General features: G+C 62.1%; 63 protein-coding genes and 1 tRNA gene (1 of these 64 running past the window's edge). 28 read left to right on the top strand and 36 right to left on the bottom strand.

All coding sequences use genetic code 11. From position 1 onward, the window contains the following. The 8 genes from B5V02_RS01385 to B5V02_RS01350 all read right to left on the bottom strand — a co-directional run. Positions 1-72: the beginning of a type II toxin-antitoxin system HicB family antitoxin gene (locus B5V02_RS01385; RefSeq protein ID WP_024504399.1), read on the bottom strand. Its footprint begins 135 nt before the window's first position; the window shows 72 of its 207 coding nt (coding positions 1-72); it begins with the start codon at positions 70-72; its stop codon lies off the left edge, out of view. Positions 73-76: 4 nt separating this feature from the next. Next, on the bottom strand, positions 77-154 hold the full coding sequence (locus B5V02_RS41350; RefSeq protein WP_245445599.1) for a type II toxin-antitoxin system HicA family toxin: 78 nt from the start codon (positions 152-154) through the stop codon (positions 77-79). Between the two features lie 128 nt (positions 155-282). Further along, positions 283-4,065 carry a vitamin B12-dependent ribonucleotide reductase gene (locus tag B5V02_RS01375; RefSeq protein ID WP_111542471.1) on the bottom strand — a complete coding sequence of 1,261 codons (3,783 nt, stop codon included), beginning with the start codon at positions 4,063-4,065 and terminating at the stop codon, positions 283-285. 592 nt (positions 4,066-4,657) lie between these two features. Then, positions 4,658-4,969 carry a PilZ domain-containing protein gene (locus B5V02_RS01370; RefSeq protein WP_111542470.1) on the bottom strand — a complete coding sequence of 104 codons (312 nt, stop codon included), beginning with the start codon at positions 4,967-4,969 and terminating at the stop codon, positions 4,658-4,660. A 129-nt stretch (positions 4,970-5,098) separates the two neighbouring features. Further along, a complete protein-coding gene (locus B5V02_RS01365; RefSeq protein ID WP_111542469.1) occupies positions 5,099-5,587 on the bottom strand; it encodes an NUDIX hydrolase in 489 nt (162 codons plus the stop codon). A gap of 210 nt (positions 5,588-5,797) precedes the next feature. After that, positions 5,798-6,298 (bottom strand): xanthine phosphoribosyltransferase, encoded by a 501-nt coding sequence (gene gpt, locus B5V02_RS01360; RefSeq protein WP_006200882.1) that lies wholly within the window; start codon positions 6,296-6,298, stop codon positions 5,798-5,800. A 113-nt stretch (positions 6,299-6,411) separates the two neighbouring features. Further along, the gene (locus B5V02_RS01355; RefSeq protein WP_111542468.1) at positions 6,412-7,245 is read right to left on the bottom strand and encodes a universal stress protein; all 834 of its coding nucleotides are present in this window, start codon (positions 7,243-7,245) and stop codon (positions 6,412-6,414) included. An 81-nt stretch (positions 7,246-7,326) separates the two neighbouring features. Beyond that, positions 7,327-8,070: a competence/damage-inducible protein A gene (locus B5V02_RS01350; RefSeq protein ID WP_111542580.1), complete on the bottom strand. Its 744-nt coding sequence runs from the start codon at positions 8,068-8,070 to the stop codon at positions 7,327-7,329. A gap of 176 nt (positions 8,071-8,246) precedes the next feature. On the opposite strand from B5V02_RS01350, the gene B5V02_RS01345 reads away from it, so the two are divergent. The 3 genes from B5V02_RS01345 (at position 8,247) to B5V02_RS01340 (ending at position 9,589) form a co-directional block, all read left to right on the top strand. After that, a complete protein-coding gene (locus tag B5V02_RS01345; protein WP_245445582.1) occupies positions 8,247-9,089 on the top strand; it encodes an alpha/beta hydrolase in 843 nt (280 codons plus the stop codon). Beyond that, positions 9,086-9,247, top strand: coding sequence for a hypothetical protein (locus B5V02_RS41345; RefSeq protein ID WP_245445581.1), 162 nt, complete (start codon positions 9,086-9,088; stop codon positions 9,245-9,247). The genes B5V02_RS01345 and B5V02_RS41345 overlap by 4 nt, the downstream gene beginning before the upstream one ends. 66 nt (positions 9,248-9,313) lie before the next feature. Then, positions 9,314-9,589, top strand: a complete 276-nt coding sequence (locus B5V02_RS01340) for a hypothetical protein (RefSeq protein WP_111542467.1) — start codon at positions 9,314-9,316, stop codon at positions 9,587-9,589. A gap of 199 nt (positions 9,590-9,788) precedes the next feature. Here the strand turns inward: B5V02_RS01340 and B5V02_RS01335 are convergent, their stop codons facing one another. From B5V02_RS01335 to B5V02_RS01320, 4 genes are all read right to left on the bottom strand, one after another. Beyond that, a complete protein-coding gene (locus B5V02_RS01335; protein WP_111542466.1) occupies positions 9,789-10,028 on the bottom strand; it encodes a DUF2188 domain-containing protein in 240 nt (79 codons plus the stop codon). 29 nt (positions 10,029-10,057) lie between these two features. Beyond that, positions 10,058-10,336, bottom strand: a complete 279-nt coding sequence (locus B5V02_RS01330) for a DUF982 domain-containing protein (RefSeq protein WP_111542465.1) — start codon at positions 10,334-10,336, stop codon at positions 10,058-10,060. A gap of 153 nt (positions 10,337-10,489) precedes the next feature. Continuing rightward, positions 10,490-10,807 (bottom strand): SH3 domain-containing protein, encoded by a 318-nt coding sequence (locus B5V02_RS01325; RefSeq protein ID WP_111542464.1) that lies wholly within the window; start codon positions 10,805-10,807, stop codon positions 10,490-10,492. A gap of 130 nt (positions 10,808-10,937) precedes the next feature. After that, complete coding sequence (locus B5V02_RS01320) at positions 10,938-12,041, bottom strand: NADH:flavin oxidoreductase/NADH oxidase (protein ID WP_111542463.1); 1,104 nt, start codon at positions 12,039-12,041, stop codon at positions 10,938-10,940. A gap of 153 nt (positions 12,042-12,194) precedes the next feature. On the opposite strand from B5V02_RS01320, the gene B5V02_RS01315 reads away from it, so the two are divergent. Then, entirely contained in the window at positions 12,195-12,773 is a 579-nt protein-coding gene (locus B5V02_RS01315) for an NUDIX domain-containing protein (RefSeq protein WP_111542579.1), read from the top strand. 2,503 nt (positions 12,774-15,276) lie between these two features. On the opposite strand, the gene B5V02_RS01300 is transcribed toward B5V02_RS01315, so the two are convergent. The 5 genes from B5V02_RS01300 to B5V02_RS01280 form a co-directional block, all read right to left on the bottom strand. Then, a tRNA-Leu gene (locus B5V02_RS01300) sits at positions 15,277-15,362 on the bottom strand. Between the two features lie 83 nt (positions 15,363-15,445). After that, a complete protein-coding gene (locus B5V02_RS42190) occupies positions 15,446-15,742 on the bottom strand; it encodes a tyrosine-type recombinase/integrase (protein ID WP_281004888.1) in 297 nt (98 codons plus the stop codon). Between the two features lie 26 nt (positions 15,743-15,768). Continuing rightward, positions 15,769-16,086: a hypothetical protein gene (locus B5V02_RS01290; RefSeq protein WP_111542460.1), complete on the bottom strand. Its 318-nt coding sequence runs from the start codon at positions 16,084-16,086 to the stop codon at positions 15,769-15,771. 86 nt (positions 16,087-16,172) lie between these two features. Further along, a complete protein-coding gene (locus tag B5V02_RS01285; protein WP_245445580.1) occupies positions 16,173-16,382 on the bottom strand; it encodes a hypothetical protein in 210 nt (69 codons plus the stop codon). A 451-nt stretch (positions 16,383-16,833) separates the two neighbouring features. Continuing rightward, the gene (locus tag B5V02_RS01280) at positions 16,834-17,499 is read right to left on the bottom strand and encodes an outer membrane protein (protein WP_111542459.1); all 666 of its coding nucleotides are present in this window, start codon (positions 17,497-17,499) and stop codon (positions 16,834-16,836) included. A 151-nt stretch (positions 17,500-17,650) separates the two neighbouring features. Here B5V02_RS01280 and B5V02_RS01275 point away from each other — a divergent pair, with 151 nt between their 5' ends. Next, complete coding sequence (locus B5V02_RS01275) at positions 17,651-18,061, top strand: SecDF P1 head subdomain-containing protein (RefSeq protein ID WP_245445579.1); 411 nt, start codon at positions 17,651-17,653, stop codon at positions 18,059-18,061. Between the two features lie 115 nt (positions 18,062-18,176). Next, positions 18,177-19,994: an adenine deaminase gene (gene ade, locus B5V02_RS01270; protein ID WP_111542575.1), complete on the top strand. Its 1,818-nt coding sequence runs from the start codon at positions 18,177-18,179 to the stop codon at positions 19,992-19,994. A 24-nt stretch (positions 19,995-20,018) separates the two neighbouring features. Here the strand turns inward: ade and B5V02_RS01265 are convergent, their stop codons facing one another. From B5V02_RS01265 to B5V02_RS01255, 3 genes are all read right to left on the bottom strand, one after another. Then, complete coding sequence (locus B5V02_RS01265) at positions 20,019-21,182, bottom strand: alpha/beta hydrolase (protein ID WP_111542458.1); 1,164 nt, start codon at positions 21,180-21,182, stop codon at positions 20,019-20,021. 143 nt (positions 21,183-21,325) lie between these two features. Next, on the bottom strand, positions 21,326-22,399 hold the full coding sequence (locus B5V02_RS01260) for an alpha/beta hydrolase (RefSeq protein ID WP_111542457.1): 1,074 nt from the start codon (positions 22,397-22,399) through the stop codon (positions 21,326-21,328). 98 nt (positions 22,400-22,497) lie between these two features. Next, the gene (locus B5V02_RS01255; protein ID WP_111542456.1) at positions 22,498-23,901 is read right to left on the bottom strand and encodes an aminopeptidase P family N-terminal domain-containing protein; all 1,404 of its coding nucleotides are present in this window, start codon (positions 23,899-23,901) and stop codon (positions 22,498-22,500) included. Positions 23,902-24,104: 203 nt separating this feature from the next. Between B5V02_RS01255 and ilvA the strand changes: the two genes are divergently transcribed. Next, positions 24,105-25,361, top strand: a complete 1,257-nt coding sequence (gene ilvA, locus B5V02_RS01250; protein WP_111542455.1) for a threonine ammonia-lyase IlvA — start codon at positions 24,105-24,107, stop codon at positions 25,359-25,361. After that, on the top strand, positions 25,358-25,918 hold the full coding sequence (locus B5V02_RS01245; protein ID WP_111542454.1) for a DUF1697 domain-containing protein: 561 nt from the start codon (positions 25,358-25,360) through the stop codon (positions 25,916-25,918). Before ilvA ends, B5V02_RS01245 begins: the two co-directional genes overlap by 4 nt. 5 nt (positions 25,919-25,923) lie before the next feature. Here the strand turns inward: B5V02_RS01245 and B5V02_RS01240 are convergent, their stop codons facing one another. Both B5V02_RS01240 and B5V02_RS01235 read right to left on the bottom strand, forming a co-directional pair. After that, entirely contained in the window at positions 25,924-26,217 is a 294-nt protein-coding gene (locus B5V02_RS01240; protein ID WP_111542574.1) for a DUF2218 domain-containing protein, read from the bottom strand. 141 nt (positions 26,218-26,358) lie between these two features. Then, positions 26,359-26,799 carry a VOC family protein gene (locus tag B5V02_RS01235; RefSeq protein WP_095090732.1) on the bottom strand — a complete coding sequence of 147 codons (441 nt, stop codon included), beginning with the start codon at positions 26,797-26,799 and terminating at the stop codon, positions 26,359-26,361. A gap of 217 nt (positions 26,800-27,016) precedes the next feature. Here B5V02_RS01235 and B5V02_RS01230 point away from each other — a divergent pair, with 217 nt between their 5' ends. The 4 genes from B5V02_RS01230 to B5V02_RS01215 all read left to right on the top strand — a co-directional run bounded on the left by B5V02_RS01230 (position 27,017) and on the right by B5V02_RS01215 (position 29,388). After that, a complete protein-coding gene (locus B5V02_RS01230) occupies positions 27,017-27,613 on the top strand; it encodes a cold-shock protein (RefSeq protein ID WP_111542453.1) in 597 nt (198 codons plus the stop codon). A 24-nt stretch (positions 27,614-27,637) separates the two neighbouring features. Further along, positions 27,638-28,201 (top strand): DUF192 domain-containing protein, encoded by a 564-nt coding sequence (locus B5V02_RS01225; protein ID WP_111542452.1) that lies wholly within the window; start codon positions 27,638-27,640, stop codon positions 28,199-28,201. A gap of 20 nt (positions 28,202-28,221) precedes the next feature. Beyond that, positions 28,222-28,989, top strand: coding sequence for an alpha/beta fold hydrolase (locus tag B5V02_RS01220; RefSeq protein ID WP_111542451.1), 768 nt, complete (start codon positions 28,222-28,224; stop codon positions 28,987-28,989). 141 nt (positions 28,990-29,130) lie between these two features. Further along, complete coding sequence (locus B5V02_RS01215) at positions 29,131-29,388, top strand: hypothetical protein (protein ID WP_111542450.1); 258 nt, start codon at positions 29,131-29,133, stop codon at positions 29,386-29,388. A 6-nt stretch (positions 29,389-29,394) separates the two neighbouring features. On the opposite strand, the gene B5V02_RS01210 is transcribed toward B5V02_RS01215, so the two are convergent. Continuing rightward, a complete protein-coding gene (locus B5V02_RS01210) occupies positions 29,395-29,997 on the bottom strand; it encodes an HD domain-containing protein (protein ID WP_111542573.1) in 603 nt (200 codons plus the stop codon). Between the two features lie 210 nt (positions 29,998-30,207). Here B5V02_RS01210 and B5V02_RS01205 point away from each other — a divergent pair, with 210 nt between their 5' ends. The 3 genes from B5V02_RS01205 to B5V02_RS01195 all read left to right on the top strand — a co-directional run bounded on the left by B5V02_RS01205 (position 30,208) and on the right by B5V02_RS01195 (position 32,359). Then, positions 30,208-30,867: a VOC family protein gene (locus B5V02_RS01205; RefSeq protein WP_111542449.1), complete on the top strand. Its 660-nt coding sequence runs from the start codon at positions 30,208-30,210 to the stop codon at positions 30,865-30,867. Between the two features lie 286 nt (positions 30,868-31,153). After that, positions 31,154-32,002, top strand: a complete 849-nt coding sequence (cysE, locus tag B5V02_RS01200; protein ID WP_111542448.1) for a serine O-acetyltransferase — start codon at positions 31,154-31,156, stop codon at positions 32,000-32,002. 153 nt (positions 32,003-32,155) lie between these two features. After that, complete coding sequence (locus B5V02_RS01195) at positions 32,156-32,359, top strand: DUF3126 family protein (RefSeq protein ID WP_006200852.1); 204 nt, start codon at positions 32,156-32,158, stop codon at positions 32,357-32,359. 68 nt (positions 32,360-32,427) lie between these two features. On the opposite strand, the gene B5V02_RS01190 is transcribed toward B5V02_RS01195, so the two are convergent. Further along, the gene (locus B5V02_RS01190) at positions 32,428-33,159 is read right to left on the bottom strand and encodes a hypothetical protein (protein ID WP_111542447.1); all 732 of its coding nucleotides are present in this window, start codon (positions 33,157-33,159) and stop codon (positions 32,428-32,430) included. Positions 33,160-33,282: 123 nt separating this feature from the next. On the opposite strand from B5V02_RS01190, the gene B5V02_RS01185 reads away from it, so the two are divergent. Beyond that, positions 33,283-33,624 carry a DUF6949 family protein gene (locus B5V02_RS01185; protein WP_111542446.1) on the top strand — a complete coding sequence of 114 codons (342 nt, stop codon included), beginning with the start codon at positions 33,283-33,285 and terminating at the stop codon, positions 33,622-33,624. A 19-nt stretch (positions 33,625-33,643) separates the two neighbouring features. After that, positions 33,644-34,171, top strand: a complete 528-nt coding sequence (locus B5V02_RS01180) for a gamma carbonic anhydrase family protein (protein ID WP_111542445.1) — start codon at positions 33,644-33,646, stop codon at positions 34,169-34,171. 39 nt (positions 34,172-34,210) lie between these two features. Here B5V02_RS01180 and B5V02_RS01175 read toward each other — a convergent pair whose 3' ends face one another. From B5V02_RS01175 to B5V02_RS01160, 4 genes are all read right to left on the bottom strand, one after another. After that, positions 34,211-34,771, bottom strand: coding sequence for an ankyrin repeat domain-containing protein (locus B5V02_RS01175; RefSeq protein WP_111542444.1), 561 nt, complete (start codon positions 34,769-34,771; stop codon positions 34,211-34,213). 220 nt (positions 34,772-34,991) lie between these two features. Continuing rightward, entirely contained in the window at positions 34,992-35,600 is a 609-nt protein-coding gene (locus B5V02_RS01170; RefSeq protein ID WP_111542443.1) for a transglutaminase-like cysteine peptidase, read from the bottom strand. A 283-nt stretch (positions 35,601-35,883) separates the two neighbouring features. Next, positions 35,884-36,501 (bottom strand): PilZ domain-containing protein, encoded by a 618-nt coding sequence (locus B5V02_RS01165; RefSeq protein ID WP_111542442.1) that lies wholly within the window; start codon positions 36,499-36,501, stop codon positions 35,884-35,886. Between the two features lie 118 nt (positions 36,502-36,619). Continuing rightward, a complete protein-coding gene (locus B5V02_RS01160) occupies positions 36,620-37,252 on the bottom strand; it encodes a PAS domain-containing protein (protein ID WP_111542441.1) in 633 nt (210 codons plus the stop codon). Positions 37,253-37,641: 389 nt separating this feature from the next. Here B5V02_RS01160 and B5V02_RS01155 point away from each other — a divergent pair, with 389 nt between their 5' ends. The 6 genes from B5V02_RS01155 to B5V02_RS01130 all read left to right on the top strand — a co-directional run bounded on the left by B5V02_RS01155 (position 37,642) and on the right by B5V02_RS01130 (position 42,525). Then, positions 37,642-38,403 (top strand): rhomboid family intramembrane serine protease, encoded by a 762-nt coding sequence (locus tag B5V02_RS01155; RefSeq protein WP_111542440.1) that lies wholly within the window; start codon positions 37,642-37,644, stop codon positions 38,401-38,403. An 88-nt stretch (positions 38,404-38,491) separates the two neighbouring features. After that, the gene (locus B5V02_RS01150; protein WP_111542572.1) at positions 38,492-38,923 is read left to right on the top strand and encodes a CBS domain-containing protein; all 432 of its coding nucleotides are present in this window, start codon (positions 38,492-38,494) and stop codon (positions 38,921-38,923) included. Positions 38,924-39,153: 230 nt separating this feature from the next. Further along, complete coding sequence (gene gatB, locus B5V02_RS01145; protein WP_111542571.1) at positions 39,154-40,653, top strand: Asp-tRNA(Asn)/Glu-tRNA(Gln) amidotransferase subunit GatB; 1,500 nt, start codon at positions 39,154-39,156, stop codon at positions 40,651-40,653. Positions 40,654-40,657: 4 nt separating this feature from the next. Then, on the top strand, positions 40,658-41,149 hold the full coding sequence (locus B5V02_RS01140) for a GNAT family N-acetyltransferase (protein WP_111542439.1): 492 nt from the start codon (positions 40,658-40,660) through the stop codon (positions 41,147-41,149). A 159-nt stretch (positions 41,150-41,308) separates the two neighbouring features. Beyond that, positions 41,309-42,007: an AIM24 family protein gene (locus B5V02_RS01135; protein WP_111542438.1), complete on the top strand. Its 699-nt coding sequence runs from the start codon at positions 41,309-41,311 to the stop codon at positions 42,005-42,007. 158 nt (positions 42,008-42,165) lie between these two features. Continuing rightward, entirely contained in the window at positions 42,166-42,525 is a 360-nt protein-coding gene (locus B5V02_RS01130; RefSeq protein ID WP_111542437.1) for a VanZ family protein, read from the top strand. Here B5V02_RS01130 and panC read toward each other — a convergent pair. After that, complete coding sequence (gene panC / locus B5V02_RS01125) at positions 42,522-43,373, bottom strand: pantoate--beta-alanine ligase (RefSeq protein WP_111542436.1); 852 nt, start codon at positions 43,371-43,373, stop codon at positions 42,522-42,524. The two genes, B5V02_RS01130 and panC, sit on opposite strands and share 4 nt — an antisense overlap. Beyond that, complete coding sequence (gene panB, locus B5V02_RS01120; RefSeq protein ID WP_111542435.1) at positions 43,370-44,212, bottom strand: 3-methyl-2-oxobutanoate hydroxymethyltransferase; 843 nt, start codon at positions 44,210-44,212, stop codon at positions 43,370-43,372. The genes panC and panB overlap by 4 nt, the downstream gene beginning before the upstream one ends. Positions 44,213-44,440: 228 nt before the next feature. Between panB and B5V02_RS01115 the strand changes: the two genes are divergently transcribed. The 3 genes from B5V02_RS01115 (at position 44,441) to B5V02_RS01105 (ending at position 46,023) form a co-directional block, all read left to right on the top strand. Next, positions 44,441-44,839, top strand: a complete 399-nt coding sequence (locus B5V02_RS01115) for an NADH:ubiquinone oxidoreductase subunit NDUFA12 (RefSeq protein WP_111542434.1) — start codon at positions 44,441-44,443, stop codon at positions 44,837-44,839. 123 nt (positions 44,840-44,962) lie between these two features. Further along, the gene (locus tag B5V02_RS01110; protein ID WP_111542433.1) at positions 44,963-45,562 is read left to right on the top strand and encodes a DUF2155 domain-containing protein; all 600 of its coding nucleotides are present in this window, start codon (positions 44,963-44,965) and stop codon (positions 45,560-45,562) included. A 74-nt stretch (positions 45,563-45,636) separates the two neighbouring features. Beyond that, positions 45,637-46,023: a hypothetical protein gene (locus tag B5V02_RS01105; RefSeq protein WP_111542570.1), complete on the top strand. Its 387-nt coding sequence runs from the start codon at positions 45,637-45,639 to the stop codon at positions 46,021-46,023. 12 nt (positions 46,024-46,035) lie between these two features. Here the strand turns inward: B5V02_RS01105 and aat are convergent, their stop codons facing one another. From aat to B5V02_RS01075, 6 genes are all read right to left on the bottom strand, one after another. After that, positions 46,036-46,653 (bottom strand): leucyl/phenylalanyl-tRNA--protein transferase, encoded by a 618-nt coding sequence (gene aat, locus B5V02_RS01100; RefSeq protein ID WP_111542432.1) that lies wholly within the window; start codon positions 46,651-46,653, stop codon positions 46,036-46,038. Positions 46,654-46,665: 12 nt separating this feature from the next. Next, a complete protein-coding gene (accC, locus tag B5V02_RS01095) occupies positions 46,666-48,009 on the bottom strand; it encodes an acetyl-CoA carboxylase biotin carboxylase subunit (protein ID WP_111542431.1) in 1,344 nt (447 codons plus the stop codon). Positions 48,010-48,019: 10 nt separating this feature from the next. Continuing rightward, the gene (gene accB / locus B5V02_RS01090) at positions 48,020-48,478 is read right to left on the bottom strand and encodes an acetyl-CoA carboxylase biotin carboxyl carrier protein (protein ID WP_111542569.1); all 459 of its coding nucleotides are present in this window, start codon (positions 48,476-48,478) and stop codon (positions 48,020-48,022) included. A 26-nt stretch (positions 48,479-48,504) separates the two neighbouring features. Further along, a complete protein-coding gene (gene aroQ, locus B5V02_RS01085; protein ID WP_111542430.1) occupies positions 48,505-48,939 on the bottom strand; it encodes a type II 3-dehydroquinate dehydratase in 435 nt (144 codons plus the stop codon). A gap of 149 nt (positions 48,940-49,088) precedes the next feature. Next, positions 49,089-49,892, bottom strand: coding sequence for a DsbA family protein (locus B5V02_RS01080; protein WP_111542429.1), 804 nt, complete (start codon positions 49,890-49,892; stop codon positions 49,089-49,091). A gap of 67 nt (positions 49,893-49,959) precedes the next feature. Continuing rightward, the gene (locus B5V02_RS01075) at positions 49,960-51,354 is read right to left on the bottom strand and encodes a M48 family metalloprotease (protein WP_111542428.1); all 1,395 of its coding nucleotides are present in this window, start codon (positions 51,352-51,354) and stop codon (positions 49,960-49,962) included. 145 nt (positions 51,355-51,499) lie between these two features. Here B5V02_RS01075 and B5V02_RS01070 point away from each other — a divergent pair, with 145 nt between their 5' ends. Both B5V02_RS01070 and B5V02_RS01065 read left to right on the top strand, forming a co-directional pair. Beyond that, entirely contained in the window at positions 51,500-52,648 is a 1,149-nt protein-coding gene (locus tag B5V02_RS01070) for a pyridoxal phosphate-dependent aminotransferase (RefSeq protein WP_111542427.1), read from the top strand. Positions 52,649-52,652: 4 nt separating this feature from the next. Further along, the gene (locus B5V02_RS01065; protein ID WP_111542426.1) at positions 52,653-53,582 is read left to right on the top strand and encodes a glutaminase; all 930 of its coding nucleotides are present in this window, start codon (positions 52,653-52,655) and stop codon (positions 53,580-53,582) included. The last annotated feature ends 561 nt before the right edge of the window (positions 53,583-54,143 follow it).

Raw genomic sequence — 54,143 nt, 5'->3', positions numbered from 1 at the left:
GCAGCCGGGTAGGTCCGGCACGTAAGCGGAAAAATTGTTTCCTGCTTTTTCAATCACCACCGCGTAACGCATCTCATCACTCCTTCAAACCAGACTGCTTGAGGATGCTGTTCAGTGTCCCTGGCGCAACCTCATCAGACGGCTTGCCGGCCACGGTGACGCGGCCGGCTTTGATCTTGTGCTTATATTGGCGATGACTGCCTTGGTTGCAACCAGATACCAACCGTCAGCTTCCAGCAGGCGAATGACTTCGCGGACCGTAAGCCGAGGCGGCATCAGTTCTCAGCTGCACCCGCTCGTCGCGCCGCACGTATCGCACTTCTCACAAGTCCCGTTCCGCACCATGGTAAAGTTCTGGCACTCGGAGCAGGAATTGCCGGTGTAGCCCTGCAGCAGTGATTTGGCGCGGCGGTCGTTGGCGAGTTTCTTCGCCTCGGCCGCTTCATTGGCGGCGGCGTCGGTGAACAGCGCCGCCGTGGCGTCGGAAGCAACACCCGCCGCTTCCTCGAAGGCGATGTCCTCAGCCAATTCCTTTGCCCGCTCTTCATAGTCGCGCTTGTAGGCGACCGCTTCGTCACTGGCCGGTTTCAGCGCCAGCACGTTGGAGCCGGAGAAGGCTGTGGGTGCCGAGCGGGCAGGGGCGCTCGAGGGAGCCGCAAAACCCTTCGGATCATTGCCGCTCACCCGCGACACCAGCTTCACCGGCGAAGCGCCACGGGTCAGGCCCTTGGAGACCGCGTCGGTCTTGCCTTCGCTGATGCCACGGCCAAGTGCGGTGTTGGAAAAGTCCGACTGGTCGACATGGGCGAGGTCGTTGCGGCCGAGATAGGAAATAGCCAGTTCGCGGAACACGTAGTCGAGGATCGACGTCGCGCTCTTGATGGCATCATTGCCTTGCACCATGCCGGCCGGCTCGAACTTGGTGAAGGTGAAGGCGTGCACATATTCGTCGAGCGGCACGCCGTATTGCAGGCCGAGCGAGATGGCGATGGCAAAGTTGTTGAGAAGGCCACGCAGTGTCGCGCCTTCCTTGTTCATGTCGATGAAGATCTCGCCGAGACGGCCATCGTCATATTCGCCGGTGCGCAGGAAGATGGTGTTGCCGCCAATCTTGGCCTTCTGGGTGTAGCCCTTGCGGCGGCCGGGCAGCTTTTCCTGCTCGCGCGACACGCGCTCGATGATGCGCTCGACGATCCGCTCGGTGATCTGCGCGGCGCGCGCTGCCGCCGGTGCGGCGATCAGCTGCTCGATGGCGTCGTCCTCATCGTCCTCGCCATCGGCGAGCAGCGAGGAATTGAGCGGCTGCGACAGCTTCGAGCCGTCGCGGTAGAGTGCGTTGGCCTTCAGCGCCAGCTTCCACGACAGCATGTAGGCGCCCTTGGCGTCTTCCACCGTCGCATCGTTCGGCATGTTGATGGTCTTGGAGATGGCGCCGGAGATGAAGGGCTGTGCTGCCGCCATCATCTGGATGTGGCTGTTGATCGACAGCGAGCGCTTGCCGATCTTGCCGCACGGGCTGGCGCAGTCGAACACCGCAAGGTGCTCGGCCTTGAGGAAGGGCGCGCCTTCCAGGGTCATCGCACCGCAGACATGGATGTTGGCGGCCTCGATGTCCTTCCTGGAAAAGCCCAGCGCCGGCAGGATCTCGAACGAGAAGTCGTTGAGCTGCTCGTCGGTGAAGCCAAACGTCTCCTTCACCCAGTCGGCGCCGAGCGTCCACTGGTTGAAGACGAACTTGATGTCGAAGGCCGACTTCAAGGCTGCGTTGAGTGCCGCGATCTTGTCGTCGGTAAAACCCTTGGCCTTGAGTGCGCCGGGGTTGATGCTAGGTGCCTGGTTGAGATTGCCGTGGCCGACCGCATAGGCCTCCATCTCGGCGATCTGGGCTTCGGAGTAGCCGAGCGTACGCAGCGCTTCCGGCACGGCGCGGTTGATGATCTTGAAATAGCCGCCGCCGGCGAGCTTCTTGAACTTCACCAGCGCGAAGTCGGGCTCGATGCCGGTGGTGTCGCAATCCATGACCAGGCCGATCGTGCCGGTCGGCGCGATGACGGTCGCCTGCGCATTGCGGTAGCCATGCTCCTCGCCGAGCTCGATGGCGCGATCCCAGGCGGCCTTGGCGTGCACCGCAAGATCCTGCTGCTTCAGGTCGGAGGCGACCAGCGGCACCGGGTTGACGGCGAGCTTCTCATAGCCCTGCTTCTCGCCATAGGCGGCGCGGCGATGGTTGCGCATCACGCGCAGCATGTTCTGCGCATTGCGGTCGTAATCGGCAAAGGCGCCGAGTTCGGCGGCCATCTCGGCCGAGGTGGCATAGGCCATGCCGGTCATGATCGCGGTGAGCGCGGCGCAGATGGCGCGGCCTTCATCGGAGTCGTAGGGAATGCCGGATGTCATCAGCAGGCCGCCGATATTGGCGTAGCCGAGGCCGAGCGTGCGGTATTCGTAGGACTGCTTGGCGATCTCCTTCGACGGGAACTGCGCCATCATCACCGAGATTTCGAGAACGATGGTCCACAGCCGCACGGTGTGCTCGTAGGCGGCGATGTCGATCGTGCCGTCGGCGTTGCGGTAGGGCAGGAGGTTGATCGAGGCCAGGTTGCAGGCCGTGTCGTCGAGGAACATGTATTCCGAGCACGGGTTGGACGCCCGGATCGCACCGGCGGAGGCGCAGGTGTGCCAGTCGTTCATCGTCGTGTTGAAATGCAGGCCCGGATCGGCGGAAGCCCAGGCGGCGTAGCCGATCTTTTCCCAGAGATCCCTGGCCTTCAGCGTCTTCAACACCTTGCCGTCCTTGCGGGCGGTGAGGTGCCAGTCGGCATCGTCCTCGACGGCGCGCAGGAAATTGTCCTTCAGCGAAACCGAATTGTTGGAGTTCTGGCCTGAAACGGTGAGGTAGGCGTCCGAATCCCAGTCGGTGTCGTAGGTCTTGAACGACATCGACGTGTAGCCCTGCTTGGCGAACTGGATGACACGGTAGATGTAGTTCTCCGGCACAGCCGACTTCTTGGCCGCCTTGATCTCGCGCTTCAGCGCGGTGTTGATCGACGGGTCGAAACAGTCGTCGTCCTGGCCTTCGCAATTGACGCAGGCCTTCATGATCGCTTCGAGATGCTTCTTGACGATCTTGGAGCCGGTCACCAGCGAGGCGACCTTCTGCTCTTCATTGACCTTCCAGTCGATGAATTCCTCGATATCGGGGTGATCGGCGTCGACAATGACCATCTTGGCGGCGCGGCGCGTCGTGCCGCCCGACTTGATGGCGCCCGCCGCACGGTCGCCGATCTTGAGGAAGCTCATCAGGCCGGACGAACGGCCGCCGCCGGACAGTTTTTCGCCTTCGCCGCGCAGCAGCGAGAAGTTGGACCCGGTGCCGGAGCCGTACTTGAACAGGCGCGCTTCACGCACCCAAAGGTCCATGATGCCGCCCTCGTTGACGAGGTCGTCCTGCACGCCCTGGATGAAGCAGGCATGCGGCTGCGGATGCTCGTAGGAGGACTTCGACTTGGTCAGCTTGCCGGTGAACGGGTCGACATAGAAGTGGCCCTGGCTCGGGCCGTCAATGCCATAGGCCCAGTGCAGGCCGGTGTTGAACCATTGCGGCGAGTTCGGCGCCACGCGCTGCGTGGCCAGCATGTAGGCGAGCTCGTCGCGGAAGGCGCGCGCGTCTTCCTCGGATGATTTGAAGTAGCCGCCCTTCCAGCCCCAGTAGGTCCAGGTGCCGGCAAGCCGGTCGAAGACCTGGCGGGCGTCGATCTCGGAACCGTAGCGCTCGGCTTCCGGCAGCTTGGCAAGCTCGGCCTCATCGGCGACGGAGCGCCACAGGAAGGAGGGGACGTCGTTCTCCTCGATCTTCTTCAGCCGCGCGGGGACACCGGCCTTGCGGAAATACTTCTGCGCCAGGATGTCGGCGGCGACTTGGGAGAACTGCGCCGGCACATCGATGTTGTCGAGACGAAACACCACCGAACCATCCGGATTCTTGATCTCCGAAAGCGCCTTGCGGAATTCGATCTCCGCGTAGGCAGATTGTCCTGGCTTGGTGAAACGACGCTCGATGCGCATTGGTCCGGTCCCTTTTGTCTATATATAGCGCTTTCGTCAGGGGATTTCTGCCCCCCATGCGAAACGCGCATGTCCGCCGCCTGCCGGCGTTCGAAAACGGCCGGCTCTCCATTTTGCAGTCTCCGCCGGCCTGCTGGTCAAACTCCTTGCGAAGTGCCTGTCCAACGCGCCGACGAACCCGCGGGTCCCTCAAAACTGATTTTTTTCCGATTCCCTCACTCGAGGGAAGTTCACACTATCTAGCGCCGAACCTGCCTGCAAACACTAAATATAGTGTTAACAGACAATTTATTCCAGTCCGACAATTCTCCCTATCGTCCCCAACCGCCCCGCAATCCCAACGCTTCCGCCGGCCTCGTAAACAGGCGGAAATGCGGGAAAAAACACACATAATCCGGGAAAAAGACCGGGCTCAGAACTTTCCGGTCGCACTCTCAACAGGAGCGCATGGCCTATAAAAGGCGACTCGTTTTGCGCCGTCAAGGATTCGTTTGCGTAGCTTTTGTGACCCCAACATCTTGTGTGTCACATATGTGGATAACGGGGATAGAATTGCAGCGCGGCGATCGCTTCGCCGCTGCATCCGGAGGGATCAACCGTAATGCAATTTCGGCTTTGGCTCGGTGCCGGTGAACTGCACCCCGACGCGGTCATTGCGGCGCCAGCGAACCTCGCACCGATAGGCAATGCCGTCGAGCGGCACGTAGAGAAGGAAGCGATCGGGAACCCGTGACTCGAGCGGTATCTTCAGTTCGGCGCCGCTGTCGTGCTGATTGCGCAGCGTGCAGCCGACCTCCGAGTTCTGAATCCCGGTGATGATCGATCCGCCCTTGAGCACGCGCGGACGACGTTCGCGCTGAGGCTCGCCGGAATCTTGCTGAATTGGGTTTACAGGGTTTGCCATCGATAGAGCGCCCGATCGACCCGATTCTTACCCGCCAATGATTAGCAAACCATTCACAGCGCCGCATCGAACTGGGCCTGTGCACTCTATGGTTGTGGGCTGGACCTCTTACGGCAGAAGGGCGACCGATCAGGGGAACCTGTGCGGGTCGGCGCAGAAATAGGCGATGATCTGGCAAAGGTCGGGTTCGTTGATCATGCGCACCGCTTCGCTGGAACTGACCCATCTGCGGGTGCGCGAGTGTTTTTCCTTCCAGCGATCGGCGATCTTGTCGACGTGCAGCGGAAACACCAGGACTTCGCACGGCACTTCTTCGCCGGAAGCCAACACCTTGGCGTAGAAGTAACGGCCGGCCTCAAGGTGCGACACCGTTCCGCGCAGCCCGGCTTCCTCGCCGGCCTCGCGCGCCGCGGCCTCACAGAGTGGCTCTTTGGCCTCGGGCCAGCCCTTGGGAATAACCCAACGCCCGGTATCGCGGCTGGTGATCAGCATGATCTCGACACCGTTTCCGTTGTCGCGCCAGGGCAGGGCGGCAACCTGCAGACGGCACGGCGCCGTGCCGAAGAGCCGCCGGACCCTTTCGGCCAGATGATTGTGCGTCGTTGGCCTCGTCAACATCGGAGAAGCTAGCCCCAGCCTCCAGAATCGTTTGCCGTCTCACGAATCTTACGGCCAATCATAAGCAATAAAAGTAAAAACTTTGACCCGTCTGGCCAATTTCCGCCAATGAACGTCGATTTCGCAAAATGTCTGGCCCGCAAGGCCCATTTGCGGAAGCAAATGATGCCCGACAGTGGCGGCTGATCTGGAAAAGGCAGATGTTGCGAATCAGCCGGCGTGGTCGTCGGCGATCGGCTTCTGATATGTGAAGCCCATGTCCCACGGGAAATAGATCCAGGTGTCCTGGCTGACTTCGGTGACGAAAGTATCGACCAGCGGCCGGCCTTTCGGCTTGGCGTAGACGGTGGCGAAATGCGCCTTCGGCATCATCGCCCGCACGATGCCCGCCGTCTTGCCGGTGTCGGTCAGGTCGTCGATGATCAGCACGCCGGCGCCGTCGTCGGCCAGCAGGGCGGGGGTGATCTCCTTGAGAACCTGCAGCTGCCCCTGGCTGGTGTAGTCGTGATAGGAGGCGACGCAGACCGTCTCGATGACGCGGATGCCAAGTTCGCGCGAGATGATGGCAGCCGGAACCAGCCCGCCACGGGTGATGCAGACGATCGCTTTCCATTGCCCCTTGTTGGCACCCGCAAGCCGCCAGGCGAGCGCCCGGGCGTCACGATGGAACTGGTCCCAGGAGACCGGAAAGGCTTTTTCGGGAAGGGACATGTCGCGCACTCCGCAGCACGCGGGGATCGCGCGCAGGAAAACAGGGGAATGCGCGCGGAATTAACTGGAAAGCCTTGGCCTTGGCAAGGGCGGCCTGAGCGATCGTTGTGGACTTAACGCGACAGGAAGGCGGCCACCGGCGACGTGCGGAGCACAGTGCGCGTCACGCCGCCGAACAGAAGCTGGCGCAACCATGAGTGGCTGTAGGCGCCGAGCACCAGCAGATCGGCGCCGGTTTCCGCGATCCTGGTCTGGATGATGTCGTCGATCGAACTGCCGCCCGACCTCTGCACCGAGACGCTGACGGTGGCGCCGTGGCGCGACAGCGCGGCCGCGATTTCGGCGCCGGCGGCTTCCGGGCTCTCGTCGAGCGTGTCGGGTGGATCGATGACCAATATGTCGGTTTTCTCGGCTTCGATGATGAACGGCAGTGCGTCAAAGGCGGCGCGGGCCGCTTCCTTGCTGCCGTTCCAGGCCAGCAGCACATGCTTGAAGCTGGTGATCAACGGACCCGCATGCGGCACCACCAGCACCGGCCGGCCAGCGTCATAGACCAACGTGTCGACATCCGCGCCCGGGTCGCCGCCCGTTTCGCGCTGCGCGGCGATGATTAGATCGGCGGCGCGCACGCTGGAAATACCGGTCAGCGCGCTGTCGCCCGAAAAGCTCTCAAGGCTTCGCCACTCGAAGGAAAGCCCGGAATTCTCGATATGCTTAAGAAAAATGGCCTGCAGCTTCTCGGCGCGCTCCCGGTTCATGTCGGCCGAAACCTGCAGGAACTCGGTGTCCGGAAAGCCGGTGGCCGAGGTGTAGGGCACCGGAAGCGTTTCGGCATGGATACCGATCAAATGGCTCTGGAATCGGCTGGCGAGTGGAATGGCGCAGTCCAGCACGCGCTCGGCGTCCTGCTCGTTTTGCAGAATGGCGACGATGGTCTTGAATCGCATGGTAATCCCTCAGTTTGCAAGCGATCGAACTCGCGCGAAGGAAACGTTCCAGCGTCGTGCTTGGTTCCGGTCTGGACCGGATCATCCGGGATTGCTGGCGAACCCGGCCACCATCGCCTCGACATCGGCACGCGCTGCGTCCAGCGCGTCCTGGCTGCGGGCACGCACGACCAGTTCGGTCCAGAATTTGCCATCGCCATATTTCGGATAGGAGCCGATGATCGTGTCCGGATGCGCTTTCTGGATATCGCCCAGCGGTCCGCCGATGAGGCCCTCGCCGAATGGGCAGTGCACGGTTGCCGACAGCATCCTGGTGCCGGCCTTCAGCGTCGGGACGACGTTGTCGAGCATAGCCTGGAAGATCGACGGTACGCCGGCCATGACATGGACGTTGCCGATGCGAAAGCCGGGCGCAACCGACACCGGATTGTCGATGAGATCGGCGCCGCGCGGCATCCGCGCCATGCGTTTGCGGGCCTCGGTGTATTCGATGCCGCGCGCGGCATAGCTTGCCTCGAGCAGGGCATAGGCCTTGGCATCGTATTCGCAAGGCAGGCCGAAGGCTTTTGAAATGGAATCGGCCGTGATGTCGTCATGCGTCGGGCCAATGCCGCCGGTGGTGAACACATAAGTGTAGCGTGCGCGCACCGCATTCACCGCCGCGACGATCTCGTCTTCCTCGTCCGGGACGATGCGCACCTCCTTCAGGTCGATGCCGATCGCCGTCATGATATCGGCGAGATGGCCGATGTTCTTGTCCTTGGTGCGGCCGGACAGAATCTCATCGCCGATGACAAGCATGGCGGCGGTAACGATTTCGGGCATGGAAGACTCCGGCAAGACGGGTCGCTTCAGATAGCGCGGCGCGGCAACCGCTGCAATGCTGCCTGAGAGGACCAGCAAATCATATCGACGGGCGGTCCTTGCGCCGCCCGTTCGATGCAAGGTTGCAGCGGCACCGGATGCGGCTAAGCTCAAGCTGGCTCTGGTGCGGGTGAACAATGTTCCTGTCGATTCTGTCGTGGCTGCTTGCCGTTCTGTTGTCGCTGGCGGTCCTGGGGATCGCCAGTCTGGTGTTGGCGACGCTGTGGATCGCGGCGAAGGCCGAAAGGCTGGTGCCGCCGGTCGGAAAATTCATCGAGATAGACGGCAACCGCATCCACTATGTCGACCAGGGCGAGGGGCGGCCGATCGTCTTCCTGCACGGGCTTGGCGCCCAGCTCCACCATTTCCGGCACACTCTGTTCGGGCGGCTTGGTCCGGGCTACCGGTTGATCGCGCTCGATCGACCGGGGGCGGGCTATTCGGTGCGGGCGAGCGGCGCGACGGGGCGGCTGACCGAACAGGCCGAGATCGTGCGCCGCTTCATTGAAGCTCTCAGGCTGGAAAAGCCGCTGGTGGTCGGTCATTCCCTGGGCGGCGCCATCGCGCTGACGCTGGCCGTGGAACATCCCGAGGCGATTTCCGGCATCGCCCTGTTGGCGCCATTGACCCATGTGGAAGCCGATGGGCGCGAAAAGTTCGGCTCACTCTATATTCCGTCACGCCTGTGGCGCTGGATCATGAGCTATACGGTGGCGATACCGACAAGCCTCAGATATGCGCGGCCGACAATGGAGTTCATCTTCGCGCCGCAGATCCTGCCTGGCGACTACATGGTCGCGGCCGGCGGCTGGCTCGGGCTCAGGCCGGCCCATTTTTATGCCATGTCCTCCGATGTCGTGGCGATAGAGCGCGACCTTGGCCGCATCGAGGGGCGCTATGGCGAGATCGCCATGCCTGCCGGCATCCTCTTCGGCGATGCCGATCGCGTGACCCGCTTTCACACCCAGGGGCGCCGATGAGGTCGAGGATCCAGGGGCTCGATTTCGAAGTGGTCGAGGGAATGGGGCACATGCCGCAATTCGTCGCGCCGGAGCGGATCGTGGCCTTCATCGAGCGCGTCGCCAACCGGGCTTTCGCAGGTCGGGACATCACCGCGGGCTCACAACAATTTCACTGAACCATTCGGCTGATTGCCGGTTTTACCGGTGTCGCACCCAAGGCGGCCAAGACACGGAGTAATTCAATGGTCACGAAACTTCTCGCTGCATCCGTTTTGACGATCGGTCTCGCCACATCGGCAATGGCGCAGTCGTCGGACAGCACCTATTCCAACCACCACAACTGGCTCTTCGGCAACGAGAATTCCTCGGCTGTCGATCAGAGCACCACCGGAAGCATCAATGGCGATAGCTCAGGATTGAACACCCTGGGTAATACCGGCCCGGCCGGACCTTGTGCCTCCAGCACCGCCGATGCGAATGCCCAAGGGAACGTGAACGATCAGTACTGCGGCAAATAGTCAAAACACGATCCCGAAAAGTGGTTACCGATTTTGGAAAAGATCGTGCCCAAAAGCTAGAGCATGATCCCGAAAAGTGGTTACCGGTTTTCGGGAAAGATAATGCTCAAAAGCTAGAGCCCGCAGGGCAGTCGCTGGCCGCGGAACGTCATTCTCTCCGGACGTCTGCGGTCGGCGTCCTGCATGCCCAATATTGAAATTAGTCTGACACTTCCGTCTGCGGCCGGTCTCGACCGTCGGCCAGTTCCTCGTGCCATTTGCCCTCGGCGTCCTCGTACTGGATGCCGTCCGTGGCCCCGGCAACCTGCTGCTCGGATGAAGCGATTTCGGCGGCGCGCAACGCGTCCTGATGCGTGGGGAACGTCTCCGAGAAGGTCTCTCCGACCTTATAGGCCCAGCCGCCGTCATGCTCGACGATCTTGTAAGTCAGCTTCGCCATGAAAACCTCCAGTTGAAAGGTCCGTCTGCTCAATGCAGCCGGTCGTCTGACAGTCTGTCGTCGGGCACAAGGACTTCCGATTCCTTGGCGGCTTCAATCAGCGCCCGGCGCGCATCCGCTGTCGAACGATAACCTTCCAGCACTTTGAGGCAAGTGTCGAGGGCATCACGATGGCGCGGGCCGCGATTGAGCGGCCACACGGTCATCAGGCATTCCGCCGCCTCCTGGGCACTGCGGATATGGCGATATTTGCCGACGTGGCCAAGTTCGACGACGACCGGCACTTCAAAAGGTTTGTTGTCCATCATGGCCGCAACGCAAAGCAGCCAATTTGGTTGCAACCGTGGCCTTCAGCCTGCGCCCAAAAGTCGCGTCGCGTTTGCGACGCGCTTTAGGTCTTTGTTTTATGCATGTCGTTATCCCAAAACCGGATCCACTTTTGGGTGACATGCACGGGCGTCTCAGTAGCCGCAATCGTTGCGCAGCCAGCGTGCATTTGCCCAGCCGGTCCTGCCGCCGATCTCGACCTGATACCAGTTGCCGCGGCGGTCGAAGATCTCGGTGTGATCGCCATTGAACAGCTGGCCGATCATCCGCGACGACGAGTTCGGCCGCGTCCGCACGGCGAGAAAGCCGCTGCCGGTCGCCAGATTGTAGCGGCCGGACAGGCCGTGCACCGTGCCTTCGCAATATTGCGCACCGGCCGGCGTCAACGTGCCAATCCAAAGGCCGGCCACGGCTGTCAGCGCTGCAACCGGCAAGAATGCCCTGAACGACATGATTTCCTCCCAAGCCCGGCCGCGCCCGCCGCAGCCTCACCCAACGTAACAGTTTGCGAGCAGAATTGAAGCCAAGCAGTGGCAAACTGTCCAGACTGCGGACCGCGCCGGGATCAGGAGAACGGGCCGATCAGCCCGCCGCCTTCATCCAGTGCTGCATCGTGGTCACCGAACGGGCAAGCTGTGGTGCCGGGTGGATTGTCTCGCTGAACGTGGCGGCGGCACGCCATCCCCAGCGCGGATCGGCCAGGAAGGCGCGTGCCAGCGCCACCATGTCGGCGCGGCCCTCGGCGACGATTGCCTCGGCCTGCTTCGGGTCGTCGATCAGGCCAACCGCACGGGTCGGAATGCCGGCGCCCTTGCGCACGGCTTCCGCCAGGTGCACTTGGTAGCCGGGTCCGGTGGGCAATTTCTGCAGGGGCGAATTGCCGCCGCTCGAGCAGCAGAGATAGGCGACGCCGACGTCCTTGAGTGCTTTCGCCACTTCGATCGCGTCTTCCACGTCGAAGCCGCCATCGACCCAGTCCTTCACCGACAACCGCGCGCCGAGCATTAGCTTTGGCGTTGCTTTCCGCACTGCCTTGGCGATCTCGACGGCAAGACGCATGCGGTTTTCCAGCGACCCGCCCCAGCGATCCGTGCGCTGGTTGGACAGTGGCGACAGGAACTGGAAGATCAGATAGCCGTGCGCTGCGTGCAGTTCGAGGAAATCGAAGCCGGCGCGTTCGGCACGCCTTGCCGCCTCGGCGAAGCGTTCGATGAGCTGCAGGATTTCTTCGTCTTCCAGCGCTCGCGGAACGTTCCAGCCGGTGTCGTAGGCGATGGCCGAGGCCGACACGGTCTGCCAGGGATCCTCGTTTGGCTGCAGCGGCCCGCCGCCCTCCCAAGGCTTGCGGTTGGAGGCCTTGCGGCCGGCATGGGCAAGCTGCGAGCCGAACTTCGTGCCGGGAGCGGCGACGCGTCTGGCCGCATCCAGCGTGCGGCGGGCGGACGCCTCATTGTCTTCGGAATAAAGGCCGAGGCAGCCATGCGTGATACGCCCACGCCGTTCGACATCGGTCATCTCGACCGTGACCATGCCGGCGCCGGACATCGCAAGGTTCATCCAGTGGTAGAGGTGCCAGTCGCTGGCCGAGCCGTCTTCGGCGGAATACTGGCACATCGGCGCGACGGCGATGCGATTGGGGAAGGTGAGGCCGTCGAGAGTGATCGGCTGAAAAAGCGATGAGGTCATGGGAAAGGGCTCCGAGAGGGGTAAGCCGCTATCTAGGTAGTGGATCGAAGGCGCGCCACACACGAGAAGGTGACACGCCTTTTTGGACCGATTGCCTGCATTGCGCAAATGCCGGTTCGCGGCTACGCCTCGACCGGTAGCATGGAGATCATGATGGAAGATCGCATTCGCATCCGTTCGGAGGAAATCCTCTCCGACGACTGGGCTGTCCTGAAGAAGACCGTCCTCGACTACCGCCGGCGTGACGGACAGTGGGAGACACAGATTCGCCAGACCTATGATCGCGGCGACGGTGCGGTGATCCTGCCTTACGATCCCTTGCGCTCGACCGTGCTTCTGGTGCGCCAGTTCCGCTATCCCGCCTACGTCACCGGCCACCGCGAGCCGCTGATCGAGGCCTGTGCCGGCCTGTTGGACGAAAACGATCCGGAAACCTGCATCCGCAAGGAAGCCGAGGAAGAACTCGGCTACCGGCTGCAGAACGTGGAACGGCTGTTTTCACCCTATATGAGCCCGGGCAGCGTCACCGAACGGCTCTGGTTCTTCATCGCCCGCTATTCGCCCGCCGACCGCATCTCGGCCGGCGGCGGCGCGCCCGACGAGGGCGAGGACATCGAAGTGCTGGAAATGCCGCTCGACGAGGCGCTGGCCGGCATTGCCGATGGCCGCATCATCGACGCCAAGACCATCATCCTGATCCAGCACCTGAAGCTGAATCCGATCCCTACTTGATCGATACCGGCTTTCTGGCGCCCTGCTTTCTGGCGACTTGCATCCTGCCGCCTGGTTTGGCTCTCGGATCAATGCCGAATAGGGATGGTTGGCCGTGGGATATTCGGCCTGCGCTCACGCGGCGCGCGCAGGCCGGCCCGGGGCCGCGCATATAGTGAAGTTCTGGCCGGTAGCGCGGGATGAATTCGCGAAAGGCTGATGCCAACCGAGTGATCAAAGCCCACTGCTCCATGGCCCAATCTCTGCAAGACGCCGCTACACGAGGCTGTTCATTTCCGAATTTTGTCTGTGCTATCCACATGATGGCAAAGTCCTCGACGTTGAAGCCGACGCCGATACGGTCTCGCGTGATGGACCGCTTGAACAAAAGACCGAATCGGATTGGGTCGCAGTCAGAAATTCCCATGAGGTCTCGGACGACAAGAGGGCTACCGCCAAGGCCGTGACCAGGAACACTGCGGGAAGGCCGAACAGAAGCTTGCGCGACATCATTGCCCCAACCTCACACGCCAGTGTCGATGTGGAACAGCGTCTTTGCGCCCGGCATGCCTGAAGCTATGGATGCAAGAGCCGTGCCAAGCTTGCCCCGCTCACGTTTCCCGTCGGGCCAATCGACTCCGCCTAAGCCGACGCACGCGGATGTCCCGTAATGGGTCATTTGCGCTGGCACCAGAATTGCAGTGTCAGCAATGCCGGGTGTTGGGGCCGGCATCGGGGCGGGTGGGGGCCTCGCCGCTTCGCAAATGGAGCGGCGAGGCTTTTCATTCAGCCATCAACCTTCAGGCGGCTCGACAGCCGATCGGGGTGACGAGAGGCCGCCGAGCCTAACCGGCTTGGGGCTTTTTGTTGGGGCAAGCCGGCTGAAGCCAACCCTAATATTAGCAACCCTGCAACAGAACCCTGTTCGGACGTTTTCCCCCGCTATTGGCCGCTGTGCTGCAAATCCACAAAGCTGGATGTCCAAGCGCTGATCGACAGGCTCGGGCCCGAGCACGGCTCAATGCACTGGAATTTGGTCGGGCGCTTTGGCTGCTCGGATTGCAAGGCCGCGGGCCGTGATCGCCGGCCGGTGTTCTTCACCCTGACTACGAGGGCCGCCAGCAGGAGTGGAATCGCGACTGGACGCCGACTTTCGATAGTGCCAAGCGGTAGCGCTAAGCAGTCATTGAACCGTAATTTTCGGAAGAAACATTGGAGCCTGTAGATCATGGCCCAATCTCGTTGCCTGACCAGGGCTAAGGAGGATCGGGAACGGTTCACCTGTCGTCGGGAACATGCGCAAGACGACTTGGCCCATCTCTTCGCTCATGGTTACATCCCATTTTGCGAGAGTTATTGTCCTTTTTGCGAGAGCTATTGCCCTTTTTTCGGCCGCCATTTGATTCCCCTTCGTCCGTCCCCAGGGCAATAGTCGCGCAACCCGAAGGCGAGTGCAAGCGGGCTCCTCGCGCGGGAGTGTTTGACGATGTCAGCGCGAGAGGGGGCGGGGTCTGCATTTTGTCGTTTCGATGATGCCGGCTTTGCCGTGCGAAACGGCCCGGCACTGGGCGGCCCAGCGGCCTGGTTGCTAGGTGTGGCAGCTAGGCCGCTGGGCCTGACCGGCGGGGCGGGTTGGGGGCGGCGCCGGCTGGCGAATATATATGCTGCTGCTAATATAAGCGGAACACACCCATATGAACGAAGGAAGTGCCAAAAGGTGGAGCACCAACCGGCCACGACCTACATCGTGAGCGTTTTCGAGAAGCCGCATTGGCGGATCGTGCTGACCACCTAAGACAAGGCCAAAGCGCTGGCGGCGGCAAAGGAGATCGGCGACAAGGTGAGGGTCGAGGAGATCACGCCGAAGGTGAAGCGCTGACGGGAGCGGATTTTTTGCCGGGGCGGCCCAGCGACTTGCTAGGGGACTAGCAGCGGTGGCCGCTGGGCCTGACCAGTATGGCTCGAGGAGGCGCAGTGCTGGCTGACCCGAAACATGCGCTCACTCTAATGCAAGAGCCAGAGCGCATCCGCATGAAGGGCTACCTCCGAAAGGTTGAAGCGGGCCGCTGCCGTTGGAGTGCGGAGACGAACGCGGAATGCAAGATGGCTCTATGAGGTACACCCGGATGAGGTACAGCCGTGCCCCACGGTGGCTAGCCTTTTAACGGGCCACGGAACAAGAGAGCGGTGATCCGGTTTCAGGGGGATGGGAGGAAGTGGATATGCCAAGCAAAGTCAAAGATCCGCCACCGAAGCCTGACACGAAGAAGACACTCCGTCGTCCCGACAAGGAAGCATCGCCAGAGCCTGAACATGTCGATCCGCCGCCGCGAGACGTGCGGGAGGCACCGGCACCAAATCCAAACGGCGATAAGAATTCCTAATCGCAGAGGCGCGACCAAGGGCCGATTGCCTGACGGTGGCGGGCTTTTTCATTGAATGGCTACCGGGGGGCTACCCAAGCGCGGTTTGATCAGGGTATCCGCGAAGTTCCTAAAAGCCAGATTGTTGTTTGATTTCAACATGGTGCGGACGACGGGAATCGAACCCGTACGATCAGAGATCGAGGGATTTTAAGTCCCTTGCGTCTACCAATTCCGCCACGTCCGCAGTCCGCGATTACAAGCACTTAAGCGAACATAGGTCCAGCCATTCGAGCCCTGTTGGCACCGGATTGGCACCGAAAGGCCGGATTATTGTTCTGCGCCCGTTCTCATGGCAGCTTCAATCGCCGCTGCAGCACCTTCGTCCCACCGTGTAAACAGATGGGTGTAGACTGACAGCGTGACTACAGGTGACGCATGCCCTAGGCGACGGCTGATTGCAACCACGTCGATCCCGCTGGCGATCAGTGCAGATGCATGGGTGTGTCTGAGGTCGTGGAACCGAACCTTGGGAAACTCGACGGTAGGACGAGGGGCGGATGACCATCGTCGCCGGCCAGGAACCTCAAAGAGTTGGGGTAGCCGAGATGACCCGGCTCTCGCGATCGAGCAGCCGGGCCATAGGGCTAAGATCAGTAGTTGTTGTTGTCCTGCTGGACGATGACGTGATGATGCCGATGCATCGGACGGTCGATCGAACCGCTGATGATGACTGCATCCGAGCGGTGGTGGTGCCGGCGCCAGGCGCGCTCGCCATTGTCGTAAAACGCCTGCTCGCCATGGTGGCGGTGATGGAGACGCTGTCCGTCCCGATAGATGACCGCACCGTCGTTGTTGTTCCAATGATGGCGGTGATGTCGGTGGGTCTGAATGACGATGGCTTCATCTGCGGAAGCAACCGCAGGCAGGGCCAAGCAAAGCGCCAACGCGCCCAAGATCATGACTTTCATTTTGAATTCTCCAAAAAGATGTGTTGCCCTTCGTGGGGTAACATGGCGCGACCGCTTTGGTTCCGGTGCCACGGCGTGGCGGTCGTTTAGGGATCGGTCTTCACCCAGCGGGCGGCCTCGACCAAACGCCGTTGCGCGGTTCTTATCCTGCTTTGCATCGCGATGTTTTCGGCCAGCATTTCTTTTGTGCGTTGAATCGCGAGCTCGGTGCGGTTGATGCGCTGCCGTGCATTGGCGACTTCCGAGGTCAAAATATCGGCCGCCATCCCGTGACCGTGGGGTTCCATGGTGTCCATGAGGTTCTAACCCGTGGCGGGCGATATCGTTCCGAGCGATATGAATGGCTCAGTCTGCCGCCAGAGAAGCCCGGAAAACAAGGCTAGTCAGGACTGCGCGGGACGTGTCGGGATGGCGTAGCCCGCATTTTAAGTCCCTTGCGTCCACCATTCCGCCACGTCCGCAGGCCAGCCCTTTTCAAACGCCAGACACAGGCCGTCAAGTCGTGTTCTTGGCCACGTCTGAATACGAAAAACAGACCAGGCGGTTTGATGATACTGGTGCGATCACGGAATTATGCGCGCCGCAGATACTGGTAGGATACTCCTTGGCGGATCAAACCCGCCCAGGCCGGCGCCTCTCAGGCCCAACCCATTACCCCGCCCAACTGGGGGCGTCGGCCGCCCCTTCCACCAAGAGAGTTCCTTAAGCGACGGCCTTGGCCGGGTAGCGCCAGGCCGCTGGCGAGGCTCAGAACTTGTAGCTCAAATTGATGCCGACCGTGTTCAGCTTCACATCCTGGTCGCGGTCGGTGAAATCGCCGGACGCATCATAGTGCTCCGAGCCGAAATCGTAGTAGCGATACTGCGCGCCGACGACGAACTTGTCGGTCAGCGCGTAATCGACGCCGGCGCCGACGGTCCAGCCGACACTCGTGCGTGAGCTGTCGAACGCCGTGCCTGTCGCTTGCGACGTTTCGATGCCGGCAAAGGCGATGCCGCCAATGCCGTAGACCAGCAGCCGGTCCATTGCGTATCCGGCCTTGGCGTTGATCGACCCGAACCACTTGATGTCGGTGCCGAACGTATTTCCCGGCTCCGCTTCGGTCGTGCCGTCGACAGACGAATAATTGAGGTCGGCCTCGGCGCCGAGCACCGCCTGGTCGAACTGCCACAGGCCGGCGATATGGCCACCGACAAAACCGCCGTCGATGTCGGGTGAGACGGAAAATGGCTCGCCCTCTGTCCCCGTAATATCGGACTGGCCCCAGCCATAGCCGGCCTGCAGGCCGGCGTAGTAGCCGGTCCAGTCGAAGCCGGGCGCGGTCATCGGCAGGTCGACCGTTGGGTCGGCTGCGAAAGCCGGCACGCACGTGAGGGCAAGAAAGCCGGCACTGGCAAGCGTCAAGCGACGCATCGAGCGCTCCGAAATGGCGGTTCAGAAAGGTCCTTGCTGGGAAGGTAACCCGATTTGCGACAAAAACGGAATCCTATTTCTGGCCGATGTCGCTCGCCATGCCCAGTGCCGGCACCCCGGAGACAAGCAGCATTGCCGCGGCAGCGTCGCCGTGCAAGATCGGCGGTTTGCGGAGAAAAATCCTGATGCGCGTCCTGTTTCGCCCGATCGCCGCAGCACCATCGTGCTGGTCGCCTGCGGCCTCGCCATGGCCGAGCCATTGACGCTGGCCATTGCCAAGGCCGTGGTCGTACACGATCCGGCGCCAGGACAAGTGGCGCTCAACCTCAAGATGACGCCGGACAGTGGGCGAGCATTCGCCGCTTTCACCAAGGCGAATGTCGGAAAGACGATCGACCTCAGCGTCGGCGGCAGCGTCGTGATGTCGCCGCGGTTGGTCGAACCCATCCTCGGCGGCGAGGTCATGATCAGCGGCAAATTCGGCAAGGGTGAACTGAGGCGCCTCGCCGAACGGATTTCGGCCGGAAAGGCGAAAGTCACGGTCGACGTGAGCGCGCAGTAGCCTTCGTGAAGGCTGAATAGCCTTCGTGAAGGCGCAGCAGGTCCCAGGCTACCCGCTGTTTGACGCTGGTCAAAACCACACCGGCTTGGCACAGTCGGGCAAACAGGAGTCTTTCATGGCCAAGAAGCCGTCGGCGCATGCGACGAAACCCAAACCCTGGACCGAGATGGCGACGCAGCTGGTCGACGTCGCGATGGGGCGCAAGCCCGCCGATCTCGTCATCCGCAACGGGCGCTGGGTGAACGTCCATTCGGGTGAGATCATTGCCGGCACCGACATCGCCATTGCCGGCGGGCGCTTCGCCTATTGCGGGCCGAACGCCAGCCATGCCATCGGCCAGGGCACCAAGGTGGTCGACGCCGGCGGGCGCTATCTGGTGCCCGGCCTCTGCGACGCGCACATGCATGTCGAGAGCGGCATGGTGACGGTGACCGAGTTCTGCCGTGCCGTCATTCCGCACGGCACCACCTCGATGTTCATCGATCCGCACGAGATCGCCAATGTGCTGGGCCTGCCGGGCGTGCGGCTGATGCATGACGAAGCCGTGGCGATGCCCATCAACGTGCATGTGCAGATGCCGTCCTGCGTGCCTTCAGCACCGGGGCTGGAACATGCCGGCGCCGAGCTGACGGTCGCCGATGTCGCGGAAGCAATGACCTGGGAGAACATCATCGGGCTGGGCGAAGTGATGAATTTCCCTGGTGTCGCCGCCAACGACCCGGTCATGTCTGGCGAGATCGCCGCGACGGTCAAGGCAGGCAAGACGGTTGGCGGGCACTATGCCTCGCGCGATCTCGGCCTGCCGTTCCATGGCTATGTCGCCGGTGGGCCGGAAGACGACCACGAGGGCACGCGCGCCGAGGATGCCATTGCGCGTGTGCGCCAGGGCATGAAGGCGATGCTGCGGCTAGGCTCGGCCTGGTATGACGTCGCCTCGCAGATCAAGGCGGTGACCGAGAGCGGCATCGATCCGCGCAACTTCATCCTGTGCACCGACGACAGCCATTCCGGCACGCTTGTCCATGAAGGCCATATGGACCGGGTGGTGCGCCACGCCATTCAACAGGGGTTGAAGCCGGTGACGGCAATCCAGATGGCGACGCTCAACACCGCCCAGCATTTCAAACTGGAGCGCGAGATCGGCTCGATTGCGCCGGGGCGGCTGGCCGACCTGCTGATCGTCTCGGATCTCTCCGCGATGACCATCGATGAGGTCTACGCGCGTGGCGTCAGGCTGGCCAAGGGCAGCAAGCTCGAAATCGACATTCCGGCCTATGATTACCCGAAGACGGCGAAGAACACCGTCAAGCTCGGCAAGAGACTCAAGGCCGCTGACTTCAACATCGCGGCCCCCAAGGGCGCCAACGAGGTGCGTGTGCGGGTGATCGGCGTCATCGAGAACCAGGCGCCGACGCGGGCGCTGGAAGCGGATCTGCCGGTCGAGGACGGGCTGGTCGCCATGGATCGCCGCAACGATGTCTGCCAGATCGCGCTGGTCGAGCGCCACAAGGGCACCGGCGGTGTCACCAACGCCTTCGTCTCCGGCTTCGGCTACATGGGCGACTGCGCCATGGCCTCCAGCGTGGCGCACGATTCCCACCACATCATCGTCGTCGGCACCAACAAGCAGGACATGGCGCTGGCCGTGAATCGACTGGGCGAGGTCGGCGGCGGCGTCGTGCTGTTCTCGAAGGGCAAGGAGCTGGCGCTGGTCGAAATGCCGATCGCCGGGCTGATGTCGGACGAGCGGGCGGAAATAGTCGCCGCCAAGGCCGAGAAGCTCACCGAAGCGATGCGCAAGATGGGCTGTTCGCTAAACAACGCCTATATGCAGCACTCGCTTCTGGCGCTGGTCGTGATTCCCGAACTCAGGATTTCCGACGTCGGGCTGATCGACGTGACGACCTTCCAGAAGGTCGATCTTTTCGTCTGAGATCAGCCGCCGGCGCTCGGCTGTTTACCCGCCGGTGGCGACGGTCAGCACCTTGAATGGTGTGGTGATGACGATCTCGGCGACCGAGCCGACGGCCTTGCCTAGACCCTGGCCGATGTTGTCGAACTGCGCCGCGTCGGGCTCGTCCGATCGTAGGGCGGCCGGTGTGCGCAGCCGGTCGCCGAGCAGTTGCACCAGAATCGGGTTGTCGGCGAATTTGGCATGGTTCAAACGGTCGCCGCCCTTGGTGTTGGTCAGGTCCGCCACGACCACGCCATAGCTGGCAAGGTCGGCGGCATTGCCGTAATCGCCAACGCGCGGCTTGTCGCCAGAGATCAGGGAAGACAGCTTGAGCGCTCGGTCGTCGCCCGAGAGCAGGATAGCGAACGGCTTGTCCGGCTTGCCGTAGCGGATCATCTGCTTCTTGAAGACATCGACATCGATGTCGGGCGAAGCCAGGACGACATAGCCGAGCTTGCCGCCGAGATCGCGATCGCCGGTGATGGCGAGCTGGCGCAACGCCTCCATCGTCACCCAGGTTCCCATCGAATGAGCGATGATGTCGATGCTCTTGACCCGTGTCTTGGCCAGCATCCTGAGCGTCGCCTCGAGGTCGTCGCGTGCCGCGTTGGCGCTTTCCTTGTCGTAGATATAGCCCGTCGTCTTGCCACTCGACGCCCACGAGAACAGCACCGGCGTTCCGGTATATTTCGTGTCATGGGCAATCTGCGTCAGCCGGTAGATGCCGTCGTCGAAGCCATTGTTGAAGCCGTGCACGAAAACCAGCGCACGGTCGCCGCGCATGGCGATGTCGGCGCCGACCGCCTTGGCGAATTGCGGCGCGCCGTCGTAGAAGGTGACGTCCTTGGCGGTGAATTCCTTGGCCGGATTGCTGTTTGCGGATCCCTTGGCCCGCTCGATGGCACCGACCTGATGGCTTTTGGGAACGGTCACGTCGACACGGGCAAAGCTGGTGGTCAGCGAGCGGTCGCCATCATAGACCTGCCGCGGGTCCTTTGTTGCCCTCTGGCGTGTCGTGGCGACGAAGATCTCATGCGTCGCCGCGATGTCGGAAGCCGGAGCGGCGACCGTCGTCTTGTTGAGCAGATCATGGGTGTTCTGGCCGGCGCAGCCGGTGACAGCGAGCGCGAACGCAACGACGAGGTAACTCTTCGAACGCACGGTCACACGCCGGCTCCCGCAAAGGGGGACGTCAAACGCATGACGTCGCCGGATATTCCGATAAAGCCGAAGGCCGCCGCGGTCCAGTTCAAAGTAAGCCGATACTTCCGCAATGGTGAAAAGGCACGGCGAGAACCGCGGGACCGCATCTATTGCCCGAGCAGGCCGATGCGATCGGTCACGTCGCGATCGCTGGCAAAACCGTCGTCGTCGCGCAGCCGCTGGCCGATCATCTTCACCAATTCGGGATTGTCGGCGAATTTGGTGTGGTTGAAGCTATCGCTTCCCTTGACCTTGGAGAGGTCGACGACCGTCACGCCGTAGGAGGCAAGATCGGCGGCGTCCTTGTAGTCGCCGACGCGTGGCCGCGAGCCGGCGATCAGGCCGGAGAGCCTGAGCGCCCGATCGTCGTCTGAGAGCAGCAGGATGAACGGCTTGTCAGGCTTGCCGTAGCGCCGCATCTGGCTCTTGAACACATCGACATCGATGTCGGGCGAGGCGAGCACCACATCGCCGAGCTTGCCGCCGAGATCGCGGTCGCCGCTGATGGCCATCTGGCGCAGCGTTTCCATCGTCACCCAGGTTCCCATCGAATGGGCGACGATGTCGATGCGCCGCGCGCCGGACTGTTCCAGCATCCTCAAGGTCACTTCGAGCTGGTCGCGGGCCGCGCTGGCGCTTTCCTTGTCATAGACATAGTCGGTGGTCTTGGCGCCCGACGCCCAGGAAAACAGCACCGGTGTGCCCGGATAGCCGGAATCATGGACGATCTGGGTCAAGCGGTAGACGGCATCATCGAAGCCGGTGTTGTAGCCATGGACGAAGACCATGACGCGGCCGCCGCGCGCCGCGATGTCGGCATTGAGCGCGCTGGAGAACTTCGGCTGTGTGTCGTAGCCGACGACTTCGGACGCCATGAAATACTTCGCCGGGTCATCGGATTTGCCGCGCGAACGGCGCTCGATCTGGCCGGTCTGGTGAGAACCTGGCACCGTGACAGTGACGCGGGCGTAATTCAGCGTTGCCGAGCGCTCGCCGTCGAAAACCTTGTTGGGATCGTCGGATTTCTTGCGCGTCGTAGCGATGAAGATGCTGTGGTTGCCGGCGATCTCCGTCACCGGCGTCGCGACGATGGCGCTGCCAAGCAGTTCCTGTGTTTGCGTGCCGGCGCAGCCGGCGACGAGCAAGGCAAGGACAACGGCAAAGATCTTCTTCAAAGGCACTCAGAAATTCCAACTCCGGCCAAAAGGCCTGCCTACCCCCGCGACATCCCGGACAGCCAGAGTGCGGCAGAACTAAGTCGTGTCCAGCCGAAATGTGGTCAGCGCCCGGTTACGGCCATCGCACTGTTGCGCGAAAGCCAAAACGGCGGCAGAAACGCCGGAATGTTGGAGAAGGGCAGCACCTCCGGTTTGAGGCGGATTCCGAGTACATCCGCCATGAAGCCGCGCCGCGCCTCGATGCGGCTCCAGGCCTCGGGATGGCGCGCCGCGATCTCCTCGCGCAGAGGTTCGTCGGCAAGCGCGATGCCGTCCTCGATGTTGGTGGTGAAATAGGCGCTGCCGGTCGCCGGGATGACGTCGACCTGCAGCGCCATGCCCGATCTCAGTCTGATGTCGGAGCCGGGAAACACCGGCGAATGCATCCATTCGTCGATATGGACGAGATGGCCGGGATTGAGGGAAACACCAAAGAACGGATCACCTATGCGGTCATGCACAGCCTTCCACAGCGTGCCTCCCGTGGTGCCGATGCCGATCGCTTCGTACCAGTCGACGACGGCGGCAAAATAGGGCGCGACCAGTCTTTCGACATAGTCGCGGATAGCATGCGGAAGTTCGGATGCCTCCTCGGCGACGAAGCCGGCGCGTGCATTGAGCGCACCCTGGATGCCGTAGGCCATGGTGATCGGGTCGCCACGCTGGATGATGTCGAGGCGCGGGCTGGGCAGGCCATAGGCGGCGCGCTTGCCCGCCGACAGCATCGGGTGGCAGCCATGCGGCAGCCCGTTCATGCCCATCAGCCGAGCCGCCTGCAGTTCGGTCATGCCGGGCTCGATGCCTTGCAGGACATTACGCAGCCCCTGCGAGGTGAAGGTCGCGGCGAACTCGAAGGCAGCCAATTGGTCGGCCTCGTTGATGGCGCGCAGCCCGTCGGTGGGGTTCATCAGCAGATTGGCCGCGTTCACAACCGCGCCCTTGTCGCCAACAAGCGCGCGCAGCGTATCGGCGATGAAGGAGGGCAGGTCGAGCGCCGTCTCGCCAAAGCCGGCATCACCCGCGCCGAACGGCTTCCAGCCAATGGCGCCGATGCGCTGGCCGGGCTTCAGGCCGCAATCGGCGAGGATGTCGGGAAGCGCGTCCGAGCGATCGCGCGGCTGCGCCGGCAGCGAAAAGGTCTGGTAGAGGACGCGCTCATACGGCCCGCCGCAGAGTTCGGCATAGCCCCAGCCTTCATTGCCGACGAGGAGTCTTGGCTGCCGGCCGGGAACGACGACAAGCAGCGTTTCCTCGAAACGCGGATCATAGCCTGAGAGATAGGCGACATTGGCCGCGTGTTCGCGGTCGCCATAGATGGCGAAAGCATCTAGGCCGGCCTTGACGCCCAATGCCGTCAGCGCCGCGATGCGGGCTTCGTGGGTGGCGCGCGCAATGAGCGGCATCACCGTCGGTTCGCCTAATTCCGGCAAGGACATGGATTTCAGGCCGACCGATGCGACAGGCATGAACAAACGCCTCCAAGTGCTTGCAAGGATTCTGCGAATGCCCGTTTTGGAGGGGCATGAATGGCCGGACAATGGCGTCACGGGCCTGGATATGCAATAGGCGGGATCGGCCGCACGACGACAGGGCGTGCAACAAACAGCCGTTGCGCGGCCCGATCGATGATAGAGGTCCGCGACAACAGGCGGTGCGAGGTGGTTTTCCGATGAACAGTTTCTCTTCCCGCGTCGCCACCGCTGCCGCCGCGATCCGCCAGATCTTTCCGGAAACGCCGCTGCAGGAGAACGACTACCTGTCGAAAAAGACCGGGGCACGGGTGCTGTTGAAGCGCGAGGACCTGTCGCCGGTGCGGTCCTACAAGATCCGCGGCGCCTTCAATTTCTTCCGCAAGACGCTCGCGGCCGGCAACGAGGCGGAACTCTTCGTCTGCGCTTCCGCCGGCAACCATGCGCAGGGCTTCGCTTTCGTCTGCCGCCACTTCGGCAAGAAGGGCGTCGTGTTCATGCCGGTAACGACGCCGCAGCAGAAGATCGACAAGACCAAGCTGTTCGGCGGCGATTTCGTCGAGATCAGGCTGGTCGGCGATTTCTTCGACGATTGCTACCGCGCCGCCTTCGAATTCACCGAAAGTTCCGGCGCCCACATGGTGCCGCCCTTCGACCATAAGGACATCATCGAGGGCCAGGCGACGGTCGCCTATGAGATCGCCGACCAGATCCCGGGCGCCCGCATGCCCGACATCATCATGCTGCCGGTCGGGGGCGGCGGGCTCGCCGCCGGCGTCACCCACTATTTCGCCGATCAGGGCCGGGAAGCGCGCTTCGTCTTCTGCGAACCGGCCGGCGCCCCAAGCCTGCGCGAGAGCCTGTCTGCCGGAAAGCGCCTGAAGCTCACCAAGGTCGATAATTTCGTCGATGGCGCCGCGGTGGCCGAGATCGGCCGCGAGCCGTTGCGGCATCTCAAGGATTTTCCGGCCGACACTGTACGGCTGATCCCGGAAAACCGGCTCTGCGCCACCATGATCGAGATGCTCAACGTCGAAGGCGTCGTGCTGGAACCGGCGGGCGCGCTGGCGATCGACGCGCTCAAGGATTTTTCGAAGAAGGAGATCAGGGGCAAGACGATCGTCGCCGTGGTTTCGGGCGGCAATTTCGATTTCGAGCGGCTGCCGGACGTCAAGGAGCGGGCGCTGCGCTTCGAGGGCCTGAAGAAATACTTCATCATCCGCTTTCCGCAGCGGCCGGGCGCGTTGCGCGATTTCCTTGAAATGCTCGGACCCGACGACGACATCGCCCGCTTCGAATATCTGAAGAAATCGGCACGCAATTTCGGCTCGGTGCTGATCGGCATCGAAACCAAGGATCGTCGCAATTTCGACCTGCTCAAGGCGAATTTTGAGGCCGAAGGCGTCCAGTACCAGGATATCACCGACAACGAGACGCTGGCCGGGTTCATCATATGACTGATCGAGGAAAAACCTTCGTCGCGCTGTTTTCGGGCATCAATGTCGGCGGCAACCGCATCGTCAAGATGGCGGAGCTGCGGTCGTTCCTCGAGGGTCTCGGCTTTTCCGATGTCGCCACCTATGTGCAGAGCGGCAATGCCGTGTTCCGGGCGAAGAAGGGTGACGCGGCGACGCTGACGAAACAGATCGAAGCAGCCTTCGAGAAGAAATGGGGATTTCATTCGCGCATCATGGTGCGCGATCTCGGCTGGTTCGAGCGGCTGATAGCGGACAATCCATATCCGGAGATCGCCGAAGAGCCGACCAAGCTCCATGCCTATGTGCTGGAGCGCGAGCCGACCGGCGATGAGGTGGCGCGGCTGGCCGAAAAGTGCACCGGTCCCGAACGGTTCGAGATCAAAGGCGACGTGCTCTATTTGCACGCCCCGGACGGGCTCGGCAAATCGGTTTTTGCCGGGCTGATCCCGCGCACGCTGAAAGTGCCGGGCACCGCGCGCAACTGGCGCTCGGTGCTGGCGCTGCGGGAAATGGCCGGTCAGGCCGACGGAGTTTAGGCCGGTTACGCTGCCGTGGCGGGCTTCCAGTCGAAGGTCAGTTCTTCGCGGAAGGCAAAGCGTTTGATGTGATCGGCAACGACGCTTTCCATACGCTCGAGCGATCCGCCTTCCTCGGTTGACACCGTGATATGCAGCGCGCTCGCATCGGCATCCATGACGGTGCGGCCGAGCGAAAGATCGATCGTGCCATGGTGGGGATCGAACTCGACGGGGAATTTATGCGCCCAGTGCTTGCAAAGCTGCTGCAAATAGCGGCTGGCGTGTTCGGTGGCGACATCGGCATGGCTGGTCGGCATGAGTGAATTCTCCGGGAGGGCAGGCGCCCATTGCTTGATATGGCGTGCCAGACTTGCCAGGCTGGCGCGACAGCCCGGTAGATAGGTGCTGTCGCGCAAAACGCCAAAGGCTGCCGGGCGATTTTCCGCCCCGGTCGAGACCTACCAGCTTCCGGTGTTCGCCATTGAAGCCCACGGTTCGGCCTTGGCCTTGGCCGGACCCTTTTGCAGGAGCTCGATCGAAATGCCGTCCGGCGACCTGATGAAGGCCATGTTGCCGTCGCGTGGCGGCCGGTTGATGGTGACGCCATTGTCCATCAGATGCTGGCAGGTGGCGTAGATGTCGTCGACCTCATAGGCGAGGTGGCCGAAATTGCGCCCGCCCTTGTAGTCTTCCGGATCCCAATTGTAGGTCAGTTCGACCAGCGGCGCCTTTTCGTTGACGCCGCTCTCCTCGTCCTCCGGCGCGGCGAGGAAGATCAGCGTGAAGCGGCCTTGCTCGTTTTCGTAGCGGCGCACCTCCTTGAGACCGAGCTTGGCGCAGTAGAAATCGAGCGAGGCATCGACGTCGGCGACGCGGACCATGGTGTGCAGATAGCGCATGTGATTTCCTCGATAAATTGCGTTGCGGCGCAACATAGGGTCGACCCGGTCAAAGGGCAATCGTTCGGCACTGCGCAATGCCGGCAAAGAACAAATCCGGTATTCCCCCAATGAACCGTGAAAAAAGGCACGTCAGGTCTTGCACTCACCGGAAGCCGCGGTGTTAATCTAGTATCAAGAATCAGTTGCGGTGTTCTTGAAAAAAGGGGGCATTCTTATGGGGGAAAAGGCCTCTTTGACGGGGCGGGACGCAACCCTTGACGACGCCTTGCATCGTGACGAAGGCGGCGATGCTGCCGATCTGCTCGAAATTGCCGGCGCCATCAAGTGGTTCGATGTGGCCAAGGGCTACGGTTTCATCCTCCCGGATGACGGCATTTCAGGCGATATCCTCCTCCATGTGACATGTCTTCGAAAGGACGGCTTCCAGACGGCTTTGGAGGGCGCGCGCGTGGTCTGCCTCGTCAAGCATGGCGATCGCGGATTGCAAGCCTTCCGGGTGCTCTCGATGGACGTCACCACGGCGGTCCATCCGGCCGAAATGCAGGAGCAGCGCACTCATATCGCGGTGACGCCGGAAAGCGGCCTCGAACGCGCTTTGGTAAAATGGTTCAACCGCACCAAAGGGTTTGGTTTTCTCACCCGCGGCGAGGGCACCGAGGACATCTTCGTCCACATGGAGACCTTGCGCCGTTACGGCATCACTGAGCTTCGGCCGGGGCAGGTCGTGCTGGTTCGTTTTGGACGCGGCGACAAAGGCCTTATGGCTGCCGAAATTCACCCCGATATGGGCACCTTGCCGGTTTCGCACTAGGACGATTTCGGTCGAGGACTTTGAATGGCTCACAGGAACTGGCTGACGGCGGGTGTGGTGTGCGCCATTGTCGCCGTGGTCGTGGCCGCAGGTGCTTACTTCTATTCCGACCGACCGACCGCGGCTGACAGCCGGGCGATGATCCTTCCGGTCGATCCGGCGCCGCTGGTTGTGGTGACGAAAGGCGGCGATCGTTCTTTTTCCATCGAAGTCGCCAACACGGCCGCGGAGCGCGAGGCTGGGCTGATGTACCGCCAGGACATGGCGGACGACCATGGCATGTTGTTCGTCTTCGAGATCCAGCAGCAGGTCAGCTTCTGGATGCAGAACACGCCGATGCCGCTGGACCTGATTTTCGTCGGCCAGGATGGCAAGATCCGGGCGATCAAGCATGGCGAGCCGCAATCCGAGGCCATCATTTCGCCTGGTGTGCCAGTGCGTTTCGTGCTCGAGCTCAAAGCTGGCACCGCCGCCAGGAACGGCATCGAATATGGCGACCTGTTGCGCCATCCGGCCGTTGGCACGGCGTCTGGTCCGGGCGTGCCGCCATCCGACAATGGCGATGCGCCCAACGGTGGTGCCGGTTGAGCGTGCGAGCGGGATAACCGATGCAGTTTTTTTCCCATGACGGCTTCGATCTTGCCTTCCTCGACCGCCAGCCCGCATCGGGTGAAGGCGATCCGGTGATGATGATCCATGGCTTTGCCTCGACCCACTATGTCAATTGGGTATCGCCGGGCTGGTTCAAGACGCTGAACGATGCCGGTTACCGCGCCATCGCCTTCGACAATCGCGGCCACGGTTCGTCGTCGAAGAGTTATGACGAGGCCGATTACACGCCGGTCAAGATGGCTTCGGATGCCGCCGCCTTGCTTGGCCATCTCGGCATAGAGCGCGCCCATGTCATGGGCTATTCGATGGGCGCGCGCATCGCGGCGTTCCTGGCGCTGTCCGATCCGGACAAGGTGGCGACGCTGGTTTTCGGCGGTCTCGGCATCGGCATGATCGACGGCGTCGGCGACTGGGATCCGATCGCCGCGGCCCTCCTTGCCGACGATCCAGCGGCGACCAGTCATCCGCGCGGCCGATCGTTTCGCGCCTTCGCCGACCAGACCCGCAGCGACCGCCGGGCGCTGGCCGCCTGTATCGCCAGGTCGCGAGAATTGCTGAGCGAGGACGATATTGCGCGCATCGCCCAGCCGACGCTGATCGCCGTCGGCACGACGGACGACATTGGCGGTTCGCCCGATGAACTCGCGGCATTGATGCCGAACGCCAGGGCCTTTCACATCGAGGGCCGGGACCATATGCTGGCGGTCGGGGACAAGACCTTCAAGCAACGCGTGTTGGAGTTCTATGCCGAAAATCCGCTCTGAGCGGACGGCGACGGGGAGCGGGCAATAGTGGCACAATGGGGGAGAAGCGCGGCCGCCATACCGGGTGCGGTCGCGCAGGGTAACCTCGGCAAACGTTCCGTCATCCTGGCGCTGGCAGCCTTCGCTGCAGGGGCGATTGCGATGACCATCCTGGTGGCGATGCCGAGCGACGCGTCGCAGCTGGCCCAGAACATCGGCACGGTTTTCTTCATGGCGGTATTTTTGCTCGCCGCACCGCTGGCGCATATCACCGGCGCGGTTTTCGGCGTGATGGCGCTCGTGCGTTCGAATGACAATCGTGCGTTTGGCCTTCTGGGGATCGTGCTCAACGGCCTGTCGGTGATGGCAGGGCTGGTTCTCCTAGCAGCAATGGCGTCGACGATTGGCGCTTTTACCTGATTGCTCTTAGCCTGTGGTGAGAGCCGCCAGCGACCGCGCCATGTTCAGTCTGGCCTGTGGTTCGAAGCGCTGGCGAAACTCTTCGGTGTGGAACATGTGCGGGCGGGCGAGGAAATTCTTCAGGACCGCGCTGCGGCCGGTCCGCCACATCGGCTCCTCCACCCAATGATACTCGCGCCGCACGGCGCGTTCATAAGCATCGAAGGCGTCCGGCTTAGCCCCCAGGATCGACAGATCCATGTCGAGGAAAAGACCGGCGTCCCGTACGGCCGTCGCGTCGTCAAACAACGGCAGTTGGTGCGTGGCGGTAGCGACGATCATCGCCGAGATGCGGTCGAGGCGCCCGGCTTCAGCGCGGCCCGCGAGCTTTTTCTCGGCAAGGGCGGCACTTTGCGCCTCGTTGTCCTTGGCCTTGCTGTCATAGATGGCATCATGGAACCAGATCGCCGCCTGGACGGCTTCGGCATCGCCGAGCAACCCTCGATAGTCGCCTGCGAGCGCCAGCATCGCCTCGATATGGGCAAGGTTGTGATAGTGGCGGCCTTTGGCCTTGTAGAGCGCTGAGAGCTCGCTTTTCAGCGCCTTGTCGATCAAGGGTTCGTTTTCCATGGCGGCGTCCAGATCCACCCAATGAAATAGTCCCGGCATCCTGGGCTAAAACACGACACAGCGGAAGGCAGCGAGGGAGTCATGGTGCCGCACCCGATTGACCAAATCGCATGACGGCGGGAAGCTCCTTGGCATGAGCAGGATCCGCGCGGTCACCCGCCAGGACGCATGTTGTCATTTTCAAAGCACGCAAACCCAAGGAGCCTTGACATGACCAGTACCCAGCAGCGTAACGAGACCGCTACCGAGACCCCTAGACCGGGGACTATCGACATGAAGCTCGAGGCCGTCATCATTTCCGTTTCAGATGCCGATCGGGCCAAGCGTTTTTATGGTGGCCTGGGTTGGAGGCTCGACGCCGACTTCGTCGTTGGCGATGCGTTTCGGGTCGTGCAGTTCACGCCTCCGGGTTCACCTTGCTCGATCCATTTCGGCAAGGGGCTCACGACCGCCGCGCCAGGTTCGGCAAAGGGACTTTATCTCGTTGTGTCCGATATCGAGGCGGCGCGTGCCGAACTGGTGGCGCGCGGGGTCGATGCGAGCGAGGTATTTCATCGTGCGGGCCCTGGGCAGCCGCCGATCAGCGGCAGACATCCGGAGGGGCGCAGTTATTCCTCCTATGCCTCGTTCAGCGACCCGGACGGCAACAGCTGGCTGCTGCAGGAGATCACCCAGCGATTGCCTGGGCGCGTGGATGCCCACGACACGACATTCACCTCGTCGACCGAGCTTGCCGCCGGGTTGCGGCGTGCGGCTGCCGCGCATGGCGAGCACGAGGAGCGAACCGGCGGACAGAGGGATGAGAACTGGCCCGACTGGTACGCCGAATACATGGTAGCGGAACAGGCCGGCAAGCCACTGCCGACTTGAACAGCGGCCATCGCAGCGCGGTGTCATCGACGTCGCGGTGAGCTTGAGCTTGCCGGCCACCAGATCGCTACGCCTTCCGCCCGGTCAGGCCGGAAAGCTCGCTTTTCAGCGCCTCGTCGATCAAGGGTTCGTTTTCCATGGCTGCTTGAATTCCCGCGAACCAAATCCATTTGACACAGCACTAAGGAAAATTGAGTTCAATCGTGCTATGATCTGGCTTATATGTGCGGCCGGACAACAGGCAAGCACAACAGGCAAGCCCGGCAGGACGCAGGACGAGACGGCGATGAACAGCATCAGCATTTCCCGACACAGCGCATTGCAGCCGGTCGACCCGATCTGGCGCGCGATCCGCGACGAGGCGATGGAAGCGGTCAACCGCGACCCGCTGCTTGCCGCGTTCCTCTATTCGACCATCCTCAACCAGGACAGCCTGGAAGAAGCGGTCATCCATCGGCTGGCCGAGCGGCTCGACCATCAGGATATCGGCTCCGATCTCATCCGCCAGACCTTCAAGTCGATGCTGGCCGACGACAAGGACTGGCCGACGACCGTGCGTGTCGACATCCAGGCCTATTACGATCGCGATCCGGCCTGCGACCGCTTCATCATGCCGGTGCTCTATTTCAAGGGCTTTCATGCCATCCAGACCCACCGGCTGGCGCATTGGCTGTGGAACCAGGGCCGCAAGGATTTCGCGCTCTACCTGCAGAGCCGCTCGTCCTCGGTCTTCCAGACCGACATCAACCCGGCCGCCCGCATCGGCAAGGGCATCTTCATCGACCATGCCACCGGCCTCGTCGTCGGCGAGACCGCGGTCATCGAGGATGATGTGTCGATCCTTCACGGCGTGACGCTGGGCGGAACCGGCAAGGCCGGCGGCGACCGTCACCCCAAGATCCGCTACGGTGTGCTGATCGGCGCCGGCGCCAAGATCCTCGGCAACATCGAAATCGGCCATTGCTCGAAGATCGCGGCAGGCTCGGTGGTGCTATCGCCCGTACCGCACAACAAGACGGTTGCCGGCGTGCCGGCCCGCGTCGTCGGCGAGACCGGCTGCGATCAGCCGTCGCGCCAGATGGACCAGCTTCTGCCGTCGCAGACGATGGACCAGGTCGTCAGCTTCGACATCTGATTTTCATCCGCCCACTGCCTGTGGCCGGTTGCCGGCCGCGGGGCAGGAGCGGGCGGTTGTTCTCGTCTTATCAGGCCGCTCGCCTTTACATCGCCATTGTCGACGTGCCAGAAGCGCGTTCAATCGAGCAAGCCCGATGATCGGAGAAGACTGTTGAAGCCGGACGAAATCAGAAAGCTGGACGCCTATTTCAAGCGCGTCTTCCAGAACCCCAAGCTTGAGGTCAAGGCACGGCCGCGCAAGGAAGATTCGGCCGAGGTCTATGTCGGCGACGAGTTCCTCGGCATCGTCTTCAAGGACGAGGACGACGGCGACTACAATTTTTCGATGGCGATCCTCGACATCGATCTGGCCTGAGCCAGCAATATTGCGCTCGGCCGGCTCCACCTCGAATGCGGCCGGCCAGCCCGATCTCTCGAGCTTTCCTAATGTCCTGTCTTCAGGAAGCGCGCGGCCTCGGTGGCGATAGCCGCGTCGAGCGCCTGCCAATCGCCCAGAAACTCCCTGGGGAAGCGATAGGTGAGGCTGAGTTCCTCGCCAACGTGGATGTCGCGCTCGCAAGGCGCCAGCGATTCCTCGGCACTCGGCCCGCTCAGGCAGCGGGCCACGAACGGGTCCTTGCCGGGGCGCTTGCCGACAACCAGCACCTCGTTCAGGTAGCCTGATTTCTCATTGAAGCCGTACACCATCGTGCCGCCGGGGCCCGCAATGCCGGGTTGGGTGATCAACGCGCTGTAGATCGGCGCGAAGCGGCCGCTCATGTCGCGCGACATCATCTGCTGTTCGAGGGACAGGAAGATGATGTTTCTGCTTGCCCCCGTGTGATTGAAATCGTCGCGGGCCGGCTCGCTGTAGCCGTCCATCTGGGGATAGCGCAGATAGAGGTCGAGCCGCGAGGCGATGCCGTCGCGCCGGGCCTGGGCGAAACGGATGGCGTTGGCCGGCACGGCGATGACATTGTTGCCGATCACCACCTGCTGGATCGTTGCGTCGTCGGTGTATCCGGCCATGGCGATCGAATGGCCGAACCATTTGCCGCCAACGCTGATCGCTACCGACAGCAGCGCCAGCGCCGCGAATGCGTAGAACACCCGCTTCATCAGCACGGAATCGACCACGGTGAGTTGGGGGCCGTCGGCGATCGTTGCCTGCTTCATCTCAGTCCTCGGATCTAGGCTGCTGTCCGCCTTGGGTGTCCTTGGGCGGCACACATCGCGCGGCACGGCTCTTGCAGCCTCCATGGAACGACTGTGCAATTTCATGGTAAATGGAACGTAAAGATGGGCCCGCTGGAACTCACCGTATTCGCTTTTGTCGTCGGACTGACGGCCTGCGGGCTGGCTGGATCGATGATGGAACTGGTGTCGGGCCGCAAGGTCGCCTTCACCGAGCCCTACGTGACGCCGTCGCATGTGCTGCGCTCGCTGCTCGCCACCGCTTGTGCCGGGCCCTTCATGCTGGTCAACGACGCCCTCGATGCCCGGCGTGAGCGCCGCATTTCGACCTTGGCGCTGATGTCCTGCGGCTGCACGGCGATCGCCTGGTCACTGGCGCTGGGCGTCGTCGTGCTTGCCATTGCCTCATGGTCGATCGGTCTCCTAGGCTCCAGCCTTCCAGCCTGAGACGATTCGGAGACCGAAAATGCCGCTTTATGCGATCGATGGAACAGAGCCCAGCTTCGCGGACGCGGACTCAAACTGGATCGCGCCCGATGCGACGCTGATCGGCGACGTGCGGGTCGGCCGCAATGCCGGCTTCTGGTTTGGCGCAGTCATCCGCGGCGACAATGAGCCGATCGTCATCGGTGCCGACACCAATGTGCAGGAACACACGGTCATGCACACCGATCGCGGCTTTCCGCTGACCATCGGGCAAGGCTGCACGATCGGCCACCGCGCCTTGCTGCATGGCTGCACGATCGGCGACAACAGCCTGATCGGCATGGGCGCCATCGTGCTGAACGGCGCCAGGATCGGCAGGAACTCGCTGGTTGGCGCCGGTGCGCTGGTCACCGAAGGCAAGGAATTTCCGGACAATTCGCTGATCGTCGGCTCGCCGGCCAAGGCGATCAGGGTGCTGGACGAGGCGGCCGTTGCCAGACTGCGCGGCTCGGCGGCGCATTACGTCGCCAACGGCAAGCGCTTCAAGGCCGGATTGAAGAGGGTTTGAGACCAGCCTTGCCCGCCGGTCGTTTCATCGCGCACCAACTCACTGTCGGTTAGATCTGCGCCTGGCCATCGCATCGCGCAGCAAGGAAGCGCCGGCTTCAAACCCGGCAATGTCGGCTTCCTCGGCGGCTGTCCTGTCGTCATCGATGCGGGTTTCGAGCGCCGGGTCGGCGCCCGCCGCCAAAAGCAGGCGGATCGCGTCGACACTGCGGATGGCCACTGAATAGTGAAGCGGCGTCCAGTCGTTCACGCCCCGCATATTGGGGTCGGCGCCACCCTCGATCAGCACCCGCACGATTTCCAGTCTGTCGGCCCGGTCGGTGGACAGCGCGGCAATGATCGCCGGAAACCCACCGTGATCCTGATAATTCGGATCCGAGCCCGCATCCAGCAAGGTCGAGATGAAGCCGACGGGGCTCCAATAGATCGCATATTCCAGCGGATGCCCGAGGCCGAACTCGAACGGCATGCGCTCGTCGAACCAGCCGGGCGAGCCGCCCAAGGCCAAGCCGAGGCCCTCGAAATCGCCGGCCTTGAAGGCATCGTCGATAGCCTTGAACAGGCGATGACGCTCGCATCGATCTTCCGGGATTTCCAACATCGCCGTGATCCAGAAGGCGAAACCAACGGCCTATAGTGCCTCGATCTCCTGCCCGTGGAAAGGGACGTCCCGGAACCTGCGAGCCTCCGCCAGAAATGGCGGAGCCGGCCCGGGGACGGGGCCGGCTCCTTTGACCCGGTCGTTGGGGACGGGGAGGGTGGGGACTCGACCGGGTTTCTCCTGAAGCGGTCGCATTCATGCGACGCGCTTGACCTCTGTTTTAGCGGACGCTGGCGACCGCGTCGGAGCGGCCGTCGTTGATCGTCACCCAAACACCAGAGTTCTGATCTGACTGGCGCTTGAGGTAGGTGTAGTCCGTGTCCGTCCAGGACAGCACCTTGGTTTCCAGATTATCGAGGATGAATTCCCCGAGGCTGGTGCGCACGGTCAGCACCGCGTGGCCGTCGCCATTCGGCTGGCGTGCGACCGTCATCAGCAGATTGCCGACCGGCACGCCCGCATCCATCAATTCGCGACGCTTTTCCAGCGCGTAGTCCTCGCAATCGCCATAGCCATTGTCGGGATAGGCCCAGTATTCCTCGACACCGTAATTTTCCATGTCGGTGCGCGGCTTGACCCTTGTGTTGACCGAATTGTTGATGTTGACGATCGTCGCCCACAATTTGCGGGTCAGTTCGACCGGCGCGCCCTTGGGGGTTCTTTCGTTGCATTCGCCAGGTATGCGCTGGCAGAATTCATAATGGCCAACAGGCTGCGTGGTGCGTCCGCCGGTGTGCATATAGGCCGGTCCCGCGGCATATGCTGATCCCCAAGCGGAAAGCTGCATCGCCATTGCCACCAGCAACAGCTTGCCCCTCGTCTTCTTCATTGTTGTAGTCTCCCCGTTCGAAGGAGACATTGCCACATGTGGATTTATTTGCGGCAAAAGCGCGAAGTAGATATTGAGTAAAACGCCAATAGAATAAACATAAAATTTGAATCATTTGAGTATTAAATCGTTTGGAGTTTTGAGACCTCGGCTCGGCGAGCCCCTAAGTCACGCAGGCCTTGTCGGGAACGGCCTCGGACCGTCGAAGCTTCTCCGTCTAGGCATGAAAAACAAAAAAACCGGCCCCTAGGGGCCGGTTTCCTGGAGCGCTCTGTCGGCCTTGTCAGGTGCGCGGCGTGTTGAATTCGGAATCGAGCGTTTCGGGGCGCTGGATGACGGCGAATTCGATGGCGACGCCGTCCTCGAAATGGCGAACGATCTGCCCGCGCATGGTGCCGAGCATGACCTGGATGCCGATCGCCGGCTTGACGTCGATCTCGATCGCGGCGCCGGAAAGCGACAGGTCGATGATACGGCACTGGTACTGACGGCCGTCGGTAAGCTGCAGCACGCTGGTCGGATTGCGTGGCGCTACGCGCTCGTGCCGGCGGTCTTCCGGCAGGTCGAGCTCGTGCTTGTTGGCAAGCCAGGTCAATTGCGCGGCAAGCTTGTCCTTCTTGCGGTCGGACGCGATGACGGTCATCGCGAAACCGTCCTGCAAGGTGCGCGTGACGACACCTTCGATGCGGCCGATATGGTCGATATAGGCGATGACTTTTTCGCCGGGCATGCCGATGCGGTCGGTGCGAAACGCTACATTGCCCGGTGACATATCGACGACCTGGCAAGGGTGTTCGGTGCGGTCTTCCAGCATGAAGCGCCCGTAAATCTTGACCCGGACGCGCTGAAAGTTACGCCTTTCAGCTTGGGACGGCGCATAGTCGATCGCCGCTGACCTCATGACTGCCTACACCCTGTTTGGCATCCCGCGCGTCGATGCGAGGAACTTCATCAGAGAAGTACAACAATGGGGGTTAACAAAGGGGAAAAGCAGGTCCTGTTGCTGCGAGATTTGCCGTCTATTCCTCGCGCCCGCCATCGAAGACGACGAGATGGCGGATACGGCGCGCGCGGCCGAGCGCCGATATCGTCTCGGGTGCTTCGAGTTGGTCGGGAACGAGCGAGGGAACATCGATCGCCGGACGGTTGTTGAGGAGCTCCTTCTCCGGATCGATGACGCGGATCGAATCGATCAAGGCGTCGGTGATCGGATCGGCACCCAGCCAGAAGGGCTTCTCCACGGCGCTGATCACGCCCAGGCAGCGCGGATTTTCGACGCCGCCGTCAAGCGGCAGGGCAAGCAGTTCGAACTTGTTAGAACGGCCGTTGCGGCTGAAACCCTCAAAGGCGATGAGCACGACCGACTTCTGGTCGAAGACGCCATGGATCAGCCGCGAGACGAGCCGCTGATCCTTCTCGCGCCACAGCGACGGAAAGGAGAACCCCTTGAGTTCGCGGCCATAGCAGGCGCAAAGTCTGGTGCCGGCCAGCCGGAAGACGGCTTGCCCGCGCGTGTCCCTTTCCAGGATGAAAGTATCGGCCAGCAGCGACTTGATGTCGGCGGGCTCGACCTCCGAACGCTTCGGGGCGGGGCGTCCGTCACGCAGGCGGTTCCAATATTGGAACAGCGTGATCGATCCGTTCTGGTTCATGCTATGCTGCTCCGCGCAATCTGTCGTCTGATGTCCCATCGGTGAACAGAAGGGCGCCCTCCGATGACCTACATGCGTTGCGGAGCAGGAAGCGTGCCAGCGTCGTTAACACTTGTTCACGGGTCGGGGCCGTTAAGGTTAACAAGTGGTTTACGTTGCATCGAAGCGGCCCCCATGGCACACAAAAACCACTCCAGAAGCGGTCGTTTCGCGACGATCGGCAGCACTTCAGTCAAGAGTTTTAGGGGAGCATGGGGCTCGACCAGCCGTTCAAGGGAAACCTTGAACGGCTTCTTTTTTGATTCGCGATGGAGCGATTCGCCGTTTGCGGTTCGTTCGGGGGTGATCTAGATGCTCGAACCCGAATCCCGTGCTGAGTGCAATTTCATATGAGCGAACCGCAAGGCCCCTCGGAAATCGAGCCGATCGAGGATGAACCCGAACAGCGGCGCGAGCCGGTGTTCAATCTGCCACCTGTCGTGCTGGCGGTGATCGGCATCTGCGCGGTCGTCTATCTGTTGCAGCAGTACGTGCTGACGCAGGAACAGCAACTGACGCTGCTTTACGACGGGGCCTTCATCCCTGTTCTCTACACCGGGCAATACGGCTTCGACTGGTTCCTTTTCTCTCGCCCGTTCACCTACGCCTTCCTTCATGGCAGCTTTGCCCATATTGCCATCAACATGGTCTGGCTCGCCGCTTTCGGTTCGCCATTGGCAAATCGCCTGGGGACGCTCTGGTTCGCGCTGTTCTTTGCCGTGACCGGGCTGGCTTCGGTTGCGCTTTTCTGGGCCATGCATCCGTATGGAGAAGCGCCGCTCGTCGGGGCATCGGGCGCTATTTCTGGCATGATGGGCGCTGCCGCGCGTTTCGGTTTCCGCACCGACCGCTCGTCGGCTGGCAAGGCCGCCTTCGCCGGCCCTGTGCTGCCAATCGCCATCGTACTGCGCTCGCGCGGCGTCGTGATCTTCCTTGCCGTGTGGATGATCATCAATCTCGCCACCGGCCTTCTCGGCTTTGCCCCGGGAATTGAGAGCCAGATCGCCTGGGAGGCCCATATTGGCGGCTTCGTCGCCGGCTTCTTCGGCTTGCGCTGGTTCGACCGACGATGGCAGGCGCCTGAATGGGAGACCACCGACCGCCGCACTTGAAATGCAACCGATCACGGCGCACGATGTTCACTCTTATGTGAAAGCCGGTCAGGGCAGGAAACCGGCAGGCAAAGCAGAGGAGGACGCCATGACGGTTAAGGCAATTCTCGAGAAAAAAGGCCACGACGTATTGACGCTCGGGCCGAACGAAAAGCTTAGCGAAGCCATCCGCATCCTTGCCGAACACAAGATTGGCGCGCTGGTCATCACCAATGGTGATCACAAGATCGTCGGCATTCTTTCAGAGCGCGACATCGTGCGGGTTGTCGCCAGGGAAGGCGCAGCCGCGCTCGATATCGCCGTGCGCTCGGCAATGACGCCAAAGGTGAAGATCTGCAATGAGAACCACACCGTCAACGAGGTGATGGAGATCATGACCAAGGGCCGTTTCCGCCATCTGCCGGTGGAAAAAGACGGCATGCTCGATGGCATCGTGTCCATCGGCGACGTGGTCAAGCGCCGCATAGAGGATGTCGAGCGCGAGGCCGACGAGATCAGGGCCTACATCGCCACCGCTTGAGCGATGAACGAAACCGCCGGCCGGTGAACCGACCGGCGGAGCCATAGTCTACCGGTTGTCGAGTTCGGAACGGACGAATTCAAGCCCGCGCGGGGGCGAAGCGGCTGAAAAGGCCAGCCTGTGGCTTTACGCTTGTCTCTTTTGGCAGTTTGCACTAGCGAATGACTTCCACGTTCGACGTGAAATTCACGTTCAAATGTGAGTTCAGTCACCGCAATTCGCAGGCCGCCATGACCCTCATCGATACCCGTACCCCTGACGCGAAACGCCTGATCCCCGGCGCCACCGGCGACTGGGAGATCATCATCGGGCTCGAGGTCCATGCGCAGATCACCTCGGAAGCAAAGCTGTTTTCCGGCGCCTCGACCGCTTTCGGCGCAGCACCCAATGCCAATGTCAGCCTCGTCGACGCCGCCATGCCGGGTATGCTGCCCGTCATCAACGAGGAATGCGTCAAGCAGGCGATCCGCACCGGCCTTGGCCTGAAGGCGCAGATCAACCACAAATCCGTCTTCGACCGGAAGAACTATTTCTATCCGGATCTGCCGCAGGGCTACCAGATCTCGCAGTTCAAGCAGCCGATCGTCGGCGAGGGCACGGTGATCGTCTCGGTCGGCCCGGACCGTCAGGGCGAATTCGAGGACATCGAGGTCGGCATCGAGCGCCTGCATCTGGAACAGGATGCCGGCAAGTCGATGCACGACCAGCATCCAACCATGTCCTATGTCGATCTCAACCGCTCCGGCGTGGCCCTGATGGAGATCGTCTCCAAGCCCGACATGCGCTCGGCCGATGAAGCCAAGGCCTATGTCACCAAGCTGCGCACCATCGTGCGCTATCTCGGCACCTGCGACGGCAACATGGATGAAGGCTCGATGCGCGCCGACGTCAACGTCTCGGTGCGCAAGCCGGGCGGCGAGTTCGGTACGCGCTGCGAGATCAAGAACGTCAATTCGATCCGCTTCATCGGCCAGGCCATCGACTATGAGGCACGCCGGCAGATCGCCATTCTCGAGGATGGCGGCAAGATCGACCAGGAGACGCGGCTGTTCGACGCCGTCAAGGGCGAGACGCGCTCGATGCGCACCAAGGAAGAGGCGCATGACTACCGCTATTTCCCCGATCCCGACCTCTTGCCGCTGGAATTCGATCAGGCCTATGTCGACGCGCTGGCTGGGGAATTGCCGGAATTGCCCGACGACAAGAAAGCGCGGCTGATCGCGTCGCTCGGCCTGTCGACCTATGACGCTTCGATCCTGGTCTCGGAAAAGCCGATCGCCGACTATTTCGAGAAGGTGGCTGCCGGCCGCGACGGCAAGCTTGCCGCAAACTGGGTCATCAACGATCTTCTCGGGCAATTGAACAAGGCCGGCAAGGATATTGAAAACGCTCCAGTTTCGCCCGATCAGCTCGGCGCGGTCATCGATCTGATCAAGGATGGCACCATTTCCGGCAAGATCGCCAAGGACCTGTTCGAGATCGTCTGGAACGAGGGTGGCGATCCGCGCCAGCTGGTCGAAAGCCGTGGCATGAAGCAGGTCACCGACACCGGCGCCATCGAGAAGGCAGTCGACGAGGTGATCGCTGCCAACCCCGACAAGGTCGAACAGGCTCGCGCCAAGCCGAGCATGGCAGGCTGGTTCGTCGGCCAGGTGATGAAGGCGACCGGCGGCAAGGCCAACCCGCAAGCGGTGAACGACCTCGTCAAGGCCAAGCTGGGCATCGAGTAAGGCGGTGTTCGTCCGCACCGCCAGCGAGCGCGATCTTATTGCCGTCCGCGCGCTGCTGGTCGAGACCTGGCATGCGACCTATGACGCTATCTACGGCGCTGCCAAGGTGACCGAGATCACCGACGACTGGCACTCGATTGCGTCGCTGCGGTCGCGGCTGACCAAGCCGGTCAGCGAGTTCCTCGTTGCCGATGATGGCAAGCGCATCGGCGGCATGGCTCTTGCCGAATGCGTCGACAGCGGCAAACTGGTTGTCCTGAAACAGCTCTACGTGCTTCCTAGCCTGCAGGGACGAGGTATCGGCGGTATGCTCCTCGATGAGATCATCGAGAGTTTCCCAGAAGCCCGCGCCGTCCGTCTGGAGGTGGAGGAGCAGAACACGCGCGCCATCGCCTTCTACGAGGCGAACGGCTTCGTGCGATCCGCCGATGTCGGCAAACACACCGATGCCTCGGGAAAGCCGACGCTCGTCTACAACAGGCCTCTTGTCGGCTGACCGTCGTCTGCTGGCATACGTATGATCACCTTCGCGCGAGCGGTGCGATGGAGGGGACGTTTTCGTTTGACGGCCCGAGGGTCCGGCACCAAAGCTGCTTTAGCTGACCATGCGGAAGCTGGAACGAGCCGGTACGCAGGCGGCGCGCGGGGGATTTTCATGCCGAGCTTACCGGAACTGATGCCGACACAGGTGTCGGACGAAACCTTTGGCGACGTCACCTATCATATCGCGGGCGAACTGGTGCCGGTGCTTTCGGTCGACGTGACGCGAATGCCAGTCTATTTCGAGCACCACATCCTGCTGTGGAAGAATTCCACCATCAGCATCGGCCTGAAATCGCTGAAGGGTGCGCTGAAACGCATGATGGCCGGCATGCAGATCTTCGTCACCGAAGCGTCGGGGGCGGGCATCATCGCCTTCAGCCGCGATGGGCCTGGCCACATCGTACCGATCCATCTCAGGCGTGGCGAGGAGATCCAGGTGCGCGAGCACCAGTTCCTCGCCGCCACCGGCAATGTCGACTACAGCTTCGAGCGCGTGCGCGGCCTGGCGACGATGCTGTTTGGCCAGAGCGGCTTCTTCATCGATCGCTTTCGCGGCGATGCCGGCGATGGCATCGTCTGGCTGCATGGCTATGGCAACGTCTTTGAAAAGACGCTCGCCGCTGGCGAGACCATCGACATCGAGCCCGGCGGCTGGCTGTTCAAGGATGTCTCGGTCAGGATGGAGACCAAGATCGATCGCCTGTCGAGCGGCTTCTTCGGCGCCAACATGAATTTCATCGTCAACCGCTTCACCGGTCCAGGCCGAGTCGGCATCCAGTCGATGTATCTGCACATGCCGACCGAGGAATAGGCGACAATCAGGGTGCGTCAGGTCCGGTCCGAAAAAAGTCACCCGTGGGTCCGTCGCAAACGTCAAAGCGCCGTCGATGCTGGCCGTCATCGGTTCCGTATCCGGCCATGCGTCATCTCAGCGTTTGCTGTGCCGGCTTACGACGGATATGCAGGAACATGACCAAACTGTCCCGCATTGCAGCGTCGGCGCTGCTCGCCATCATCATTTTCGCAACCCTGTCGCCGATCCAGATGCGGCCGCACATAGCCGAGGCGAATGTTGAGCGCGCCTTGGCGTATGTGCTGTTGGGCTTCGTCCTGGCGCTCGGCTTCCCCAATCGCCTGTATCAAGCAGCGATCTTTGTGGTTGCGACCGCCGGCGTCCTGGAACTGCTTCAGATCATTGATCCCGGCCGCCACGCGCAGTTTGCCGATGCACTCGTGAAAGCATCAGCCGGGGTTATTGGGATCGTTGCGGGGCAACTGTTCGTCAGGACCAGCGGACGAATGAGAGAGAGCAGCAAAATGCCGCGCTAGGCGGAGGGAACATCCACATTGTCGATCAGCCTGGTCTTGCCGAGCCAGGCGGCCGCAAGCAGGCGCCCATCGCGGTCGTGACGCCATGGCGCGAGCGTCAGGCTTTCGCGGGCCTCGACATAGTCGACCTCGCGGAAACCGGCCGCGATCAGGGCACGGCTGGTTCTGCCGGTCGCGTCGCCTTGATCCGCGCCGGCTGCCAGGTCAGTAGCCGTTTTTCTCAGGATCACGTTGAACTGGCGGGCGATCTTGAGTTCGGCTTCGCCGAGATAGGCGTTGCGTGACGACATGGCGAGACCATGTGCGTCGCGTATCGTCGGTGCGCCGATGATCTCGACGGGCAGATCAAGGTCGCGGCAGAGTTGCCTGACGACGCAAAGCTGCTGGTAGTCCTTCTCGCCAAAGATCGCGCAGTCAGGCGTTGCCTGCAGGAAGAGCTTTGCCACCACGGTGGCGACACCGTCGAAAAACGTCGGCCGGAAGTCCGATTCGAGCCCGGCGGAAGGGCCGCCCACCGAGATCCTGGTGGCAAAGCCGGCGGGATACATCTCGCCAACCGTCGGCGTGAAGGCAAGGTCCGCTCTGGCCATTCCCAACCGGTCGAGATCGTGGGCGAGTTGGCGCGGGTACTTGTCTAGGTCTTCCGTCGGCGCGAACTGCGTCGGGTTGACGAAGATCGACACGACGCAGCGGTCGGCTCTTTCGAGCGCGATTCTGACTAGCGAGATGTGCCCGTCATGCAGCGCGCCCATGGTCGGCACCATGGCGACACGAAGGCCGTCGCGCCGCCAGTCGCGGATTTGCGCGCGCAGTGCGGCAACGCTGTCGACGACGACGGGCCGGCTCATGCGTCATCCCCGCGCTTTGTCGCCGAAAAGACATGGTCGGGGCCAGGGAATGTCCGGCTTCGTACCTCCGCTGCATAGTGCTCGGCGGCACGCGAGATCACGCTGCGCAGGTCGGCATATTCCTTGACGAATTTCGCCACCCGGTCGACGGTCAGACCGACCATGTCGTCGATGACCAGGATCTGGCCATCGCAGTCGCCGCTGGCGCCGATGCCGATGGTTGGAATGGCGATGCGGCGAGTAATGTCGGCGGCGACGGTCTCGACCGTGCCTTCGATGACGACCGAGAAGGCCCCGGCGCTTTCGACCGCTTGCGCATCGCCAAACAGCGCTGCCACATTCTCGTCCGTGCGGCCCTTGATCCTGTAGCCGCCGTCCTTCTCGACCGATTGCGGCAGCAGGCCGATGTGTCCCATGACCGGAATGCCGGCAGCGACGATGGCCGCGATCTGGTGGGCCATGTCGACGCCGCCTTCCAGTTTCACCGCCTGGCAGCCGGTTTCGTCGACTATCCGTCGCGCCGAGGCGACGGCTTGTGCTGCCGATTCCTCATAGCTGCCGGCCGGCATGTCGACGACAACGCAAGCCTTGGCCGAGCCGCGCATCACCGCTTGCCCATGCGCGATCATCATCTCGAGCGAGGCACCCAGCGTCGTCTTGTGCCCGTGCAGCACCATGGCGACGCTGTCGCCGACCAGAAGCAGGTCGACATGGTCGTCGAGCAAGCGGGCGATGGGATAGGTGTAAGCCGTGAGGCAGACAATCGGTGTGCCGCCCTTGCGGCGGCGAATCGTGTCGGCGCTGATGCGAATGTCGGTGGTCGGCAATTCCGTGGCCAATCGTCACCCCCTTCGGCCTGCGGCGGGTTGGATACCTGCTTGGGCGCGCAAAGCTTTAGAAAGACCGCAAAGGCTTGGCAAGCGCGCATCTTGCGGTCGAGAAGATCACGGGCTTGTGTCGGGTTTCCCGGCAAGCCATTTGCGTGCTCCCTGCGGCAAAACCCTTGCCTTCCCGAAGGCCTGACGCCATAAGCAGGAAACGGGCGCTGCCAGCGCGAGGGTTCTGAGATGAAGACTTTCCTTACGCAGTTTTTCACCTGGTGGAACAGCCAGACGCTGGGAACGCGCCTGCACACCTGGCGGCATGGAAAGAAGGTCGGCCAGGACGAGACGGGCAACGTCTATTACGAAGGCGGCATCGATTCGGAAGGCCGCACGCGCCGCTGGGTGATCTACCGCAATTATTCGGAAGCCTCCGCGATACCGCCCGGCTGGCATGGCTGGATGCATCACCGTGTCGATGTCGCGCCGACCAGCGAGGACTACCAGCCGCGCGACTGGCAGAAGCCACATCAGCCCAATCTGACCGGCACGCCTTCAGCCTATCGCCCGAAGGGCTCGGTGCTGACCAATCAGCATCGGCCGCAGGTCACGGGCGACTATGACGCCTGGACACCCGGGTCGTAACGGGTGGGTGCAGGCCGGTCCTTTATCGCCACAATTGGTGTTTAGCTGCTTGCTGATCAGAAAACGGCGACTAGCCTTGGCGATCGACAGAATCACCCGGGCGCGAACCACCGGTACCCCTAGATGAGCTTTTTCAACCGAATATCGACGGGCGCCCTGACGCTAGCCGCCGGTCTTGCCGTCAGCACCGCGGCCTTTGCCGCTTCGCCTGAACCCGCACCCGCTGCACCGGCGCCGGCGGCGCCCGCGGGAGCGGACCGGGTCACCAATCCCGTCGCTGAGTTTGCCGGCATCGACAAGATCACCGGCCGCATCATCACCTTCGATGTCTATATCGACGAGACGGTGCAGTTCGGTGCTTTACAGGTGACGCCGCGCGTCTGCTATTCGCGGCCGCAGACCGAAGAGCCGAAGACTGATTCCTTCGTCGAGGTCGACGAGATCACGCTCGACCGAAAGATCCGCCGCATCTTCACCGGCTGGATGTTTGCCGAAAGCCCCGGCCTCAACGCCGTCGAACATGCCGTCTATGACGTCTGGCTGAAGGAATGCAAGCAGAAGTCGGATGTGCCGGCGCCCGACGCCGCCAAGGCTGACGCGACCAAAGCCGACGCTTCGAAGCCTGCCGCGGCCAAGCCGAAGCCTGCTGCCACTCCGGATATGGCACAGCCCGATTCCACGGAGCCGGACACCACCGAACCGGATACCACCGAAGCCAATTGATCCTCCGGAACCGTCCGGGCCACCATGCGTTGGGCACGGATGACGGCGCATTCATGCGTATGGAGGATCTTCCAATGTCAGACAGCAAGCGGATCACCGCCGGCAAGGCGGAATTGCTCGAACTCGAAAAGGGGTTCTGGACGGGCGACGCGGCCTACTACGTGGCAAATGCCGACACCGAATGCCTGGTGGCATTTCCGCAGATGGCCAAGGCGATGGACAATGCCGATCTCGCCAAGACCGCAACCAAACCCAATCGCTGGCGCGATCTCGACATCGAGCTCAAGGGAATAATCGAACCCGGCAGCGACATCATCATGCTGACCTACGAGGCGCATGCAACGCGGGAGAACGGTGAACCCTACGCAGCGCTGGTCAGCACCGGCTACGTCCATCGCGTCAATGGCTGGAAGATGATGTTCCATTCGCAGACGCCATTGGAAGCCGCGGCCGGGAAGTAAGAGGCTCGATCGTCAGGGATGGAATACGGCCTCGCCCTTCAGCGCGTCGGCCAGCATCTTCTCATACTTGCCGCGCGGCACGTCGACCGCGCCGAAGCGCTTGAGGTGCTCGGTGGTGAACTGCGTATCAAGTAACGCGAAGCCTCGCGCCTTCAACCGCTCGACGAGATAATAAAGGCAGGTCTTGGAAGCGTCCGTCTCCCTGGCGAACATGCTTTCGCCAAAGAACACCCGGCCAAGCGACACCCCATAGAGGCCACCGACCAGCCGATCCTCGCGCCATGCCTCGACCGAATGACAATGCCCTATCCGATGCAGCTGCACATAGGCTTCGCGGATCGGCGCATTGATCCAGGTCGACCGGCGCTCCTCGCGCTTTTCGGCACAGCCGTCGATCGTCGCTTCGAAATCGAAATCGAAACGAATGTCGAAAGGATGCTTCTTGATCGTTTTCCTGAGGCTTTTCGGCGTATGAAAACCATCAAGCGGGATGATGCCGCGCGTTTCCGGCCGCACCCAGAACACCTCCGGGTCGCCGGCACTTTCAGCCATCGGGAAGACGCCCGAGGCATAGGCCTTGAGCAAAAGGTCGGTCGGGATGCGATAGCCGGGCGCGTAGGGACGGGTCATCGCTTCCCCGGACTACTCTTCCTTGGCCAGGTATTTTTCCAGCCAGTGGATGTCATAGTCGCCGTTGGCGATGTCGGCATTGCCGACGAGATCGCGAAACAGCGGCAACGTCGTCTTGATACCGTCGACGACGAATTCGTCCAGCGCGCGCCGCAGCCGCATCATGCACTCGACGCGGTTGCGCCCATGCACGATCAGCTTGCCGATCAGGCTGTCGTAGTAGGGCGGGATCTTGTAGCCGGAATAGACGCCGGAATCGACGCGGATGCCCAAGCCGCCCGGCGTATGGAAGTGGGTGATCGTGCCGGGCGAGGGGGTGAAGGTCCGCGGATCCTCGGCGTTGATGCGGCATTCGATGGCGTGGCCGTTGAACTTGATGTCTTCCTGCTTGACCGAAAGTCCGCCGCCCGACGCCACGCGGATCTGCTCGTGCACGAGGTCGATGCCGGTGATCGCTTCGGTCACCGGATGCTCGACCTGCAGGCGCGTGTTCATCTCGATGAAATAGAATTCGCCATTCTCGTAGAGGAACTCGATCGTGCCGGCGCCGGAATAACCGAGGTCGGCGATCGCCTTGGCGCAGACGCCGCCGATGCGCGCGCGCTCCTCGGCATTGAGGGCTGGCGAGGGCGCCTCTTCCCAGACCTTCTGGTGGCGACGCTGCAGCGAACAGTCGCGCTCGCCGAAATGCACGCCGCGGCCAAAGCCGTCGCCGAACACCTGCACCTCGATGTGGCGCGGCTTTTCCAGGTATTTCTCGATGTAGACGGCATCGTCGCCGAAGGCAGCACCGGCTTCCGAGCGCGCCGTCTGCAAGGCGACTTCGAGGTCGGCCTCGGTATGCGCCACCTTCATGCCGCGTCCGCCGCCGCCGGCCGACGCCTTGACGATCACGGGATAGCCGATCTCGCCGGCAATGCGCCTGGCCTCTTTCTCATCGGTAACCGCACCGTCAGAACCGGGCACCACCGGAATGCCGAGACGTTTTGCGGTGCGCTTGGCCTCGATCTTGTCGCCCATGATGCGGATATGGTCGCCGGACGGGCCGATGAAGGTGATGTTGTGGGCGGCCAGGATGTCGGCGAACTTGGCGTTCTCCGACAGGAAGCCATAGCCCGGATGCACGGCATCGGCGCCAGTGATCTCGCAGGCCGCGACGATCTGATGGATGTTGAGGTAGCTGTCGCGCGATGGTGGCGGCCCGATGCAGACGCTCTCGTCGGCCAGCCGCACATGCATGGCATCGGCGTCGGCGGTCGAATGCACCACCACCGTCTGGATGCCGAGTTCCTTGCAGGCGCGCAGCACCCGAAGCGCGATTTCGCCGCGATTGGCGATGAGGATCTTCTGAAACATCCGGCCCGCTCTACTCGATCACGACGAGCGGCATGCCGTATTCGACCGGCGTCGCATCCTCGAACAGGATCGCCGTCACCGTGCCGGTGCGCGGCGAGGGAATCTGGTTCATCGTCTTCATCGCCTCGATGATCAGCAGCGTCTGGCCTTCCTTGACCTTCTGACCGACTTCGATGAACGCCTTGGCGTCCGGCGATGGCGCCAGGTAGGCGGTGCCGACCATGGGCGAGGTTACCGCATTCTTCGACACGTCGACCACCGCCGGGGCTGCCGCAGCAATGGGCTGACCGGCCGACGGCGCATAGGCCGGCTGGGGTGCCGCGATCGCGTGCACGGCCGGTGCCTGCCGCGAGACACGCACTTTCAGGTCGCCCAGTTCAACCTCGATCTCGGTGAGGTTGGTGTCGTTCAGTATGCCCGCCAGATCGCGGATCAGCTGCTGGTCAACACCGGTCTTCTTTATCGACATTTTCGAGCCTTCTGTTTGTTGGCCGGTCATAGGCGTGCGGCCAGCGCCTGTAGCGCCAGCGTGTAGCCGAGCGGCCCAAAGCCACAGATCATGCCGACGGCAACCGGCGCGACCATGGACACGTGGCGGAATGGTTCCCGCGCATGGATGTTGGAAAGATGAACTTCGGCGACGGGCAGCGGCGCGATGGCGCGGATGGCGTCGTGAATAGCGATCGAGGTGTGGCTGTAGGCACCCGGATTGATGACGATACCGGCAGCCTTGTCGCCGGCTTCCTGGATCCAGTCGACAAGGTCGCCCTCGTGATTCGACTGGCGGAAATCGATCTCGAGGCCAAGCGCCGCGCCGGCCTGCTTGCAGTCGTCTGCGATCGCGGCAAGCGTCTTGCCGCCATAGGTGCCCGGCTCGCGCTTGCCGAGCGCGTTGAGATTGGGACCGTTCAGGACGAAAACCGTTTTCAAAAAAGCCGACCTTTCCCGGCGCCGACATCAAGCCGGCGCGCTGGGCCCTCTATAATGGGCATAGACGCCTGCGAAAAGAGCGCAAGTGCGATCTTTCACTGTCCACAACGCGCGGAAATGTGCCCGTGAGAATGTGCTCGTGAGCAAAATCAGAGCGCGGCTTTCGCCGCCTCGATCTTTTCAGCCAGTACTTCCTGTCCAAGCGCCCCGAAAACGACCTCGTTGCCGACCACATAGGACGGCGTTCCGGTGATCGCCAGCTTGTTGGCAAGATCGTAGGTCTTGGAGAAGGCCTCGGTGATCGACGGATCCTTCATCTTCTCGCGCAGCGTCGCTTCGTCGGCGCCGAGCGAAAGCGCGATCTTGATCGCCGCCGCCTCGGTGGCGCGTCCCTGGCCGCCGAGCAGCGCGTTGTGGAACTCGCCATACTTTTCCGGCTTCATCAGGTGGAAGGCCATCGAAACGACGCTCGCCTTCTGCGAATCCGGTCCGAGGATCGGGAATTCCTTGAGCACGAAGCGCAGGTCCGGATCGGACTTGGTCAGCGCCCGCATGTCGTCGATGGCGCGTTTGCAGAAGCCGCAATTGTAATCGTAGAACTCGACGATGGTGACCTTGCCGTTCGGGTTGCCGACGACGCCGTCGAAGGCCGAGTTGAAGATCTGGTCCTTGGCATCCTTGATGACGCCGAGATGGGCGATGCGCTGCTCTTCCTTCTGCTTGGCTTCGAGCGCGTCCTGGACCTCCAGAAGGACTTCCGGGTTCTTCAGCAGATAGTCGCGGATGATGCCTTCGACCTCGGTGCGGTCGATCTTGGTGTCGGCCGCCGCCGTCTGTGCGGGCTGTGCCGTACCGGCCTTGGCAATCTGCGGGTTTCCGGCCACGAATCCGAAAGCCAGCATGGCCAGGGCGGCCGCAACCCCCGTGGTGCCCAGCAGCAGTGCCTTTTTCATCGTTCCTGTTCCTTCTACCTGTTTTCCGGCCCGGTTCCGACTGTGTCGCAGCGCGCGGCCGGAAGGTTCACTTGATCTTGGTTGATGGTGCGTAATTTATGATGTCCTGGGCGCGAAGCCAGCGCGGTTCGCCGCGCTTCATCTGCTGCTGTGCCCGCATGGCGAAAATCTTAGCATCCTTGTAGTTGCCGGAATAGAAATGACCTTCGGCGGTGGCAAGCTCGGCGCCCGGTATGTCACCCAGTTCGCCGTAGGCCTGCGCCAGATAGCGATACCCGGCGGAATTTTCCTTATCGCGCCCGAGGCCATTGTTGATCTGCACGACGGCTTTCTTCAGGGATTCTGGCGTACCGACGGCCATCAGCGCCTGGCCAAGGGAGACAGGCAGCAAGCCGGACCGCGCCGGGTCGAGGCTGACCGCCTTGGCATAGGCATCCGCGGCATCCTTGGGCTTGTTCGCCTTCATCAGGATATCGCCGCGCAGTTCCTGGAAATAGGCATTTTTCGGCTGCGCCTTGATCAGTGCATTGGTTTTGGCGAGCGCGGTGGCGATGTTGCCGAACAGGTAAGTCGACTGGGCTTCGCCATATTGCGCGGCGAGGCTGCCGGGCATCTTGCGCATCAGCCGCGCCGCCGCCGCTTGGCCTTCCATGTAGACGGCGATCTTCATGCGCATCATGTCGTGCCGCTGCTGCAGTGCCGGCGGGTCGACCTTGTCGACATTGGGGCTCTGTTTCACCAGCACTTCGAGATTGGCGATACGGTCCTGCGGCATCGGATGGCTGATCCGGTAGGGATCGACCTGCGCGCCCGACAGCGACAGCGCCGTCTGGAAACGGTGGAACGTCTTCAGCATGCCCATGCCGGACTGGCCGGTGGCGTTGAGATAGGTGATCGCCGAGCGGTCGGCCGTCATCTCCTCCGTGCGCTGATAGGCGAGGATGCTGCGCTGCGCCATCTCGCCGCCGCCCGCCGCCACGCCCATGCCGGCGCCGGCAAGGCCGCGGCTGTTGGTGGTGGCGCCGGCGACCATGGCGCCGGCGCCAAGCAATGTCGCGATGATGGCCATCGTCTTGGCGCGTTCGAGCTGGTCGCGCAGCTTCTGCTGGTGGCCGCCGGCGATATGGCCGGCTTCGTGGGCAATGACGCCGATAATCTCGTTGGGCGTTTCGGCTGTCATCAGCGCGCCGGTGTTGATGAACAGCCGGCGCCCGGTGACGAAGGCGTTGAAACTCTGGTCGTTGACCAGCACGATGTCGATGCCGTCATTCGCCAGCCCCGCCGCCTTGAAGATCGGCCGCGCATAGTCGCGCACCAGCGCTTCGATCTCGGCGTCGCGTACCACAGGCACGTTCTGGGCGAAGGCGCTGACCGAACTCGCCACCGCGACGGCGGCGCCAAGCGAAAGCGTCGCGAAGACGCGCGCTGCCTGGGCAATCGTCGATCTGGGTAGGCTCAACATGACGGTTCCACTGGTAGACGAGCGGGCGAAAGATGAAAAGTCGGCGCCGGAAACTTCCTCAACTTGTGATCCTCACATCAATCGGGCATTTGTGCGGCGCATGCGCCAGAGCCTGGCGCCCTCAACCATCGGGAATACTGGTTAAATGGTCGTTTCGCTCTCACGTCGTGGAAATGTCGAGCCCTTCCATGCCATGGACATTCTGGCCGAGGCAAACCGCCTGAAGGCCCAGGGCGTGCCGGTCGTTTCCATGGCCGTCGGCCAGCCCTCCGACCCGGCGCCGATCGGCGTTCGCGTGGCCGCGGCCAAGGCCTTGCAGGACGGACGTATCGGCTACACCGACACGCTCGGCCTCGCCGCGCTGCGCAAGGCGATTGCCGAACACTACGGCGATCACTATGGGCTTGACATTCCGCCGAGCCGGATCGCGGTGACCACCGGATCGTCGGCCGCCTTCAACCTCGCCTTCCTGGCGATGTTCGATCCGGGCGACCGCGTCGCCATCGCCGCGCCCGGCTATCCCGCCTATCGCAACATTATGGCCGCACTCGGCATCGACGTGGTCGAGATCGAGCTCGGCGACGCCGCCTATCTGCATGCCGGTCATCTGGAAACCGCGCAACGCGAAAAACCGCTGAAAGGCGTCCTGTTCGCCAGTCCGGCCAATCCGACCGGCGCGGTGATACCGGCCGATGAGCTGGCGGCCCTGGTGAGGGCGGCGCAGGAACTCGGCATCGCCGTCATCTCCGACGAAATCTACCATCGGCTGGCCTATGCCGCCCCCGACACCACGGCGCTTGCCTATGGCGGCGACGTGACGGTGATCAACTCGTTCTCTAAATACTATTGCATGACCGGCTGGCGCATCGGCTGGATGGTGCTACCCGAAGAACTGGTGCGGCCGGTCGAGCGCGTCGCCCAGAGCCTCTACATCTCGCCGCCGGAACTGTCGCAGATCGCCGCGATCGAGGCGTTCAAGGCGACTGAGGAGCTGGAAGTGGTGAAAGGCCGCTATGCCTGGAATCGCGAGCTCTTGATGAAACGCCTGCCGGAACTCGGCTTTCCGCTGGCGGCGCCGATGGATGGCGCCTTCTATGCCTTTTGCAATGTCACGAGGCACACCAACGACAGCATGGCCTTCGCGCGAAAGATGCTGGCGCAGGCGCATGTCGCGGCGACGCCCGGCCGCGACTTCGACACCCAGGCGGGGCACCGCACGATGCGTTTCTCCTATGCCGGCAGCCACGACGACATGGTCGAGGCGATGGCGCGCATCGAACGCTGGTTGAGGTAGAGCCATGCCGGAACTCGAACAGGCGCTGGCCGAAGTCGCCGCTGAAATGGCGCAACGCACCGATCGTGGTGACGTCGCCACCTACATTCCGCAGCTCGGAAAGGTCGACCCGAAGAAGTTCGGCATTGCCGCCGTCACCAATGACGGCCGCGTGCTGATGGCGGGCGACGCCGATCAAGCCTTTTCGATCCAGAGCATCTCGAAAGTCTTCACCCTGACGCTGGCGCTCGGCAATGTCGGCGACGCATTGTGGCAGCGGGTCGGACGCGAGCCGTCGGGCAATCCGTTCAACTCGATCGTCCAGCTCGAGCATGAGAACGGCATTCCGCGCAATCCGTTCATCAATGCCGGCGCCATCGTCGTTTCCGACATCCTGCTTGGCGGCCACCAGCCGCGCGAGGCGATCGGCGAAATCCTGCGCTTCATCCAATTCCTGGCCGATGACGAGACGATCATTATCGACCGCGAGGTCGCGGCCTCCGAACGGGCCACTGGCTATCGCAACTTCGCGCTTGCCAACTACATGAAATCCTTCGGCAATCTCAACCATGCACCGGAGCTGGCGCTGGGCGTCTATTTCCACCACTGCGCCATTGCCATGAGTTGCCGGCAACTGGCGCTCGCCGGCCGCTTCCTCGCCAATGGCGGCAAGAACCCGGCGACCGGGCATTCCGTGGTGTCGGCCGAGCGAGCGCGGCGCATTGGTGCGATGATGCTGACCTGCGGCCATTATGACGGCTCCGGCGATTTCGCCTTCCGCGTCGGCATTCCCGGCAAGAGCGGCGTTGGCGGCGGCATCTTGGGCATCGTGCCGGGCGTGGCGTCGCTTGCCGTGTGGTCGCCCGGCCTCAATGCCAACGGCAATTCCAAGCTGGGCTCGATCGCGCTGGAAAAGCTGGCCAGGATGATGAACTGGTCGATCTTCGCGCCGTAGCCACCTCGAATGTGCCATCCGAAAAGCTGGTCAGTCATGCAAAACTATTTTTGCAGTTCTCTTTAGTTCCTCTGACCGCTCTATTCCATGCAAGGTTAAGTGAACAAAATCTATAAGATCTAAGGAAGAAATTTCCTGGTATTTGGATACAAAAGAATGTTTCAGATAGTCAGAGACATCAATCCTATTTAATTTATAGGCATAGGAAGCGCCCAAAAACTGGTGGTTAATTACATAATCCCCTGATTTCAATCTGGTGATAACTTCATTCAGCGCCCTATCTTTTGCCCCTCATCCCAGATGACCTCGCACTCATGGGCATGCCGAACATCTGTGTCTTTCCCGAATTCCTCATCCAGGAAAGATCTGAGCTCGTCATACCTTTTCTCTCGCCCTAGAGCGGGATGAATTGAGGCTGAATCGAAGGGATTCCCCTAGGGTGGCAAATCTGATTCAACCTTCTTGCTAGGCAAGGAGGTTGGTAAGGATGGGCAAGCCTTATTCGATGGATCTTCGCGAACGGGTTGTTGCGTCGGTTGAGCGGGAGGGGCTGTCGCGACG

It is taken from the genome of Mesorhizobium kowhaii, from assembly GCF_003253745.1.
In the GTDB taxonomy this organism is placed as follows: Bacteria; Pseudomonadota; Alphaproteobacteria; order Rhizobiales; family Rhizobiaceae; genus Mesorhizobium; species Mesorhizobium kowhaii.
Note: the sequence above shows the minus strand (reverse complement) of the source record. Positions and strands in the feature narration are given on the sequence as shown.

Bases quoted from the DNA above. Each gene is read 5' to 3' on its own strand.
- B5V02_RS01375 (WP_111542471.1), bottom strand. From the start codon at position 4,065: ATGCGCATCGAGCGTCGTTTCACCAAGCCAGGACAATCTGCCTACGCG.
- B5V02_RS01370 (WP_111542470.1), bottom strand. From the start codon at position 4,969: ATGGCAAACCCTGTAAACCCAATTCAGCAAGATTCCGGCGAGCCTCAG.
- B5V02_RS01365 (WP_111542469.1), bottom strand. From the start codon at position 5,587: ATGTTGACGAGGCCAACGACGCACAATCATCTGGCCGAAAGGGTCCGG.
- gpt (WP_006200882.1), bottom strand. From the start codon at position 6,298: ATGTCCCTTCCCGAAAAAGCCTTTCCGGTCTCCTGGGACCAGTTCCAT.
- B5V02_RS01355 (WP_111542468.1), bottom strand. From the start codon at position 7,245: ATGCGATTCAAGACCATCGTCGCCATTCTGCAAAACGAGCAGGACGCC.
- B5V02_RS01350 (WP_111542580.1), bottom strand. From the start codon at position 8,070: ATGCCCGAAATCGTTACCGCCGCCATGCTTGTCATCGGCGATGAGATT.
- B5V02_RS01345 (WP_245445582.1), top strand. From the start codon at position 8,247: ATGTTCCTGTCGATTCTGTCGTGGCTGCTTGCCGTTCTGTTGTCGCTG.
- B5V02_RS41345 (WP_245445581.1), top strand. From the start codon at position 9,086: ATGAGGTCGAGGATCCAGGGGCTCGATTTCGAAGTGGTCGAGGGAATG.
- B5V02_RS01340 (WP_111542467.1), top strand. From the start codon at position 9,314: ATGGTCACGAAACTTCTCGCTGCATCCGTTTTGACGATCGGTCTCGCC.
- B5V02_RS01335 (WP_111542466.1), bottom strand. From the start codon at position 10,028: ATGGCGAAGCTGACTTACAAGATCGTCGAGCATGACGGCGGCTGGGCC.
- B5V02_RS01330 (WP_111542465.1), bottom strand. From the start codon at position 10,336: ATGATGGACAACAAACCTTTTGAAGTGCCGGTCGTCGTCGAACTTGGC.
- B5V02_RS01325 (WP_111542464.1), bottom strand. From the start codon at position 10,807: ATGTCGTTCAGGGCATTCTTGCCGGTTGCAGCGCTGACAGCCGTGGCC.
- B5V02_RS01320 (WP_111542463.1), bottom strand. From the start codon at position 12,041: ATGACCTCATCGCTTTTTCAGCCGATCACTCTCGACGGCCTCACCTTC.
- B5V02_RS01315 (WP_111542579.1), top strand. From the start codon at position 12,195: ATGGAAGATCGCATTCGCATCCGTTCGGAGGAAATCCTCTCCGACGAC.
- B5V02_RS01290 (WP_111542460.1), bottom strand. From the start codon at position 16,086: ATGAAAGTCATGATCTTGGGCGCGTTGGCGCTTTGCTTGGCCCTGCCT.
- B5V02_RS01285 (WP_245445580.1), bottom strand. From the start codon at position 16,382: ATGGACACCATGGAACCCCACGGTCACGGGATGGCGGCCGATATTTTG.
- B5V02_RS01280 (WP_111542459.1), bottom strand. From the start codon at position 17,499: ATGCGTCGCTTGACGCTTGCCAGTGCCGGCTTTCTTGCCCTCACGTGC.
- ade (WP_111542575.1), top strand. From the start codon at position 18,177: ATGGCCAAGAAGCCGTCGGCGCATGCGACGAAACCCAAACCCTGGACC.
- B5V02_RS01255 (WP_111542456.1), bottom strand. From the start codon at position 23,901: ATGCCTGTCGCATCGGTCGGCCTGAAATCCATGTCCTTGCCGGAATTA.
- ilvA (WP_111542455.1), top strand. From the start codon at position 24,105: ATGAACAGTTTCTCTTCCCGCGTCGCCACCGCTGCCGCCGCGATCCGC.
- B5V02_RS01245 (WP_111542454.1), top strand. From the start codon at position 25,358: ATGACTGATCGAGGAAAAACCTTCGTCGCGCTGTTTTCGGGCATCAAT.
- B5V02_RS01240 (WP_111542574.1), bottom strand. From the start codon at position 26,217: ATGCCGACCAGCCATGCCGATGTCGCCACCGAACACGCCAGCCGCTAT.
- B5V02_RS01235 (WP_095090732.1), bottom strand. From the start codon at position 26,799: ATGCGCTATCTGCACACCATGGTCCGCGTCGCCGACGTCGATGCCTCG.
- B5V02_RS01230 (WP_111542453.1), top strand. From the start codon at position 27,017: ATGGGGGAAAAGGCCTCTTTGACGGGGCGGGACGCAACCCTTGACGAC.
- B5V02_RS01225 (WP_111542452.1), top strand. From the start codon at position 27,638: ATGGCTCACAGGAACTGGCTGACGGCGGGTGTGGTGTGCGCCATTGTC.
- B5V02_RS01220 (WP_111542451.1), top strand. From the start codon at position 28,222: ATGCAGTTTTTTTCCCATGACGGCTTCGATCTTGCCTTCCTCGACCGC.
- B5V02_RS01215 (WP_111542450.1), top strand. From the start codon at position 29,131: ATGACCATCCTGGTGGCGATGCCGAGCGACGCGTCGCAGCTGGCCCAG.
- B5V02_RS01210 (WP_111542573.1), bottom strand. From the start codon at position 29,997: ATGGAAAACGAACCCTTGATCGACAAGGCGCTGAAAAGCGAGCTCTCA.
- B5V02_RS01205 (WP_111542449.1), top strand. From the start codon at position 30,208: ATGACCAGTACCCAGCAGCGTAACGAGACCGCTACCGAGACCCCTAGA.
- cysE (WP_111542448.1), top strand. From the start codon at position 31,154: ATGAACAGCATCAGCATTTCCCGACACAGCGCATTGCAGCCGGTCGAC.
- B5V02_RS01190 (WP_111542447.1), bottom strand. From the start codon at position 33,159: ATGAAGCAGGCAACGATCGCCGACGGCCCCCAACTCACCGTGGTCGAT.
- B5V02_RS01185 (WP_111542446.1), top strand. From the start codon at position 33,283: ATGGGCCCGCTGGAACTCACCGTATTCGCTTTTGTCGTCGGACTGACG.
- B5V02_RS01180 (WP_111542445.1), top strand. From the start codon at position 33,644: ATGCCGCTTTATGCGATCGATGGAACAGAGCCCAGCTTCGCGGACGCG.
- B5V02_RS01175 (WP_111542444.1), bottom strand. From the start codon at position 34,771: ATGTTGGAAATCCCGGAAGATCGATGCGAGCGTCATCGCCTGTTCAAG.
- B5V02_RS01170 (WP_111542443.1), bottom strand. From the start codon at position 35,600: ATGAAGAAGACGAGGGGCAAGCTGTTGCTGGTGGCAATGGCGATGCAG.
- B5V02_RS01165 (WP_111542442.1), bottom strand. From the start codon at position 36,501: ATGAGGTCAGCGGCGATCGACTATGCGCCGTCCCAAGCTGAAAGGCGT.
- B5V02_RS01160 (WP_111542441.1), bottom strand. From the start codon at position 37,252: ATGAACCAGAACGGATCGATCACGCTGTTCCAATATTGGAACCGCCTG.
- B5V02_RS01155 (WP_111542440.1), top strand. From the start codon at position 37,642: ATGAGCGAACCGCAAGGCCCCTCGGAAATCGAGCCGATCGAGGATGAA.
- B5V02_RS01150 (WP_111542572.1), top strand. From the start codon at position 38,492: ATGACGGTTAAGGCAATTCTCGAGAAAAAAGGCCACGACGTATTGACG.
- gatB (WP_111542571.1), top strand. From the start codon at position 39,154: ATGACCCTCATCGATACCCGTACCCCTGACGCGAAACGCCTGATCCCC.
- B5V02_RS01135 (WP_111542438.1), top strand. From the start codon at position 41,309: ATGCCGAGCTTACCGGAACTGATGCCGACACAGGTGTCGGACGAAACC.
- B5V02_RS01130 (WP_111542437.1), top strand. From the start codon at position 42,166: ATGACCAAACTGTCCCGCATTGCAGCGTCGGCGCTGCTCGCCATCATC.
- panC (WP_111542436.1), bottom strand. From the start codon at position 43,373: ATGAGCCGGCCCGTCGTCGTCGACAGCGTTGCCGCACTGCGCGCGCAA.
- B5V02_RS01115 (WP_111542434.1), top strand. From the start codon at position 44,441: ATGAAGACTTTCCTTACGCAGTTTTTCACCTGGTGGAACAGCCAGACG.
- B5V02_RS01110 (WP_111542433.1), top strand. From the start codon at position 44,963: ATGAGCTTTTTCAACCGAATATCGACGGGCGCCCTGACGCTAGCCGCC.
- B5V02_RS01105 (WP_111542570.1), top strand. From the start codon at position 45,637: ATGTCAGACAGCAAGCGGATCACCGCCGGCAAGGCGGAATTGCTCGAA.
- aat (WP_111542432.1), bottom strand. From the start codon at position 46,653: ATGACCCGTCCCTACGCGCCCGGCTATCGCATCCCGACCGACCTTTTG.
- accC (WP_111542431.1), bottom strand. From the start codon at position 48,009: ATGTTTCAGAAGATCCTCATCGCCAATCGCGGCGAAATCGCGCTTCGG.
- accB (WP_111542569.1), bottom strand. From the start codon at position 48,478: ATGTCGATAAAGAAGACCGGTGTTGACCAGCAGCTGATCCGCGATCTG.
- B5V02_RS01080 (WP_111542429.1), bottom strand. From the start codon at position 49,892: ATGAAAAAGGCACTGCTGCTGGGCACCACGGGGGTTGCGGCCGCCCTG.
- B5V02_RS01075 (WP_111542428.1), bottom strand. From the start codon at position 51,354: ATGTTGAGCCTACCCAGATCGACGATTGCCCAGGCAGCGCGCGTCTTC.
- B5V02_RS01070 (WP_111542427.1), top strand. From the start codon at position 51,500: ATGGTCGTTTCGCTCTCACGTCGTGGAAATGTCGAGCCCTTCCATGCC.
- B5V02_RS01065 (WP_111542426.1), top strand. From the start codon at position 52,653: ATGCCGGAACTCGAACAGGCGCTGGCCGAAGTCGCCGCTGAAATGGCG.